This is a genomic window from Streptomyces sp. NPDC093221 (genome assembly GCF_044753885.1).
Classification (GTDB): domain Bacteria; phylum Actinomycetota; class Actinomycetes; order Streptomycetales; family Streptomycetaceae; genus Actinacidiphila.
On the sequence record NZ_JBIVOA010000001.1, the window covers coordinates 878,881 to 935,565 of the forward strand.

Below are 56,685 nucleotides of genomic sequence, written 5' to 3' on the forward strand. Positions count from 1 at the left end.
GTGTTGGGGCCGACGATCCCGTCGGCGGTGAGGCCGTGGGCGGACTGGAAGGAGCGGACGGCGGTGTTGGTGCCCGCGCCGAAGGCACCGTCCACCGCCAGGGACGAACCGTGCGCGTTGAGCTGGCTCTGCGCGGCCTGGACCGCGGCGCCCGACGAGCCCTGCTGCACGGTGACGATCAGGGCCTGCCAGGTGTTGGGGCCGACGATCCCGTCGGCGGTGAGGCCGTGGGCGGACTGGAAGGAGCGGACGGCGGTGTTGGTGCCCGCGCCGAAGGCACCGTCCACGGCCAGGGACGAACCGTGCGCGTTGAGCAGGTACTGGACCGTCTTGACCCGCTCGCCGCTCGCGCCCTGCTGGACGGTCGGCCAGCTCGTGGTCGGCGGCGGGTTGTAGCCGCTGCCCTTGGCGAAGTTCTGGAGGTCGGTGAGGGTGCCGTTGAAGGTGTCCTGGTCACCGGGGAAGGTGCCGGAGTCGGCGTACTGCCAGATCGTCTGGGCCGACCAGCCGGCCGGCAGCGTGCCGGGGCCGCTGCTGTAACGGGCCACCCACAGCGGGTTGGTGGCGCCGAAACCGCTGTTGTTGCCGGTGCACGACGTCCACCAGTCGGTGGTGGTGTAGATCGTCGGGTAGCGCCCGGTCCTGGTGCGCACCTCGTTGCTGAAGTCCCGGATCCAGCTCACCATCGCGCTCTGGCTGAGCCCGTAGCAGGTGGCCCCGTACGGGTTGTACTCGATGTCCAGGGCGGGCGGCAGCGTCCTGCCGTCGGCGCTCCAGCCGCCTCCGTGGCCGACGAACCAGTCGGCCTGCGCCGTACCGCTCGAATTGTTCGGCAGCGCGAAGTGGTAGGCGCCGCGGACCAGCCCGGCGTTGTAGGAGCCGCTGTACTGCTGGGAGAAGTTCGGGCTCGTGTACGTGGTGCCTTCGGTGGCCTTGACGTAGGCGAAGGCGGCGCCCTTGCTCTTGACGGACGCCCAGTCGACGTTGCCCTGGTAACCGCTGACGTCGAGACCGGCCGGGCCTGTGCCGACGGCCGCCCGCGCCGCGGCCGACAGCGTTCCCGCGCCCGGGCTCCCGAGCCCCGATCCGGCGTGGTCCTGATCCGGGTGCGTCATACGGGTCGGGGTGCCGCGGCCGTCGGCGGCGGCGGTCGACGCGGAGGCGGTGCCGGGCAGGACCAGCAGGGTCACGGCGGCGGCCAGCAGCCCGGCCGCGCACGCCGTCTTCCGGCCCGAGCCCGTACCGCGGGTGGCTGGCCTGAACCGCGAGGGGGTGGTTGCGGACATGATGCTCCCAGGGGTGTGTGGAGGGGGACACGCTCTGACGCGCTGAGCCGGGGTGTAGCGGTGCGGTCGTCGGCGGTGGGAGTCGGGGTGCGGGTGCCGGGACTGTGAGCGGCCGGTGAGCCCGGTCCGGGCGGCGTCACCAGAGCACGGACAGCACATCAACTCCTCTGCGCGCAGGCTGTGTCGACGCGCGTCAACCTAAGGGACGGATTGACATGGCCGCAACACGTTCCTGCTCTCGGGGCCCGTGCGGGGGACCGCGTAGGCGCTCGGCCAGCGGGGGCCGGCGAGCGGCGCGCGCCGCGTCGGCGACCATGGATCCGTGGACGAGTTCGAGCGGGCGTATGCGGCGGCGGTGGCCTCCGGCGCGGGGGCGACGGCGGAGGAAGCCGCCGTGGACGCGGCGGCGTCGGTGCTGGCCGCCGCGGGTGAGCGGTGGGAGGGCGCGGCCAGGAAGCTGGCCGGGCGGGTGGTGCGGGAGTGCGGGGCGCGCGGGTGGGAGCTTCGGGACCTCGTACGGATGGCCGGGCGGGAACTCGACGCGCGGCACGAGCGGTTGGCGCGGGCCGCGGGGGACGGCGAGGAACCCTTCCTCGCGGAGTTCGCCCGCATCGAGCGGCTCGACCGCTTCAGTACGGCGACGGCCCTCGTGGAACTGCTCTGCCTGTACGGGCGGCTGCCCCGCATCACCCCCCTGACGCCTGGCCCCGCGTCGGCGCCCCCGGCCACCGGCCCGCACTCCAAGATGCTCGCCCGCATCCGGGCGCTGCTGGCGAAGGCCGAGTCCACCGGCTTCCCCGAGGAGGCCGAGGCGCTGTCGGCGAAGGCCCAGCACCTGATGGCCAGGCACAGCATCGACGAGGCGCTGGTCGCGGCCACGGGAGCGCCCGGGGCGCCGGGCCGGGGCCCCGGCGCGTGCCGGATCGGGGTGGACCGCCCGTACGAGGGCGCGAAGGCCCTGCTGCTGGACGCCGTCGCGGCGGCGAACCGCTGCCAGGCGGTGTGGGCGGCCGATTTCGGCTTCTCGACGGTGGTCGGTTTCGCGACCGACCTGGAGGCCGTCGAACTCCTCTACACCTCGCTGCTCGTCCAGGCCGACCACGCTCTGCGCGGCGGCACCTCGCGCTCGCGCGACTTCCGCGAGTCCTTCCTGATCGGTTACGCGGGCCGCGTCCGCGAACGCCTGGCCGCCGCCACCCGGGAGGCCCAGGCCGAGACCGCCACCCCGCCCGCCGACCTGCTGCCCGTCCTCGCCGCCCGCGAGGTCGACGTACGCGACGCGACCCGCCGCATGTTCCCGTCCACCACCACCTCGCGGCTCAAGGGCCGCGACGCCGAGGGCTGGCGCCACGGCGAGGCGGCGGCCGACCGCGCCCGCTTCTGAACCCCGGCCCCACCGCTCGTCCGAGGAGAGCCCGCGCCCGGCCCCCACGGTCGCGCCCCCGTGGACGCCCTCTCACCGCCGGTGACCGCGTCCGCTCGCCGTCCGCTCACTGATCGGCGGTGTTCAGCCGACCGTGCCCGTCGCCGCGCGCGGCCCCGCTCGCTGATCGGCGGTGTTCAGCCGGCCGGGCCTGTCGTCGCGCGCGGCCCCACCGCCGGTTCGAGGAGCGACAACGTCCGCCGTCGCGCGTCGAGGCCGACGCGAATGCCGACCGGCATCGGCAGATTCGGACCGGCGTGCCCGAACTCGACGTTGCCCAGGACCGGGATGTCACGGTCGCCGAGGACGTCGAGGACCAGCTCGGGCAGGGTCGGGGACGCGCCGGGCTCAAGTCCGCCGATCCCGCCCGGAACGCCCACGACCATGCCGGAGATCCGGTCGAGGACGCCGGAGTGCCGCAGCACTTGCAGATAGCTCCACACGTGCGAGGCCAGGCCGCCCGTCTCCTCCCAGAACAGCACCGCGCCGTCGAACCGTTCGAGCGGCAGCGCGAACCGCGTCGCCTGCGCCAGCACGACGCGGTTGATCACCCCTCCGATCAGACGGCCTTCGGCACGGCCGGGACGCCAGCACTCCCACGACGGGCTCGCGGGCAGCGCGCCGATCGCCTCGGTACAGGTCAGCAGCCTGGAGTAGAGCTTCTCGAGTTCCGCCTGGCGCGCACCGGGCGCGGACCGCCAGTGCCCGCCGAAGCCGGGGACGGCCATGTCGGCGTGGAACCCGACCAGGCCCGTGCGTGCGTGGAGCACCAGATGCAGCAGCGAGATGTCGCTGTAGCCGAGGATCGGCTTGGGGTCGGCCCTGATCGCCTCGACGTCGATCAGGTCGAGGTAGCCGAGCGCCGTCTGGCCGCCGTCACTCGCGACGATCGCGCGCACCTCGGGATCACGCAGAAGGCCGTTGAGCTCTGCGGCGATCTCCGCCGGTGCGGCCGCGCTCCACCAATGGCTTCGGCCCGCTTCGAGCAGCGGAGCCCGGCGCACGCGGAATCCCATCCGTTCGAGCACCGCCACCGTCCGCTCGACATGGGGCTCGTGCGCGGCGGACAGCGGACCGGACAGCGCCGCGAGGACCACGAGATCCCCGGGCCCCAGTGCGCGCGGTCGCAGCGGGTGAGGCGGTGCGGAACCGGTCATGGCGTCAGTCTCGCCGCTGCCCCTGGAGGCGGTCACGCGATTTACGCCGGTCGTCCGCCCCGGCGCGGGCACTGCTCGCCGCGGTCGACACCGGGCGCCGCTCAGGACGACCGGCCGCCCCGGCGCGGGGCCACCGCGTACGCCACCGCGCCGACCGCCGTCACGCCGAGACCGGCCAGCACCGAGGCCGGGGGGAGGCTCGCGGCCAGCACCGCGCAGCCGGTCAGGCCGACGACGGGAACGGCCGGGTGCGGCCGGCGCTCGTCCGCGCCCAGCCGCAGGGCGCTGGCGTTGGCGACGGCGTAGTAGACGAGGACGCCGAAGGACGAGAAGCCGATCGCCCCGGTCAGATCGGTGGTCGCGGTGAGCGCCACGACCAGGGCGCCGACCGCCGCCTCCGCCCTGACCGGGGTCCCGTGGCGCGGATGGACGGCGGCGAGCGCGTACGGGAAGTGCCGGTCGCGTGCCATCGCCAGGGTGGTACGGGAGACGCCGAGGATCAGCGCCAGCAGGGAGCCGAGGGCGGCCACGGCCGCGCCGACGCGGACCACCGGGGCCAGACCCGGCACCCCGGCCGTACGGACGGCGTCGGTGAGGGGCGCGGCCGAGCGGGCCAGGGCGTCGGGCCCGAGAACGGTCAGCAGGGCGACGGCGACGGCCGCGTAGACCACGAGGGTCACGCCGAGCGCCAGCGGGATCGCGCGGGGGACGGTCCGCGCCGGGTCTTTCACCTCCTCGCCGAGCGTGGCAATCCTGGCGTACCCCGCGAAGGCGAAGAAGAGCAGACCGGCGGCCTGGAGCACGCCGTGCGGGCCGGAGGCGGCACCGTCCCACGCCAGCCGTCCCGTGTCGGCCCGCGTACTGGTCAGGCACGCGGTGACCGCCGCCGCGAGGACCGCGAGGGTCACCGCCACGATCAGCCGGGTCAGCCAGGCGGCCTTCCGTACGCCCAGGCAGTTCACGGCCGTCAGGGCCACCACGGCCGCGACCGCCACCGCGCGGCGGTGCTCGGGCCACGCGTACGCCCCCACCGTCAGCGCCATCGCCGCGCACGAGGCCGTCTTGCCCGCCACGAAGCTCCACCCGGCCAGATAGCCCCAGAGGGGGCCGAGCCGCTCCGTGCCGTACACATACGTCCCACCGGAGCGCGGGTGGCGGGCCGCCAGGCGCGCCGAGGACGTCGCGTTGCAGTACGCCACGACGGCAGCGACCGCCAGGGCCGCGAGGAGCGCGGTGCCCGCGGCGCGGGCCGCGGGAGCGAACGCCGCGAAGACCCCGGCGCCGATCATCGCCCCGAGGCCGATCACCACGGCGTCCCCCACACCGAGGCGCCGCCTCAACTCTCCCGCCGCCGCACCCGTCACGCCCGCATGCTCCCAGCCCCCTGGCGCCCCCCGCGATCCCCGCCGACCACATTTCCGCCCCCGGCCACGCCGTGTTCACCTCCGGCGGCCGCGGCGGCGGGAGCCGCGAGGACCCGCGCCGGTCAGTGGCGAGCGGCGGGCCCGGCCGGTGCAACTGGCGGGAGGTCGGGGGGCGTCCTGGGGGGAGAGGGCGGGTGGGAACACCGGGGGGTGGCATGGGCCGACGGGTGCCGGACGGGGTGGCGGACTGGCTGCGGGGGAGGGACCCGGCGCCGGGCGGGTCGAGGACGACGGGGCCGAAACCGTGGCTGCGGGCCGACGTACCGGGAACGTGTCCCGTACCGGACAGAGAGCGGGCCTGGACCGAGCGGTGGCTGCGGTGGTGCGCCGAGGAGTTCGGGCCCGCGACCGCGCACCGCGAGATCGCGCTGCCGGGCTTCGTCCCCGCGGACTTCAGCGGCACGCGGGAGCGGGTCGAGCCGCTGGTGCGGCGGATCGGCGCGGTGATGGGCGCGGATGTCTCCGGCGTCCGTGTGCTGCTGGTGGACTCCCCGGAGCGGGTCCCGGGCAAGAGGCACCGGGTCGGTGAGTACCGCAAGGTACTCGGCCGGGCGGTGATCGAACTGGACCGCGGTGTGGCCGCGCGGCCCGACGCGTTCGCGGGGCTCGTCGCCCACGAGCTGGCGCACGCCCGGCTGGTCGGCGAGCGGCGGGTGGCCGGGCTGGGCATCTCCCGCGCGGAGGAGGAGCGCCTCACCGACCTGGTGACCGTCCACCTCGGCATGGGCGTCCTGACGGCCAACGCCGCGGACGACTACGTGAAGGCGGCCGGGTACTCGGTGGTGCCGGTCGGCGATCTCACCGACCGGATGCTCACCGGCCGCGGGGACGAGCCCTGGTACCGGATGGGGTACCTGAGCCCGGCGGAGTACGGCTACGCCCTCGCCTGCTGGAGCACGGCGCGCGGCGAGACCGACCCGCCCTGGGCCCGGCGGCTGAGGGCGAGCGTGCGGGACGCCTTCGTACGGGGCCTGGCGTACCGGGCCGCGCGCTGAAGGCGCGTCCTGGGAGGGCACCCGCCGTGGGGGAGGGTGCCCTCGGACGGCCCTGGGTGTAGGGACCCGGAGGGTTGTCGACGCGGTGGCGGGGGGCTGGTGGTCAAGACACCTAGACCGTCAGGGGGTCGAGGACCATGGGGCGGACCCGGCCCTCGATCATGGCGCCGAGGCCCTGGACGGCGACGGTGTCGGGGCGGGGGGCGATGTGGACGGGCATGCCGGTGGCCTGGCCGAGCATGAGGTCGAGGCCGGGCATGAGGGCGCTGCCGCCCGCCAGCATGATGCCCCGGTCGGCGAGGTCGGCGACCAGGTCGGGCGGGCAGGCGCGCAGCACGGTGGTGATGGCGTCGAGCACGGAGGTGAGCGGGGTGCGCATCGCGTGGCGCACGCCCTCGGTCTCGACGAGGACGGAGCGGGCGAGGCCGCTGACGACGTCGCGGCCGTGGACCTCGGTGGTGACCGTCCCGCCGGTGCCGGGGGAGCCGAGCATCTGGTGCAGCGGCCGTACCGACTGGCTGGGCAGCATCAACTCGTGGTGGTTGCGCAGGTGCTGCACGACCGCGCGGTCGATGGCGTCACCGCCGACCGGCACCGTCTCCGCGGCCACGATGGACCCCAGCGACAGGACGGCGACCTGCGTCGTACCGGCGCCGCACACCACGATCATCGTGGCCTCGGGGTGCTCGACGGGCAGCCCGCAGCCGACCGCCGCGGCGATCAGCGTGTCCACCAGCTCGACCTTGCGCGCGCCGAGCCCGTACAGCGTCTCGATGGCCGCGCGCCGCGCGATCGGCTCGCTGCCGTGCGGCATGCACACCGCGGCGCGCAGCACCGGCATGCGCCGCCACCGCTTGCCGAGCTTGTCGCCGAGCACGTGCTTGAGCATGCGCCGCGCCATCTCGATGTCGACGACCGCGCCGCCCGCGACCGGCCTGGCCACCCGGATGTGCCCGGGGGTGCGCCCGGCCATCTGCTCGGCGCGCTCGCCGACCGCGATCAGCGCGCCGGTGCGTACGTCGACCGCGGCCACGCTCGGCTCGTCGGCGACGACGCCGACGTTGCGGACGTAGACGCGGGTACGGGCGGCGCCGATGTCGACGGCGACCGTGCAGCGGCGGAGCTGTTCCAGTGTGGGGCTCGTGTACGTCACAGCCGGCCCCCGGCGCCCGGGGCGGAGGTGCCGTGCCGCCCGCCGTGCGAGCCGCCGTGCGACCCGTGACCGTGCCCGGCCGGTTCGTACGTGGCCAGCGCCCAGATGATGAAGACGTCGATGGCGATCATGACCACGGCCCAGACCGGCTGGTACGGCAGGAACATGAAGTTCGCCACCAGGTTGAGCCCGGCGATCAGGATGCCGCCCCAGCGCGCCCAGGCGGAACCGGCCAGCAGGCCGAAGCCGACGAGGACGGCGACCACGCCGAGCGCCAGGTGGATCCAGCCCCAGGACGTGACGTCGAACTTGTAGACGTAGTCCCGCGTGGAGACGTACACCGAGTTCTTCCTGATGCCGACGATCCCCTCCAGGATCGCCAGCGCGCCGCCGAACACCAGCATCATCCCGGCGAAGACGGTGCCACCTGCGGCCCAGGCGGACTCGCGGGGCGTGGGCGGCGGGGGTGTGTACCCCGGCGGGGGCGGCGGGGTGGGCGTCTCCTGGCTCATACGGGCTCCCGAGAGTGCGTCAGCGTCCACGGCGGGGCCGAATCCGGCTATGACCCGCCTTAATGACAAAAGGATCTGACGCCCTGTCGGAAACGGCGACCGGTGATACGCCGAACGGGGGCGGGGCCGCGCCGAGCGGGTGACGCCATACGGCCGACCGGGGCGGTGCCGCAGCGCCCGTCGCGGGCCCGGCGCCCCTGACGGGGCGCACCCCGTGCGGCGGGCGCTACCCGGCGGAGCCGTCCGTGTCCTCCAGACGGAACCCCACCTTCAGCCCCACCTGGTAGTGCTCGACCTCGCCGTCCACGATGTGCCCGCGGACCTCGGTGATCTGGAACCAGTCGAGACCGCGCAGCGTTTGCGCGGCCCGCTTGACGCCGTTCCTGACGGCGGCGTCCACGCCTTCGTGCGAGGTGCCGACGATCTCGGTGACCCGATAGGTGTGCTCGGCCATGACGGACCTTTCCTTCGGAGGTCCCTCCACCGTGCCGCAGACGGGCGCGGCCCGCATCACCGCGGGACGCATCCGTTCCGTTCCGTCCCGGACGGCTCCGCCGGGGCATCCCCTTCACCCCGAATCGGGCATATTATCCTCAAGTGGACGATGTGCGGACTGTGACCCCTTGGCCCACCGCCATGATGCGCTGGGTCCCGGCCGCCATGATCGTCGGCGGACTGGTCTTCGACCTCGTCACGCCCAATCCCTACACCGGCGACACGATGCTGGCCGGAGCCTGTGTACTGGCCGGCGCGATCCAGTCCGCCCGCATCGCGGTCCTCACCTGTCTGGCGTCGCTGGTGGGCGTCTTCGTGCTCACCGTCCACGGCGGCATCATCCGCGAGGGCGTCGGCGTGGCCGAGATCCTGAACGTGGTGCTCTCCGCCGTCATCGGCCTCGCCGTCAACCGGGCGCTGACCCGTTCGGGGCGGCGGCTCGCCACCGTGCGGGACGTCGCCGAGTCGGCCCAGCGCGCCCTGCTGCCCGACCCGCCGCCCCGGATCGGCCCGCTGGCCATAGCCGCCCGGTACGAGGCCGCCCAGAGCGGGGCGCGGATCGGCGGTGATGTCTACGCGGCCGAGCAGACCCGCTACGGCGTACGGCTGCTGATCGGGGACGTGCGCGGCAAGGGGATGGGCGCGGTCGCCAGCGTCGCGGTGCTGCTCGGCGCCTTCCGCGAGGCGGCCGACGAGGAACCCGACCTGCCGGGCCTCGCGCGGCGCCTGGACCGGGCGCTGGACCGGGACCGGGAGCGGCGCGGCGGCGGCAGCGGCGAGGAGTACCTGGAGGGCTTCACCACCGGGCTGCTGGCCGAATTCGTCCACCGCCCCGAGGACCCCGAGGAGGTGTGCGACACCCTGCGGCTGCTCAACCGCGGCCACCCGCCGCCGTACCTGCTCGACGGCGGCACCGTACGTACCCTCGAAGCCGCCGCCCCCGACGTGCCGTTCGGCATGAGCGACCTCGGCGGTGTGCGCACGGTGCCCGAAGAGCTGGCCTTCCCGCCGGGCGCCACACTGCTGCTGGTCACCGACGGCGTGACCGAGACCCGCGACCGCGAAGGCGTCTTCTACGACCCCGAGATCCGGCTCTCCGGCCTCGGCCCGGTGACCGGCCCGCAGCACGCCATCGACGTCCTGCTGCGGGACCTGGTCACCTGGACCGGCGGCGCGCCCGTCGCCGACGACCGCGCGGTGCTGGCGGTGAGCCTCAGCCAGCCGTGAGACCCCCGGACAGCTAGTGGTGGAAGGCGGTCGCCACGTTCTCCGGGCGGTTCAGCGGGTGCGGCTGGCGGCGCAGCTCCGGCAGCAGGCGGCCCAGGTCCTCCATCAGCAGGTCCGCCAGGTCCTCGGAGAAGCCGTTGCGGCAGACGATGCGCAGCACCGCGAGATCGGTGCGGTCGGCCGGATAGGTGTACGCCGGGACCAGCCAGCCGCGTTCGCGCAGCCGCCGCGACACGTCGAAGACGTCGTAGTTCTCCACCCCCGGCGCGGTGGTGAAGGCGAAGACCGGCAACTGGTCACCCGCGCTGACCAGCGTGAAGTCCTCCAGTTTCGCGATCCGCGCCGCCAGCGACATCGCCACGTCCCGGCTGGCCTGCTGCACCGCGCGGTAGCCGTCCCAGCCCAGCCGCAGGAAGGAGTAGTACTGCGCCACGACCTGCGCGCCCGGCCGCGAGAAGTTCAGCGCGAAGGTCGGCATGTCACCGCCGAGGTAGTTCACCCGGAAGACCAGCTCCTCCGGCAGCGCCTCGGTGTCCCGCCACAGGGCCCAGCCCACGCCCGGGTACACCAGGCCGTACTTGTGGCCCGAGGTGTTGATCGACGCCACCCGCGGCAGCCGGAAGTCCCACACCAGGTCCTCGTCGAGGAACGGCGCGATCATGGCGCCGGACGCGCCGTCGACATGCACCGGGATGTGCGTACCGGTCCGCTCCTCGTACGCGTCCAGCGCCGCGCAGATCTCCGCGACCGGCTCGTACGACCCGTCGAAGGTCGAGCCCAGCACGGCCACCACACCGATGGTGTTCTCGTCGCACAGGGCGAGCGCCGACTCCGCGTCCAGGTGCAGCCGGTCGCCCTCCATCGGCGCCAGCCGCGCCTCGACCTCCCAGAAGGCGCAGAACTTCTCCCAGCACACCTGCACGTTCGCGCCCATCACCAGATTGGGCCGCGCGGTCGCCGGATAGCCGGGCGTGCGCCGCATCCAGCGGCGCTTGAGCGCCATCCCCGCGAGCATGCACGCCTCGGACGAGCCGGTGGTCGAACAGCCCACCACCGAGCTGGGGTCCGGCGCGTCCCACAGGTCGGCGAGGATCGCCACGCAGCGGCGCTCCAGCTCCGCCGTACGCGGGTACTCGTCCTTGTCGATCATGTTCTTGTCGGCGCACTCCGCCATCAGCACACTGGCCTGCGGCTCCATCCACGTCGTGACGAACGTCGCCAGATTCAGCCGCGAATTGCCGTCCAGCATCAGCTCGTCGTGCACGATCTGGTACGCGGTGTGCGGCGGCATGGGTCCGTCCGCCAGCTTGTGCTTGGGCGGAGCCGTCATCCGGCCGTCGACCGGGTCCGCCTCACCGAAGAACGGGTTGACGGCGATGTTGCGGGCGGAGTCCGTGCCTTTGTGCAGTGACATGTCAGCCTTCCGTGGCGAGCCCGGCAGCGCGTGCGCGGGCGTCTTTCCCGACCCGCCCAGCCTGCACCCGCCCGCCGCCCCGCGCCCGCTCCCGCCCCGGAACTTCCCCCAGGAGACTGGGCCGCGCGTCCGGCTCAGGACTCGGTGAGCACGAGCCACTTCCTGCCGTCGATCAGCTCACGGACGGCGTCCAGGTGACCCGCGTGGCAGGCCGTCTCCACCGTGACGTGCAGGATCGCCTCGCGCAGGTCCCGAATGCCGCCGTCGGGCCCGAAGAGTTCGGTCGGCCACCAGGCCGGGGCGGCGCTCGGCGCCGTCGAGGTGATCACGGCGTCCGCGAGCGCCGTCTCCTGGCGGTAGAGGTCGAGCACGCCCTTGGCCGAAACCTCCGGGCCCACCTTCCAGGCGTCGTCGGGGCCGGTCAGCGCCGCGTCGATCACGGCCTTCTCCCCGGCCACCACCCCGCGGAACCAGAAGCGCTCCACGTCCAGCGCGAGGTGCCGCACCAGCCCCGCGCAGCTCCACCCCGACGGCAGCACCGGCCGGTGCAGCGCCTCCTCGTCCAGCCCCTCCAGAATCCCCAGCACGTGACGCCGCTGGGCGTCCAGGTACGACAGCAGCATCGTGGTCTCGGGGTCCGGGGACGAGGTGTCCTGCATGGCATCCTCCTTGAGGTCGGCGACGCCCAGCATTCCACCGGGGTACGACAAGAGACCCCGGACCGGGCGCCGCCCCTCAGGTGCCCCGGACCCCATGCGCCCCGCGGGGGCGGCTACTCGCGGGCGAGGACCACGGCGGTGCCGTACGCGCAGACCTCGGTGCCGAGGTCCGCGGCGTCGGTGACGTCGAAGCGCATCATGAGGACGGCGTTGGCGCCGCGCGCCTTGGCCTGTTCGACGAGGCGCTCCATGGCCTGGTTACGGGTCTGCACCAGTGTCTTCGTCAGGCCCTTGAGCTCGCCGCCGATCATGGACTTCAGCCCGGCGCCGATCTGACTGCCCAGGTGCCGCGAGCGGACGGTGAGGCCGAAGACCTCACCGATGACCCGCTCGACCCGGAAGCCGGGCACGTCGTTCGTCGTGACGACAATGATCTCGGCGCCCTGCTCCTGGCCGCCGCCGTACTCTTCGATTCCCATATCGGCAGCCTGCCCCGCACCTCCCCGCCTCGCACCCGCGAATACGCCGACGCGGCTATTCCAGGCGGGGAGCCTGGACCGGGGCGGGACAGATGCGCTGGCCCTCGTGGTCGAAGACGTACAGGTGGGCGAGGTCCACCAGCAGGGGCACGCGGTCACCGCGGCGGACGCGGATGTCGGGGCCGGTGCGGACCACGAGGTCGCCGGTCTGGGTCTCGGGCGCGCCCAGGGGGCGGTCCATCACCGTCACCGGAGCGCGGCCGGGCGCGTGGTTCGGCCGCGGCGGGACGCCGCCGTTGGAGCCGCCGTCCCGCGCCGGCACCGACGCCTGGATGCGCCGCGCGGCCTTCTGCGCGAGCTTGCCGAGGCTGGTGCCCGAGCCGTTCGCCGCGCGCCGGGTGCCCGAGCGGGACGGCGCCTGAGCGGGCCGCGGGGCCTCCAGTTCGGGGACGACGGCGGGCCGCGACCCGGTGTTGAGGTGCACCAGGGATTCGTGGCCCTGGTACTCCACGTGTTCGACGATCCCGCTCAGCACGACCTCGCCCGCGTGCGCCTGGCTCGGCTGCGCGATGCGTACGGCCTCCGAGCGCAGCCCGACGATGATGCGGCGCCCCTGCTGGATGCGGAGCATCTGGTGGTCGAGGCTGAGCGGTTCCGGCATGCCGAGCCGCTGGCGGCCGAAGTCGATCCACATGCCGCCGCCGAGCGGCGCCAGGACCGTCGCCTGGAGGAGATTGATCCGGGGCGTGCCGACGAAAGCGGCGACGAACACGTTCTCCGGCAGGTGGTACGCCTCACGCGGCGTGCTGATCTGCTGGAGGACACCGCTGCGCATGATCGCGACGCGGTCGCCCAGCGACATGGCCTCGGCCTGGTCGTGCGTCACGTACACCGTCGTGACGCCCATGCCGTGGGTCAGCCGGGCGATCTCGGCGCGCAGGTGCGCGCGCAGCTTCGCGTCCAGGTTGGACAGCGGCTCGTCCATGAGGAAGACCGAGGGGTGCCGGGAGATCGCCCGGCCCATCGCGACCCGCTGCCGCTCGCCGCCGGAGAGCTGTCCGGGGTAGCGGTCCAGGATCTCCTCGATGCCGAGGATGCGGGCGGTCTCGTCGACCCGGGGCCCGTGCTCCTCACCGGGCATCTCGAAGCGCAGCGGGAAGCCGATGTTCTCCCGGCTGGTCATGCTGGGGTACAGCGCGAAGTTCTGGAACACCATCGCCATCCGGCGGTCGCCGGGTGCGAGGTCGTTGGAGTACTCCCCGTCGAGCAGCAGCTCGCCGGTGGTGATGTCCTCCAGACCCGCGATCATGCGCAGGACCGTGGACTTGCCGCAGCCGGACGGGCCGAGCAGCACCAGGAACTCTCCGGGTGCGATGTCGAGCGAGAACCGGTCCACAGCAGGCGACGGCTGCTTCGGGTAGTACTTGGAAACTTCGTGCAGTGCGATGGCGCGAGTCATAACGGGAGCCGCCAGGTGGTCGGACGCGGTGACGGGGCACGTGGGGGGAGAGATGCCAGACTTGCGAAACTTAGGGTGGTGCGTGGATGACGCTGCGGAGAAGGTAGTGCACCAACCGCAGGTTGCGGAACGTTTGTATCAACACTGGATTGATAGTTTTGGTCCGTGACGACCATCGCGCTCGGCCCGAGCTGGCTCGACCCGGACCATCTGATCAACACGTACGGCCTGTGGGGCGTACTGCTGATCGTGTTCGCCGAGTCCGGGCTCCTCATCGGTTTCTTCCTGCCCGGAGACTCACTGCTGTTCACGACCGGTCTGCTGGTGGCGACCGGCACGCTGCACCAGCCGCTCGCGCTGGTGGCCGCGCTGATCGCGGTGGCGGCGGTGCTCGGCGAACAGGCGGGATATCTGTTCGGCCGCAAGGTCGGACCCTCGCTGTTCCGCAGGCCCGACTCACGCTTGTTCAAGATGGAGAATATCGAGAAGGCACATGCCTTTTTCGAGCGCCATGGACCCAAGGCGATCGTGATGGCCTGCTTCGTGCCCATCGTACGAACGTTCACCCCAATCGTCGCAGGCGTCAGCCGAATGAACTACCGCACCTTTGTCACCTTCAACCTCATCGGCGCGACACTGTGGGGTGCGGGTGTCACCGTACTCGGATACTGGCTCGGCCAGATCGAATTCGTGCACAAGAACATCGAAGCGATGCTCGTCCTGGTCGTGCTGCTCTCGGTGGTGCCGATCGGCATCGAATACCTGCGGTCGCGCGGCAAGGCGAAAAAGGAGGCCGTGATTCCGGGTGCGGGCGCCGGTACGGGCCCGGCGGCGGGCGGCCCCGAGCCGGTTCCCGCCGCGCCGCGCACCCCCGGCCGGCACCGCGCGCAAAAGCGCTGACCTGCGGGAACCGACGCCGTAACGGGGGAACGGGGGCGTCGGCGGGATTCCCGTGATTCACAGGATTCACAGAAACGCGGATTGCGGAAAGGAGAGCACGACCGGTGTCCGACGACGGAAAACCTGAGTCGGACGAGGTCCGCTCCGAATTCACACCCCCCACAGGCACCACATTCCCCCCGGTCGTCACGGGCAGCGCATTCGCCCCGCCCGGCGGAACGGCGGGAACAGCGGGAACAGCGGGAACGCCCGGAGCAACAGGAGCACCGGGAACAGCCGGAGCTTCCGGAACAACGGGTACGACGGGCCCGACAAGCCTCACCGGCACCACCGGGAGCATTCCGATGGTCGTCCTGCCGCCCACCGACGCGCGGTGGCAGGACCGGATGCGGGCCATGGTCCGCATCCCCGTCACCGAGCGCCCCGCACCCGAGACCCCCGCGGACCGCCAGGAAACCGCGCACCTGGTCCCCGTACCGCGCGTCCTCGACCTGACCCTGCGCATCGGCGAACTGCTGCTCGCGGGCGGCGAGGGCGCCGAGGACGTCGAGGCGGCGATGCTCGGCGTCAGCTACGCGTACGGACTGGCCCGCGTCGAGCCGAACGTCACCTTCACGCTGCTGGGCATCTCCTTCCAGCCCTCGCTCACCGACCCGCCGCTGACCATGAGCCGCACGGTGCGCCGCCGCGGCACCGACTACACCCGGCTCGCCGCGGTCTTCCAGCTCGTCGAGGAGATCACCGCGCACGAGGCGACGCTGGAGGACGCGTACCGCCGGCTCGCCGAGATCCGCCGCAACCGGCACCCGTACAGCTCCTGGGCGCTCACCGGCGCCGCCGGGCTGCTCGCGGGCGCGGCCAGCGTCCTGGTCGGCGGCGGCCCGGTCATCTTCGCCGCCGCCGCGCTGGCCGCGATGCTCGGCGACCGGCTCGCGTGGCTGCTCGCCGGGCGCGGGCTGCCGGAGTTCTACCAGTTCGCGGCGGCGGCGATGCCCGCCGCCGCGATGGGCGTCCTCATCGACCGGTACGCGCACTGGATCCCCGGCGCCAACGGCGTCCAGGCGTCGGCGGTGATCACCGGCGGGCTCTTCGCGCTGCTGCCGGGCCGCGCGCTGGTCGCCGCCGTCCAGGACGGCCTCACCGGCTTCTACATCACCGCCTCGGCCCGGCTGCTGGAGGTGATGTACCTCGTCGTCGGCATCGTCATCGGCGTCACCGTCATCCTCTACGCGGGCTTCACCACCCTCGGCGCCGACCTCAACCCCGACCAGGCGCTGCGCGCGTACGACCACCCGTGGGTGCAGCTGCTGGCCGCGATGGTGCTGACCCTCGCCTTCGCGGTGCTGCTCCAGTGCGAGCGCGGCGTCCTGCCGCTGGTCACCCTCAACGGCGGCATCGCCTGGACGGTCTACGGCGTCCTGCACCAGCAGGCGGGCGGCAACCAGGTCGCGGCCACCGCCGCCGCGGCCGGACTCGTCGGCCTCTTCGGCCAGTTGATGGCCCGCTACCGGTACGTGTCCGTGCTGCCGTACGTCACCGCCGCCATCGGCCCGCTGCTGCCCGGATCCGCCACGTACTTCGGGCTGCTCGCCCTCACCAACAACCACTCCGACCAGGCGTTCACCCTGCTCACCCGGGCCGCCGCCCTCGCCCTGGCCATCGCCATCGGCGTCAACCTCGGCGGCGAGCTGGCCCGCCTGGTCCTCAAGCCGCCGGGCCCCGCCGCCCCGCGCGGCGCGGCCAAACGCACCCGCGGCTTCTGACCCCGCTCGGGCACGGAAACGCCGGGCGGCCGACACGTCGCTGATGACGTGTCGGCCGCCCGGCGTTCAGGTGCGGCGGGGCTTCAGTGGCCCGGGCCCTGCTCCTTCAGACGGCGGAAGGACTCCTCGATCTCCGTCTCGGCCTCGGTGCGGCCGACCCAGTTGGCGCCCTCGACGGACTTGCCGGGCTCGAGGTCCTTGTAGACCTCGAAGAAGTGCTGGATCTCCAGCCGGTCGAACTCGCTGACGTGGTGAATGTCACGCAGGTGCTCCACGCGCGGGTCCGACGCGGGCACGCACAGCACCTTGTCGTCGCCGCCGGCCTCGTCCGTCATGCGGAACATGCCGATCGCCCGGCACGTGATGAGGCAGCCGGGGAAGGTCGGCTCGTCCAGGATGACCAGCGCGTCCAGCGGGTCGCCGTCCTGGCCGAGGGTGTTCTCGATGAAGCCGTAGTCGGCCGGGTAACTGGTCGAGGTGAAGAGCCTGCGGTCCAGGCGGATACGACCGGTCTCGTGGTCCACCTCGTACTTGTTCCGCGAACCCTTCGGGATCTCGATCGTGACGTCGAACTCCAAGGCCCTACTCCTCCATGATCAGCGCATACTGCGGGTGATTAAGTGTCTCCCACGCATGTGGGTGGTCGCGAAAGGGGCTGGTCGGGGGTGCCGCACGGCAAGACGTGGCAGGTCGTGGCGGGGTCGGCCGCGATAGGTCTGGCGGTGGCGGCCGGGGCGGTGGCCGCGGCAGGCCCGTGGGACGCAGGCCAGCGTACGGCCGAGCGCGAGCACGCGGCCGGCCGGGACCACGTCGTGGCCTCGGGACCGCGCACCGCCGTGCCCACGCCCCGGATCACCCCGCCCGCGCCGTCCGCCGCCCCCGTACTGGCCCCGGTGCCCGCCGCCGCGCCCGGTACGGGCAAGGGCTCGTCCGCCGGTACGCCGCCGGACCCGGCCGCCCTCAAGGCCCTCCTCGACCCGCTGATGGACGCCGACGGGCTCGGCACCGTACGCACCGGGACCGTCGTCGACGTGGCCACCGGGACCGTCGTGTACGACCACCGGGCCGGTACGCCGTCCACCCCCGCCTCCACCACCAAGCTCGCCACCGCGACGGCCGCGCTCGGCACGCTCGGGCCCGGCCGCCGCCTCACCACGACCGTGGTGGTCGCCGCGGCCGGCCGGGTCGTCCTGGTCGGCGGCGGCGACCCGACCCTCGAACTCGGCGGGCTCGCCGACGACACCGCCGCCGCGCTCAAGGCGCGCGGCACCACGTCCGTACGGCTCGGCTACGACACGTCCCTGTTCAGCGGCACCGCGCTCCACCCCATCGGGCCCAACGAGAACCTCGCGCCGGTCACCGCGCTCATGGTCCGCGAGGGGCGGCTCGACCACAGTTCGAGCGGGCCCGCGCAACGCGCCGACGATCCGGCCGAGTCGGCCGCCGACGCCTTCGCGGACCTGCTGCGGGAGCGGGGGATCAGGGTCAAAGGCGAGGCGGCGCCCGCCAGCGGGCACGGGGGTACGCGGCTGGCGGCCCATCAGTCCGCGCCGCTGTCGGAGCTGGTGGAGCGGATGCTGACCGACAGCGACAACGACGTGGCCGAGGCGCTGGCCCGGCATGTGGCCCGCGCGCTCGGGCGGCCCGCCAGTTTCGCCGGGGCGGCGAGCGCCATTCCCGACGCCCTGCGGCGGCTCGGGGTGCCGCTCGCCGGCGCCGCCTTCCACGACGGGAGCGGACTCGACGGGGACGACGCGCTGTCGGCCACCACGCTGGCCCGGATTCTCGCGCTCGCGGCGAGTCCCGCGTATCCCGAGATGCGGTCGGTCCTGACCGGGCTGCCGGTCGCCGGTTTCACCGGCACGCTCGCCGACCGCTTCCGGGGCGGTGGGGGCGCCGGGGTGGTCCACGCCAAGACCGGGACGCTCACCGGGACCAACACGATCGCCGGCACCGCCGTGTCCCCCGCGGGGCGCCTCCTCGCCTTCGCGTTCCTCACCCACGGCACGGATTCGCCTGGCGGCGCGCAGAAAGCCCTCGACCACCTGGCCGCCGCCCTCACCACCCACCCCTAGCCCGCGTCCCCGATGTCCTCAATCGCCGGACGGGCTCGAAGAAACGGGGTTGGGGCACTGGCGGGAGTCCTCAATCGCCGGACGGGCTTGATGAAGCGGGCGCGGGCCACGGGCTGGTGTCCTCAATCGCCGGACGGGCTGAAACATTGCTTCTGGCGCGCCCGCCAGGCGCTGGCTTTGGCCTTGAACGCCCCGTGCCGGGTGGGGTGCCCCCCCGGCAGGGGGAAGGGCGGGTGGGTGGGGGGAACAGCCCCGCCGGCGTTTGAGGCGGCGTTAGCCGGAGGGGCTGAAGCCGTATTTCGGGGGGCGGCCGGAGGGGGAACCTGTTGGTGGGGGAGCCCAAAGGGGGAGCGGCAACGTACCGTGAAGGCATGACGAGCATCGGTGGAAGCGAGATGGTCGACTGGAACCTCGCCGTGGCGACCGCGCAGCGGTTGACGCGGCCGGGGCCTGAGGTGAGCCGGGACGAGGCTCGGGCCATCGTGGCGGAGCTGCGGGCGCACGCGCAGGAGTCGGAGGCGCACGTCAGGGAGTTCACCCGGATGTACGGGGACGCGGAGGTGCCACCGCACGGCACCCCGGTGCTCATCGTGGACCGGGCGGGCTGGGTGAAGGCCAACGTGGCCGGGTTCCGGGAGGTGATGAAGCCCCTGCTCGGAAAGATGCAGGCGCGCCGCCCCGGCGGCCCCGGCGGAGTCGTGCTCGGCACGGTCGGCGGCAAGGTGACCGGCGTCGAGGTCGGCATGCTGCTGAGCTTCCTGTCCTCGCGGGTGCTCGGCCAGTACGAGACCTTCGCGCCGCCGAGCCGCGACATGCCCGCGGGACCGGTCAAGCCGGGCCCCGGCGAGTCCCGCGCCGGACGGCTGCTGCTGGTCGCGCCGAACATCGTGCACGTCGAGCGCGAGCTGGACGTCGACCCGCACGACTTCCGCCTGTGGGTGTGCCTGCACGAGGAGACGCACCGCACCCAGTTCTCCGCGGTGCCGTGGCTGCGCGACCACATCGAGGGCGAGATCCAGGCGTTCCTCGGCGAGACCGAACTGGACGCCTCGACGGTGATCGAGCGGGTCAGGGAGGCCGTGCAGTCCTTCACCGGCTCCGGCGGCGGCAAGGAAGAAGACGCCGACAAGGACCGCGACGAGGACCGCAGCCTGGTCGACCTGGTGCAGACCCCCTCCCAGCGGGAGATCCTGGCCCGGCTGACCGCCGTGATGTCGCTGCTCGAAGGCCACGCGGACTTCGTGATGGACGGCGTGGGGCCCGAGGTCGTGGCGACCGTCGCCGAGATCCGGGAGAAGTTCAGCCAGCGCAGGGCCAGCGGCGCGGGCCGCCTGGACCAGGCGCTGCGCAAGCTCCTCGGCCTGGACGCCAAGCTCCGCCAGTACCGCGACGGCGAGCGCTTCGTCCGGGCGGTCGTCGACGAGGTCGGCATGGACGGCTTCAACCGGGTGTGGACCTCGCCCAACACGCTGCCCACCAAGGCGGAGATCGCCAAACCCGCCGAGTGGGTCGCGCGGGTGCACAGCCGTAGCGAATCGTGAGGGCGTAACCGCTCATGAAGGCCGTGTCCGCCCTCGGGTTCACCCGTCCGAGGGACCGTAGGCGCAGGGTAGCGCGTGCGATGCTCGGGTAAGCCCCGAGCTTCTGTCACCATCTGGATACCCTGCGTCACTTCGGCGCTTTCCTCATAGCCTCCTCAGGAGGGAAACCGGACATGGGACCCCACCCCACGGTCGCGGCGATACGCCTGGCGGTCCGCCGCGTCCTGCACGACGTCCTCACCGCGTCCACCGACCCGCACCCGTTGGTGCTCGCCGCGTGCAGCGGCGGAGCCGACTCCATGGCGCTGGCCGCCGCCCTCGCTTTCGAAGCACCCCGGCTCGGCGTGCGCGCCGGAGCCGTCACCGTCGACCACGGCCTCCAGGCGGGCTCCGCCGGCCGCGCCCAAGAGGTCGCCGGGCGGCTGCGCGGCCTCGGCCTCGACCCGGTCGACGCGATCGGCGTCACCGTCGGCCGCCAGGGCGGTCCCGAAGCCGCCGCCAGAGACGCCCGGTACGCGGCGCTCGACTCCGCCGCCGAATCGCACGGCGCCGCCGCCGTCCTGCTCGGCCACACACGTGACGACCAGGCAGAAACGGTGCTCCTGGGCCTCGCCCGCGGCTCCGGCACCCGCTCGCTGGCCGGAATGGCCGCGGTCTCCGGTACCGGCGGCCGCTACCGGCGGCCCTTCCTGCTGCTGGACCGCGACACCGTACGCAAGGGCTGTCTCGCCCAGGGCATCACCGTGTGGGAGGACCCGCACAACCACGACCCCGCGTACACCCGCTCCCGCGTCAGACACGAAGCCCTGCCCGTCCTGGAGAAGTCCCTCGGCAAAGGCGTCGTCGAGGCGCTGGCCCGCACCGCGCAGCTCTCCAGGGACGACGCCGACGCGCTGGACCAGTGGGCCGCGGACGCCGAGGCCGACGCGGCGGGCGACGACGGCAGCCTGGACGCGCTGCGGCTGCACGGCCTGCCCGCCGCCGTACGCCGCCGCGTCCTGCGCCGCGCCGCCATCGCCGCCGGCTCGCCCCCCGGCTTCCTCTTCGCCCGGCACATCGAGGAGGTCGACCGGCTGGTCACCGGCTGGCACGGACAGAAAGCCCTCAATCTGCCGGGCGGCGTCGCCGTTCTCAGGGCCAATGGCAGACTGGTGTTCTCGCCGTCGTAGAGCTGCCGTCGCCCAGCGACCCGGGAGCCGACTACTTGAGGGACATACCGCGCAGTGAACGAGAACGACATGGGCGCCGATCTTGAGAAAGTGCTCATCTCCAAGCCAGAGATCGACGCGAAGCTCAGCGAGCTCGCCGCGCAGATCGACCGGGACTACGCGGGCAAGGACCTGCTGATCGTCGGTGTCCTCAAGGGCGCCGTGATGGTGATGGCGGACCTCGCACGGGCGCTGTCGAGCAACGTGACGATGGACTGGATGGCGGTGTCCTCCTACGGCGCCGGCACCAAGTCCTCGGGTGTGGTGCGCATCCTCAAGGACCTGGACACCGACATCGCGGGCCGTGACGTCCTGATCGTCGAGGACATCATCGACTCCGGGCTGACGCTGTCCTGGCTGATCAGCAATCTGGGCTCGCGCGGCCCCGCCTCCCTGGAGGTCTGCACGCTGCTGCGCAAGCCCGAGGCGGCCAAGGTCCAGCTCGACGTGAAGTACACCGGGTTCGACATCCCCAACGAGTTCGTGGTCGGATACGGCCTGGACTATGCGGAGAAGTACCGCAATCTCCCGTTCGTGGGCACACTCGCCCCGCACGTATACGGTGGCTGACTCCCGTCGGCCCGCCGCCGGCGGTCCGGCGCGGCACAGTCATGACGTCGGCCACACCCCGTTCGGCCCCGGGAACCCCTGTCGGTTTCCCGCCGTTGGAGCAGGGGAAGGCGGGATTGTTAACGGTCGGCGGCAACCTCGGGTGACAATGCTGGGGTACCGTCCGAAGGTCGGGTCATACACCGGCATGCACGCGCGGCCAGCAGGCGGCGGTGCCTCACTGTGGCAGGAGGGACGGGGCGACTTCGCCCCGCATGGATGGACGTGAAGCGCTATTTCCGTGGGCCAGTCATGTGGATCGTGCTGGCTGTCCTCGCCGTGGTCGTGTTGATGCAGGTCGTCGGGTCCGGCGGCGGCTACAAGACGGTGGATACCGGCGAGGTTCTACATGCGATCGAATCAAACCAGGCCAAGTCCGCCGAGCTGACGACAGGCGACGACAACTCCATCAAGATCCAGCTCAGGGACGGATCCAAGGTCGAGGGCAGTTCCAAGGTCCGCGCCAGCTACATCGGCAACCAGGGCTCGGCCATCGCCGCGGAGCTGCAGAACATCGTCGACGGCAAGGTGAAGGGGACCACCCTTCCCGACGGTTACACCGTCTCGCCGTCGAAGCAGAACGCTTTCGTCGGCATTCTGCTGTCGCTGCTCCCGTTCGTCCTCATCGTCGTGGTCTTCCTGTTCCTGATGAACCAGATGCAGGGCGGCGGCTCGCGCGTCATGCAGTTCGGCAAGTCCAAGGCGAAGCTGATCACCAAGGACACGCCGAAGACGACGTTCTCCGACGTGGCCGGCTGCGACGAGGCGGTGGAGGAGCTCCAGGAGATCAAGGAATTCCTCCAGGAGCCCGCGAAGTTCCAGGCCGTCGGCGCCAAGATCCCCAAGGGCGTGCTGCTGTACGGCCGTCCGGGTACCGGCAAGACCCTGCTGGCCCGCGCTGTCGCGGGTGAGGCGGGCGTGCCGTTCTACTCGATCTCCGGCTCCGACTTCGTCGAGATGTTCGTGGGTGTCGGCGCCAGCCGCGTCCGCGACCTGTTCGAGCAGGCCAAGGCGAACGCCCCGGCCATCGTCTTCGTCGACGAGATCGACGCCGTCGGCCGGCACCGCGGTGCGGGTCTGGGCGGCGGTCACGACGAGCGCGAGCAGACCCTCAACCAGCTCCTGGTCGAGATGGACGGCTTCGACGTGAAGGGCGGCGTGATCCTCATCGCCGCCACGAACCGGCCCGACATCCTGGACCCGGCGCTGCTGCGTCCCGGCCGTTTCGACCGGCAGATCGCGGTCGACCCGCCGGACCTCCAGGGGCGCGTGGAGATCCTCAGCGTGCACCAGAAGGGCAAGCCGGTCGCACCGGACGTCGACCTCATGGCCGTCGCCCGCCGCACCCCCGGCTTCACCGGCGCCGACCTGAGCAATGTGCTCAACGAGGCGGCGCTGCTGACCGCGCGCAGCAACAAGAAGGTCATCGACAACGCCACGCTGGACGAGGCGATCGACCGCGTCGTGGCCGGTCCGCAGAAGCGCACCCGGATCATGTCGGACAAGGAGAAGAAGATCACCGCGTACCACGAGGGCGGACACGCCCTGGTCGCGGCGGCCTCGCCGAACTCCGACCCGGTCCACAAGGTGACGATCCTGTCCCGCGGCCGCGCGCTGGGCTACACGATGGTGCTGCCCGACGAGGACAAGTACTCCACGACGCGCAACGAGATGCTCGACCAGCTCGCCTACATGATGGGCGGCCGGGCGGCGGAGGAACTGGTCTTCCACGACCCGACCACCGGCGCGTCGAACGACATCGAGAAGGCCACCGCGACCGCCCGTGCCATGGTCACGCAGTACGGCATGACGGAGCGGCTGGGCGCGATCAAGTTCGGTTCCAGCGACTCGGAGCCGTTCCTCGGCCGTGAGATGGGTCACCAGCGCGACTACTCGGAAGAGGTCGCCGGGCTGGTGGACGAGGAAGTCAAGAAGCTCATCGAGACGGCGCACAACGAGGCGTGGGAGATCCTGGTCGAGAACCGGGACGTCCTGGACAACCTCGTTCTGAACCTGCTGGAGAAGGAGACCCTGAACAAGGAGCAGATCGCCGAGATCTTCGCTCCGATCGTCAGGCGTCCCCCGCGTCCGGCCTGGACGGGCTCCGCCCGTCGTACGCCGTCCACCCGGCCGCCGGTGCTCTCTCCCAAGGAGCTGGCACTGACCAACGGCTCGCAGCCGGCCAACGGCATCACGACGGGTTCGGTCAGCACGACCAAGCCCGTCGCGGAGCCGGTCGACCGTCCCGAGGACGGCACGCCGGAGAGCTGACCGGCGCGAGCCGGTCAGGCACGAGAACAGGCAGTCCGGGCCGGACCCGGAATGCAGGCAGTGGCCCCAGGGTTTTAACCTTGGGGCCATTGCCGTTTTTGGGCCAGCTTTCCCACTTCGCCGAACTTCGGAGGAACGAGGCATCATGACCGACCCCGTGACGATCGACGGCGAGGGTTCGATCGGCGAGTTCGACGAGAAGCGGGCCGAGGCCGCGGTGCGCGAGCTGCTGTACGCGGTCGGCGAGGACCCCGACCGGGAGGGCCTGCGGGAGACCCCGGCGCGGGTGGCGCGCGCGTACAAGGAGATATTCGCCGGGCTCTGGCAGACGCCGGAGGACGTGCTGACCACCACCTTCGACCTCGGGCACGACGAGATGGTGCTGGTGAAGGACATCGAGGTGATGTCGTCCTGCGAGCACCACCTGGTGCCGTTCGTCGGCGTCGCGCACGTCGGCTACATCCCGGCCGTCAGCGGCAAGATCACCGGCCTGTCCAAGCTGGCCCGGCTGGTCGACGTGTACGCCCGCCGCCCGCAGGTGCAGGAGCGGCTGACCACGCAGGTCGCCGACGCCCTGATGCGCATCCTGGAACCGCGCGGGGTGATCGTGGTCATCGAGTGCGAGCACATGTGCATGACGATGCGCGGGGTCCGCAAGCAGGGCGCGAAGACCATCACCTCCGCCGTACGCGGCCAGCTCCGCGACCCCGCGACCCGCGCGGAGGCGATGAGCCTGATCCTCGGGCGCGGCTGACCGGGCACGCGGCTGACCGGGCACGGGCTGCCTCCGGGCACTGGCCTGCTCGGGCAGGGGCCTGGCGGCCCCGGTAGGCACGGTGCGGTACGGGGCCGCCGTAGCCGTTACGTAGACGCGCCGTAGCTGTCACAGTTGCGTTGCCCGCGAAGGAACCCATAGACAGGGTTTCGCGTCCTACTGGGCGCCACTCACTCGCTCGTACTAGACCCTGGTGAAGCATGTCCGCTGACCGTGCCTGTGCCCCGCGTTCGCGCCGCTGGCGGCTGCGACCCTCCGCCGTCCCGGGGATCATCGGCAGCGCCGCCGCGGTCATCGGGCTGCTGGACGTGGTCTCCGCGGTCTTCCCGGCCTTCCGCAACGGCCGGATGCACCACATGGCCGCGGTCTTCCCCGGCACCGTCAGCTCGCTCGCCGCCGCCACCGCGGTCGTCACCGGCGTCCTGCTGCTGATGCTCGCGCACGCGCTCAAGCGCGGGAAGGTCCGCGCCTGGTGGGCGGCCGTCGTGCTGCTGCCGGTCGGCGCGGCCACCCAGCTCGTCTACCGGCACTCGATCTTCGGGGCCCTGGTCTCGCTCGGCCTGCTGTGGGTGCTGATCTCCTACCGCGACGAGTTCACCGCGCTGTCCGACCCGCGCACCCGCTGGCGGGCCCTGCTGAACTTCGTCGGCCTCAGCACCGTCGCCTTCTCCCTCGGCCTGGTCATCACCAGCGCCCACCCGTCCTCCGAGCGCGGCAACCCCGGCTTCCTCGACCGCTGCGAGCACGTCCTGCTCGGCCTGTTCGGCTTCGAGGGACCGGTCACGTACACCAGCGACCGGGTCAACGACCTGGTCGGCTACTCGCTGGGCGGCCTCGGCCTGCTCATCGCGATCTCCACCGCCTTCCTCGCGCTGCGCCCCGGACGCCCGGTCGCCGAGCTGAGCGAGGCCGACGAGGACCGGCTGCGCGCGCTGCTGGCCCGGCACGGCGCCCGCGACTCGCTCGGCCACTTCGCGCTGCGCCGCGACAAGTCCGTGGTCTTCTCGCCCAGCGGCAAGGCCGCCGTCTGCTACCGCGTGGTGTCCGGCGTCATGCTCGCCAGCGGCGACCCGATCGGCGACGTCGAGGCGTGGCCCGGCGCCATCGAGCAGTACATGGAGCTGGCCCGCGCGCACGCCTGGCTGCCCGCCGTCGTCGGGTGCAGCGAGACCGGCGGCGAGGTGTGGACCCGCGAGACCGGCCTGGACGCCCTGGAGCTGGGCGACGAGGCGATCGTCACCACCTCCGCCTTCACCCTCCAGGGCCGCGCCATGCGCAATGTCCGCCAGATGGTCAAGCGCATCGAGCGGTCCGGATACGTGTGCCGGGTACGCCGGGTGCGGGACCTCAGCGAGGACGAGAAGCACCGCGTACGGCTGGCCGCGGACGCCTGGCGCGGCACCGACACCGAGCGCGGCTTCTCCATGGCGCTCGGCCGCTTCGGCGAGGAGCTGGACGGGGACTGCGTGGTCGTCACCGCGCACAAGGACCGCGAGCCCGGCGCCCCGCACCCCGAACTGGGCGACCTGCGGGCCGTGCTGCACTTCGTGCCCTGGGGCGCGGACGGCATGTCCCTGGAGCTGATGCGCCGCGACCGGGCCGCCGACCCCGGCCTGAACGAACTGCTGATCGTCGCCGCGCTCCAGGAGGCGCCCGCCCTCGGGATCGCCCGCGTGTCGCTGAACTTCGCGATGTTCCGCTCCGCGCTGGCCCGCGGCGAACGGATCGGCGCGGGCCCGGTGCTGCGCGGCTGGCGCGGTCTGCTGGTGTTCCTGTCCCGCTGGTTCCAGATCGAGTCGCTGTACAAGTTCAACGCGAAGTTCCAGCCCGAGTGGGTGCCGCGCTTCCTGGTCTTCCCCAACTCCCGTGACCTGCCCAGGATCGGCTTCGCCATCATGCAGGCCGAGGGCTTCGTCACGCTGTCCCTTCCGCTGCCCGACGCCGTCCAGCGTTTCCTGCCCGGGCGCGCCACCCGCCCCCCGCACCGGCACAAGCCCGGCTACGCGACGTCGGTGGACGCGACCGAGCGGAGTGCGGTGGCGTAGGGCGTAGCCCCTACGCTGGGCGCATGAGTACGTTGCTGGGCCGCGTCAGGCCCGTCGGACTGCCGGAGTGGGACCGCTGCGCGGTCATGGGCGTGGTGAACGTCACGCCCGACTCGTTCTCCGACGGCGGGCGGTGGTTCGACCCGGAGCTGGCCGTCAAGCACGGCCTCGATCTCGTGGCGCAGGGCGCCGACATGGTGGACGTGGGCGGCGAGTCCACCCGGCCCGGCGCCAAGCGGGTCGACGAGGCGGAGGAGTTGCGCCGGGTCGTGCCGGTGGTGCGGGAGCTGGCCGCGGCCGGGGTGCTGGTCAGCGTCGACACGATGCGCGGCTCGGTCGCCGAGCAGGCGGTCGCCGCGGGCGCCCGGCTGGTCAACGACGTGAGCGGCGGCCTCGCCGACCCCGCGATGGTCCCCGCGGTCGCCGCCGCCGGGGTGCCGTTCGTCGTCATGCACTGGCGCGGCCAGAGCATCGACATGAACAACCGGGCCGTCTACGCCGACGTGCTCGGCGAGGTCGTCACCGAACTGCGCGCGGGCCTGGACCGGGCGGTGGCCGGCGGCATCGACCCCGGCCTGGTGATCCTCGACCCGGGCCTGGGCTTCGCGAAGACCGCGGACCACGACCTGACGCTGCTGGCCCACCTGAGCGCGCTGCGCGAACTGGGCCGTCCGCTGCTGGTCGCCGCCTCCCGCAAGCGGTTCCTCGGCCGCATCCTGGCCGGTGACAACGGCGAACCGCCGCCCGCCAGGGAACGCGACGCGGCCACCGCGGCCGTCACCGCCATCGCCGCCCGCGAGGGCGCCTGGGCGGTCCGCGTCCACGAGGTGCACGCCAGCGCCGACGCCGTCCGCGTCGCCCGCGCCATCGAGATCGGGGGGGTCCGCGCATGACGCCGCGCACCGCGGAGGCCCGCGCCGTCGAGCGGGCCAACCAGGCGTTCTACGACGCCGTGGAGACCTCGGACCTGGACGCGCTGGAGTCGGTGGTCCTGGACGGGCCGCTGGCCGAGTCGGTGGCCGTCGTGCACCCCGGCTGGCCGGTGCTGCGCGGACGCCGCGAGGTCATGCGGTCGTACGCGCTGATCATGGCCAACACGGATTACATCCAGTTCTTCCTGACCGACGTGGAGGTCGCCGTCGACGGCGACAGCGCGGTGGTCACCTGCACCGAGAACATCCTGACCGGCGGCCCCGCCGAGGAGGACGGCTCCGCGGGCTCGCTCGTCGGCGGCCTGGTGGTGGCCACCAACGTCTTCCGCCGCACCGCCGACGGCTGGCGGATGTGGGTCCACCACGGCTCGCCGGTGCTGGCGGAGGACGACGACGAGGACGACGAGGACGGCGAGGGCCCCGGCGGATCCGGCGGTCCCGGCGACGATCTGCTGGACGACGAGGGCTTCGACGGGACGGCGGGAGCGTGACCGCGGGCCGCCCGTGACCGGCTCTGTCGGTGACCGACGGTAGATTCGGAGCAGACGACGGGGCGGACCGCCCCGTCCGCCGCCGGCCGGGACACCCCGGACGGCGGCCGTCCGACCGACCGGCGGGAGAGAGTTCGTGGATCGTGTCACGCTGCGGGGCCTGAAGGCCCTGGGCCACCACGGTGTGTTCGAGCACGAGCGCGAGGACGGCCAGGTCTTCGTCGTGGACCTCGTGCTGGGCCTCGACACGGCCCCCGCGGCGGCCGATGACGACCTCACCAGAACCGTGCATTACGGTGTGGTCGCCGAAGAGGTCACGGCCGTCGTCTCCGGCGAACCGGTCGACCTCATCGAAACCCTCGCCCAGCGCATCGCCGACACGTGCCTGGCGCACGACGTCGTGCAAGAGGTCGAGGTGACCGTGCACAAACCGGACGCGCCGATCACCGTGCCCTTCGACGACGTGACCGTGACCATCACCCGGAGGCGCCCGTGAACTCCCCCCGTCGGGAGCACGCCCACAAGCCCGCGTTCGACCCGACCGTGCAGCCCGTACCGGCCTCCGTGGTCGCGCAGGTCGACGCGGCGGACTTCACCCTGAACAACCCCAAGACCGCGGTGATCGCCCTCGGCGGCAACCTCGGCAACCGGCTGGAGACCCTGCAAGGCGCGGTCGACGCGCTGGAGGACACCCCCGGCGTCCGGGTCAAGGCCGTCTCGCACGTGTACGAGACCGAGCCCTGGGGCGTCCCCGAGGGCTCCCAGGCCGCGTACTTCAACGCGGTGGCGCTGGTGCGCACCACGCTGCCGCCCGAGTCGCTGCTGGAGCGCGCCCAGGCCATCGAGGAGGCGTTCCTGCGGGTGCGCACCGAGCGCTGGGGGCCGCGCACCATCGACGTCGACATCATCGCGTACCAGGACGTGGCCTCCGACGACCCGGCGCTGACACTTCCGCACCCGCGCGCCCACGAGCGTGCCTTCGTGCTCGTGCCGTGGTACGACGTGGACCCGGCGGCCGAACTGCCGGGGCACGGCCCGGTCGCGGAACTGATCGGGGCGGTCGGCTCCGCGGGGGTGCGACGGCGCACGGACGTGGAACTCCGGCTGCCCGAATAATCGTTGGGACCTGCGTACCGCGCATCCGCCACGGGCGGGCGCGGGCGGACGAGCGCACACAGGCGCGCGGACGGCGCACTGCACAGAAAGTGGAGGCGGGCACTCGGTGAGGACGCTGCGGATCAGGACGCTGGCGGGGCTCTTCGCGGTGGCGGGCGTGCTCTCATGGGCCGCCGCGCGGCTGTGGGACCACGTCGGGACGCTGCCGGGCGTGCCGGTCGCCGCGCCGATCGTGCTCGCGCTGATCGCCGTCGCGCTCCTGGCCACCGCGCTGTCGCTGCGCGCCCGGCTCAAGGCGCAGCGCGAACGGCACCCGGGCGCCAAGGGCGTCGACCCGCTGGCCGCCGCCCGCGCGGTCGTCTTCGGCCAGGCCAGCGCCCTCGTCGCGGCCCTCGTCGTCGGCATGTACGCGGGCACCGGGCTCTACCTGGTGATGTACGACCTCGACATGGACCCGCGCCGCCAGCAGGCCATCTACGCGGGCCTGGCCGTCGTCGCCGGGATCGCGGTGATCGCCGCCGCGATCTTCCTGGAGCGGGTCTGCCGCCTCCCCGAGGACGACGACACGGTGCCGCACGGCACGACCCCGCACCGCCGCTGACCCGCGCCCGAGGCGCGCGCGTCCCGGCAGCACCTCCCGCCCCCGGGTACGTATCCCGCATCCTGAGACGTATCCGACACCCGTGGTCCCCGCCGTTGCGGGGCCGACGCCACCACTCGGACGTCCGGCTTGACCGGTGGGCGGGTGGCGTGGTTCAGTCCGCTACGTGAGCGAACCCGGATGGCATCTGCACCGGAAGGTCCACCTGGACCTCGTCCGGTACGCGGGCTGCATCTGTACGACCGCGCGCTGACGCGCGCCTCCGACGTCCTTCGTTCATCTTTCGCGTCGTAGCCGCAGCCCCGGCCTGATTTTCGTACGAACCCGGCACGCTTCATTCTCAAGGGATCTCTCGTACGCACGCCCCCGCTGCCCGCCGACGCGGCGTATCCCCGGGTGGTGTCCCTTGAATTCCGCTGCTCCCTCGTCCGAACCCGCCGCCGCTTCCGCCTCCGCCGTGTCCACTGTCTCCACCGCGCCCTCGACCGCTCCCGCCGCGCCCACCGCCGCCGATCTCCTCGACTTCGCCCGCAAGGTGGCCGCCGACCCCGCCGTCGTCGGCGATCTGCCGCTCGACCCCGAAGGCCGCACCTGGGTACGGCTGGAGGGCCCCGGCGGCGCGGAGGCGTGGCTGATCGGCTGGCCGCCCGGCGCCGAGACCGGCTGGCACGACCACGGCGGCTCGTACGGCGTCTTCGTCACCGCCGCCGGTGAGCTGACCGAGCAGTCGCTGTCCGTGCCGCTGCCCTCCGAGGGCTGGCGCTCCCTGGAACTGGCCGAGGGCCTGGACCGCAGGCGCGTGCTGCCGGAAGGCGTCGGTCGCGCCTTCGGCCGCAACCACGTCCACCAGGTCACCAACAGCTCCCCGTCCTCGCACGCCGTCTCGGTGCACGCCTACTACCCGCCGCTGCCGCTGATCCGCCGCTACAGCCGCAAGGGCAGCACGCTGCGCCTGGAGCTGGTCGAGCGCCCGGAGGAGTGGTGACCGCGCTCGACGCGCGCCTGGCGGCCGTACGGGCCCGGCTGGACCGGCTGGGCCCCGAGGCCGCCGCCCGCGCCGCGGAACGCGACGGCGCCCTGCTGGTCGACATCCGCTACGGCGCGCTGCGCGACCGCGACGGCACGATCCCCGGCGCCGTCATCGTCGAGCGCAACGAACTCGAATGGCGGCTGGACCCCGAGGGCACCCACCGCCTCCCGCAGGCGACGGGCCTCGGCCTGACCGTCGTGGTGATCTGCAACGAGGGGTACGCGTCCTCGCTCGCCGCCGCCTCCCTCCAGGACCTCGGGCTGCGCGCGGCCACCGACCTGGACGGCGGTTTCCAGGCGTGGCGCGCGGCGGGCCTGCCGGTCACCGCGCCGGACGGCACCCCGACGGTCCCCACCGCGCACATCGCGGCACAGGCCGAAGGCGCTTTCTGATCCCGCTACCGATCCCGCTGCTGATCCCGCTACCGATCGCGCTCTGATCGCGGTACTGATCCCGTCGCGGGGAAGCTCAAGATCAAATTCCCGGAGTGCGTCGGGGAATACCCCAACAACCCCTTCCGTGAACCGGAGTTGACGTCGGACCCAGGTCGCCGAACCTGGGTATCGGCGCCGCCGTAATCGCCCCCGTTGGGCCCGGCACCGGACCCCGCGCCGGGCCCAACGGGGGCGGCCCCGGGGCCCGGTGGGGCGGCGCGCGCGGGGCTCGGCGCCGCCGCGGCGGCACATGAGGACGGCATTGGCCGACGGCACATGGGGGGACACATCGTGCAGCGCCGAATGCCCTCCGTATTCGCCGGACGAATCGCCGTGAGAATCCGCCCAGATATTCGGGACCCGCCTCCCCACGATCCCTTCACACACGCTAAATTTCTGGCCATGCCCCGTGGACGTCACCGCCATTCGCAGCCGCTGCACCGGATGCTGCCGCCGCTGACCGTCGTCGGCAGCGCCGCGGTCCTCGCCGCCGCCGCCCTGTTCTCCGGCGATACGGGCGTGATCCGGGTGCTCACCGTCGCCACCGCGCTGACCGCGTGCGCGGGCGCCGCCCTCGCCCGCACCTGGGACCGCTCCGCCGGCCGTACGGTCGCCGAACTCGAAGCGGCGCGCGTCCGCGAGGAGTGGCGGACCGACGAGCGGGCCGCCGAGTTGGAGACGGACCTGGAGGAGTCCCGCGAGATACGCGGGCGCCTGGAGAAGAAACTCCGGGCCAAGCGCGGGGAATTGGCCAGGCTCCGCACCGAGCACGCCGACCTGCTCCGCCGGTACGCCACCGCCGAGAGCGAGCGCGCCCAGGTGCTGGAGAGCCGCCGTCAGCTCCAACTGGACTCCGCCCCCCGGCAGCTCGCCCTCACCGGCGGTGCCTCGCCGGTCGGCCCCGCCGCCTTCCTCAAGGCCGATCAGGCGCTGCGGGACCTCGGCCGCAACGCCGCCCGCCAGCAGGCCAGGCGCACCGTCGAGGACGCCCGCCGCCGCGACACCGCGGGCCCCGAGGACGAGCCGCAGGGCCGCCACGCCGCGGAGGCCGAGAGCCACACCCGGACCGCCGCGCCCGCCACGTCACCGGCCGGTCTGCCGGTCCGCGAACACCGCCTCGTCCCGGCCGTCGCCGCCGCCGTCCTGCCCTACGCGCAGCCCCAGCGCTCGCCGGGCGCCCCCGGCGGCAACGGCAGCCGGGCCATCGGCGGCTTCGACTTCTTCGGCACGCAGAAGCCCGCGGGCGGTGCGGACCCGGAGGACGTCTCCGGGGTGGACGCGCTGGACGACGTGGCCGACCTGGACGACGTCGTGGGGGACGAGGCCGTCGCGGAACACGCCCAGGCCGTCGCGGAGTCGGGCCCCGAGGTCATCGACCTCACGGCCCACGACGAGACCGAACAGCTCGACATGTCGGAACTGCGCGCCCAGGCCTGACGGCGCGGGGGATTCACGCCAGCGGGCGCACGTCCAGCGCGGCCAGCCGCCCCGGCTCGGTGACGATGTCGACGGCCGTGATCCGCCCGTCCGCCGCCGAGACCGCGAAGGTCAGGACCCGCGCGTCCGCGGTGTCCAGGTCCACCGCCGCCGCCAGGAGCCCGTCGACCAGCACCAGCCGCGCCGTGGAGGCCATCGCGGCGTAACTGACCGCGCCGCGCGCGACGTTGGCCGCGCCCCGGCGGGTGGAGGTGACGCCGGGCCGCCCGGGGACGTCGGAGCGGACGGTGACCTCGGGGTCCAGGACCGCCAGGAGCGCGTCGAAGTCCCCGTCGCGCGCCGCGGCGAGGAACGCCTCGACGGCCGCGCGCCGCAGCGCCGGGTCGGGGTCGGAGACCTCGGTGCCGCCCTGGACGCGGCGCCGGGCGCGGCTGGCGAGCTGGCGGGCGGCGGCGGGGGTGCGCTCCACGATGGGCGCGATGTCGTCGAAGGGCACGGCGAACATGTCGTGCAGCACGAAGGCGAGCCGTTCGGCCGGGTCCAGGGTCTCCAGGACGACGAGCAGGGCGAGCCCCACCGAGTCGGCCAGCAGGGCCTGCTGCTCGGGCCCCGGCGCGGGCAGCGTCACCGCGCCCACGTACCCGTACTCGTATCCGTCCGGCGCGGTGATCGGCTCCTCGCGGCGGGTGCGGCGCGAGCGCAGCATGTCCAGGCAGACCCGGCCGACCACCGTGGTCAGCCAGCCGCCCAGGTTGCGGACCTCGGCGGCGTCGGTGCGGTTCAGCCGCAGCCACGCCTCCTGGACGGCGTCGTCCGCCTCGTCGGCCGAGCCGAGCATCCGGTAGGCCACGGCCCGCAGATGGGCGCGGTTCGCCTCGAACCGCGCCGCCAGCAGCTCTCTGTCGTCCTTGCCGTCGTCCCTGCCGTCTTCCAGGCCGTCGTGCCCACCGTCGTCCAAGCCGTCGTCCATGGGTGCGTCCATCGGTCGGTCCTCCGTCACATGTCGTCACTCTCCTGACGGACCAGTGACCCCGAATGTGACGCGCGGACCGCCCGGCGGCGCTACTTGTCGACGTCGCCGACCACGAAGAACATCGACCCGAGGATCGCGACCATGTCCGACACCAGCGTGCCCGGCAGCAGCACCGCCAGCGCCTGGATGTTGTTGTACGACGCGGAGCGCAGCTTCAGCCGGTACGGCGTCTTCTCGCCCTTCGACACCAGGTAATAGCCGTTGATGCCGAGCGGATTCTCGGTCCACGCGTAGGTGTGCCCCTCGGGGGCCTTGAGCACCTTCGGCAGCCGCTGGTTGATCGGCCCCGGCGGCAGCTCCGCCAGCCGGTCCAGGCACGCGTCCGCGAGGTCCAGCGCGTTGTGCGTCTGCTCCAGCAGCACCTCGAAGCGCGCCAGGCAGTCGCCCTCGGTCCTGGTGACCACCCTCAGGGTGTCGCCCAGCTCCCCGTACGCCAGATACGGCTCGTCGCGCCGCAGGTCGAAGTCGACGCCGGAGCCGCGCGCGATCGGCCCGCTGACGCCGTACGCGTGCACGGCCTCGCGGGACAGGACGCCGACACCGCGGGTCCTGCCGCGGAAGATCTCGTTGCCGAGCACCAGGTCGTCGAAGCGGCCCATCCGCGACCGCACCCCGGCGACCGCCTGGCGCACCCGCCCCTGCCAGCCGTTGGGCAGGTCCTCCTTCAGGCCGCCGACCCGGTTGAACATGTAGTGCATCCGGCCGCCGGAGACCTCCTCCATCACGTGCTGGAGGTTCTCCCGCTCGGAGAAGGCGTAGAAGATCGGCGTGATCCCGCCCAGCTCCAGCGGGTACGAGCCCAGGAACATCAGGTGGTTCAGCACCCGGTTCAGCTCCGCGAGCAGCGTCCGCGTCCACACCGCGCGCTCCGGCACCTCCATGCCGAGCATCCGCTCGACCGACAGCACCACACCCAGCTCGTTCGCGAACGCCGACAGCCAGTCGTGCCGGTTCGCCAGCATCACGATCTGCCGGTAGTCCCGCGCCTCGAACAGCTTCTCCGCGCCCCGGTGCATGTATCCGACGATCGGCTCCGCGCTGCGGATCCGCTCCCCGTCCAGCACCAGCCGCAAGCGCAGCACCCCATGCGTGGACGGGTGCTGCGGCCCGATGTTCAGCACCATGTCGGTGCCCTCGGCCGCCCCGCCGACTCCGATCGTGGTCTCCGTCATGCCGCCATCCTCTCAGGACTCCCCGCCCGTATCCCACGGGCGGTGCCGGGCCCGCGGGCTCAGCGCGCCCGCGGCGACCGCCGTGCGTCCGCCGAGTCCTGAACCGCCGCCAGGACGCCGGTCACGCCGACCTCCGTCACCAGCCAGGTGAAGTCGCCGAGGCCGCCGCGGGCGGTCAGTTCGGCGGCCTCGCCCGCGGCGGCGAGGCCGCGGACGTAGGCGGCCGGGTCGGCGGCGGCCAGGGCGAGCGGGGGGCGGGCGGCGGAGAGGCCGAGGGAGCGCAGGGCGGCGCGTTGGGGGAGCGCCGTGCCCGGCAGGGCGTCGAGGGCGACATGGGCGGTGAGGTCGCGGGAGCCGTCGGGGACGGGCTCCACCTGGCGGCCGTCGCGGTAGCCGGTGAGCGTGCCGTACGGGGGCCGCGCCGCGCGCGTGTGGGCGTAGTCGACGGCGACGGCCGCCCCGGCGTCCAGCGAGCCGACCGCCTCGGCCCAGGCGGCCTCGCGCGGCAGCCCGATCTCGGCGCGGGCGCCGGGCTCCGGCGACGGCGGCCACCACCGCTCCAGCCACCGCGCGTCGGCGCCGCGCACCGGCTCGCCGAGGCGCTCCGCGCCGTCGGCCGGGCGGACCAGCACCTGGCGGGGCACGCCCGCCCCGTCCGTCTCGGCGACGTCGAGCGGCACATTGTCCAGCCACTCGTTGGCGAAGAGCAGGCCGCGCACACCGCGCGGCGGCCGGTCGCTCCAGGTGATCCGCGGGTCGAGCCCCGGCGGGCGCGGTGCGCGCTCGACGGCGTGGACGCGTACGCGGCCGGCGACCGGCGCGGGGAGCGCGGCCAGCACCCCGGAGCACAGCTCCGCGCGGCCCGCGCCCATGTCGGTGAAGGCCAGCTCGGCCGGGTGCCCGAGGGCCGCGTCGACCCGGACCAGCAGCTCGGCGACGGCCCCCGCGAAGAGCGCGGAGGCGTGCACGGAGGTACGGAAATGCGCCGCGGGCCGCTCCCGTACGAAGAAGCCCTCGGGGCCGTACAGGGCGCGGTCCATGGCCTCCCGCCAGGGCACCCACCGCTCCCGCCACTCGCTGTCCACGGGGTTAACGGTACGTGTCCGGTGAAGTGTGCCTGCTCACAGGGGAACCTTCCTGACCTGGAGATGCGTCGAAGGCTTGAGCGGGGTGTCTCTCGGGGCCGGTAGTGTTCCGGAGATACCACAGGCGCCGCGACGGCGTGTGCAGCGTGTGTGCAGTGCAGTGAGGGAGTGGACAGCGGATGACTGCCGGAAACGACGGCGCCCCTGAGAACGACGACCCGTTCGGTTATCTCTACCGGTCGGAGGGCGGCGAGCAGCAGCCCGAGCAGGCCCCGGTGCAGCAGCCGGGCATGCCGCGTACCTCGCACCACCAGATCCAGCGGGTCGGTGAGCGTCGTCCGCAGCCGCCGCAGACACCCTCGGGCTACGGCTACCCGCAGCAGCAGTCGCCCTCCGGTTACGGCTATCCGCAGCAGACCCAGCAGCAGACGCAGGCGTACGGCCAGCAGCCCGGCCAGCAGCAGTACGGCGGCCAGCAAGGGCAGCAGGGCCAGCAGGGATATCCGGGCCAGCAGGGTTATCCCGGCCAGCAGCCTCCCGCGCAGCCCCCGCACACCCGTCGCGCGGGCGGCGGCGGCCAGCAGGGCGGCGGCGCGCCCAACCGCAAGGGCCTGCTGATCGCGGCGGTCGCCGTGGTCGCGGCCGTGGCCATCGGCATCGCCTTCGCGATGACCAACGGCTCGGGCGACGGCGACAAGAAGGCCAGCGACAAGCCGTCCAGCCCGGCGGTCACCTCGGCCGCGCCCACCGAGACGACGCCGTCGGCCTCCGCGGAGCCGACCCCGTACGACTCGAAGAAGACCGACGCCTCGACGCTCGTCCTGACGGGCGGCGCGCAGACGAGCACCGAGCACCCGGGCGCGAGCGCGGCGGGCGGCACCTATGTCGACCACCTGACGCAGGTCGGCGCGACCGTGACGTGGACGGTGACGGTGCCGAAGGACGGCCCGTACACGCTCTTCACGTACTACGGGAACGCGGGCGACGACGCGACGCTCACCCTCGGGGTGAACGGCAAGGCGCGCAGCGGCCCCGTCAATCTGAAGAACTACGGCCACTACACGGACTGGGCGAAGGCGTGGAACAACCACACCTACTCCTGGATCGACCTCAAGGAGGGCTCCAACACCGTGACGCTGAGCTGCCAGCAGGGCAATCAGTGCGCGGTCAACCTGGACCAGTTCGAACTCAAGCAGGGCCAGGTCACCGAGTAGCCGCCGCCGGGGCCCGCCCTCACACCGCCGCGCCGGGCTCCGCGGGCACCACCGTCACCTGGGGCAGCAGCTCCGCGTAGACGGCCGCGTCGAATTCGCCCGCCGCGGGCGCCGCGACCGTGGCCGCCGAGAGCGCTACCGCCCGCGCCAGCCGCCGCGGCCACGTGAGGCCCTCCGCGAGCCCGGACAGCAGCCCCGCCACCGCCGAGTCGCCCGCGCCCGTCGGATTGCCCGCCAGGCGCGCGGGCGGCAGCGCCTGCCAGCCGCCCTCCTCGGTCAGCGCCAGCATCCCGTCCTCGCCGAGCGAGGCGGCCACCGCGCGGGCGCCGCGCCGCCGGGCGTCACCGGCCGCGCGGGCGGGCTCGGAGAAGCCGGTCAGGCCGGTCAGCTCCACCGCGTTCGGCTTGATCAGGTCGGGGCGCGCGGCCAGCCCGCGGCGCAGCGGCTCCCCGCTGGTGTCCAGCAGCACGAACACCCCGGCGGCCCGCGCCTCGCGCACCAGCTCCGCGTACGCGCCCACCGGCAGCCCCGGCGGCAGGCTGCCGCACAGCGCCACGGCCGTCGCGCGGCCGTCGGCGACCAGCGCGCGGTAGCGCTCCAGGAACCCGCCCCACTCGCGCGGGGTGACCGTGGGCCCCGGTTCGTTGAACATCGTCGTGTCGCCGGTCGTGTCGTCCACGACGCCCACCGTGCGGCGGGTGGTGCCCGCGATGGGCACCAGCGCGTCGGTCAGCAGCCCGTCGTCGTACTCGGCGGCCCGCTCGGCGAGCCGTTCGCGCAGCTCGGCGCCGACCGGGCCGCCGACGAAGCCGGTGACGACGGCGGGGCGGCCGAGCGCGGCCAGCACGCGGGCGACGTTGAGTCCCTTGCCGCCGGGGCGTTCCGCGGTGTGGGTGACCCGGTGGGTGGAGTGCGGTCGGAGCGACGGGACCCGGTAGGTCACATCGAGGGCGGCGTTCAGCGTGACGGTGATGATCACCTGACGATGATGACAAAAGTACGGCGGTCGGCCCAGTGCGCGCCGACCGCCGTTACGCAGCTTTTAGCGAGAATCCGCGAAAATCGGGTGAACTCACCGCCCGGACGCCCCCGAACACGCCTGCCGGGCGCCCCCGCACACGCCTGCCGGACGCCCCCGAACGCGCCTGCCGGGCGCACCCTCCGGCGACGGCTAGTCGGGCCGGACGACCCACTCGCCCTTGCGCATGACGCCCACCAGGTCGTACGCCGCGTCCAGCACCACCAGGTCCGCGTCCTTGCCGGGCTCCAGCGTGCCGATGCGGTCGTCCAGGCCGAGCAGCCGCGCCGGGTTGGTGGAGATGGCGCGTACGGCGTCGGTCAGCGACAGCCCGTCCAGCGTGACGGCCCGCTTGAAGGCGGTGTCCAGGGTGAGCGTCGACCCGGCGATCGAGCCGCCCTCGACCAGCCGCGCGACCCCGTCGAGCACCTCGACCTTCATCGGGCCCAGGTCGTAGTGGCCGTCGCCGAAACCGGCCGCGTCCATCGCGTCGGTGATGAAGGCGACCCGCCCGGCGCCCGCGCTCCCGAAGGCCAGCTCCAGGACGGCCGGGTGCAGATGCGTACCGTCGTTGATCAGCTCGACGGTCACCCGCTCGTCCTCCAGCAGCGCCGCGATCGGGCCGGGCGCGCGGTGCTGGAGCGGCGGCATCGCGTTGAACAGGTGGGTGGCCACGGTCGCGCCCGCGTCGATGGCCTCCAGCGTCTGCTCGTACGTGGCGTCGGTGTGGCCGATCGCCGCGATCACGCCGAGGTCGGCCAGCAGCCGTACGGAATCGATTCCGCCGGGCAGTTCGGCCGCCAGGGTGACCATCCGGACGGCCCCGCGGCCCGCCTCGACCAGCTTGCGCACATCGGCCGGGTCGGGGTCGCGCAGCAGCGCCTCGTCGTGCGCGCCCTTGCGGCACGGCGAGATGAACGGGCCCTCGTAGTGGATTCCGGCGAGGTCGCCCTGCTCCACCAGCTCGGCCAGCAGCCCGGCCTGCTTGGCCAGGACGTCCAGCGCGTTGGTGACGGTCGAGGCGACCACCGTGGTCGTGCCGTGCGCGCGGTGGGTGCGCACACCGGTGAGGATGTCGTCGGCGGTGCCCGAGGTGAAGGACGCGCCGCCGCCGCCGTGGTTGTGGATGTCCACGAAGCCGGGCACGACGGTGTGGCCCGCGAGGTCCACGGTGGCCGTCGAGACGTGCTCGTCGGCCTCGTTCGCCGCGATCCGGGTGCCCTCGACGGTCAGCCGGCCGCCTTCCACCACACCTGACGGCAGGACCACACGGGCACCCGCCAGCACCGTGCGCTGCGTTGTCGTTACGGGGGCCATCAGGCGGTTACCTCCACGGAGAGTAGATCCCAGGCGAGCAGGCCGGCGCCCAGGCATCCAGCGGTGTCCCCCAGCGCGGCGGGGACGATGAGGGGGAGTTTCTGGAAGGTGATACGTGCCTCCACGGCCGCGCGCAGCGGCCCGAAGAGGGTGTCCCCGGCCTCCGCGAGCCCGCCGCCGATGATCAGCACACGCGGGTCCAGAAGGGTGAGCCCGGTGACCAGGCCGTCGGCCAGCGCGCCGATCGCCTCGCCCCACACCGCGAGCGCCCGCGGGTCGCCGGTCTCGACGGCGCGCGCGCAGTCCGCGGCGTCCGCGTCCGGGTCGCCGCTCGCCTCGGCCCAGGCGCGCGAGACCGCGCCCGCCGAGGCCAGCGCCTCGAGACAGCCGCGCTGCCCGCAGCCGCACTCCGGGCCGCCGGGGCGGACCACGATGTGCCCGATCTCGCCCGCGTAGCCGTGCGCGCCCGCCTCGATCCGGCCCTCGATGCCGATGGCGCCCGCGATGCCGGTGCCCAGCGGGAGGAAGAGGAAGCGGTCGGCGCCGTTGCCCGCGCCGATCCGGCCCTCGGCGAGGCCGCCGGTGCGGACGTCGTGGCCGAGCGCGACCGGTACGCCGTCCAGCCGCTCGGACATCAACGCCCGCAGCGGGACGTCCTTCCAGCGGAGGTTCGCGGCGTAGACGGCGATCCCGTTGACGTCGTCGACGATGCCGGGCACCGCGACCCCGGCCGCGGCGGCGGGTTCGCCGTACTCGCGCACGCCGTGGTCGCGCAGTTCGGCCGCGAAGTCGAGGATCGCGGCGACCACGGCGTCGGGGCCGCGTTCTCTGCCGGTCGGACGGCGCGCCTGGTGCAGGAGCGTTCCGTCCGCGCCGACCAGCGCGGCCTTCATTCCGGTGCCGCCCACATCGAGAGCGATGACATGTCTCACGGGGACAGTGTCGCGGCTAACACCTAAAAAGGTCTAGTCCACTCCGCGAGGAAAGATCACGCGTCAGGCGGCGTTTGCGGAGCAACGGGACACTCGGGCGCGCCGCGACGGGACATCCGGGGGACACACGACGGACGCCCGCCGGACGTACGCCGGTTCCGTGCCGCTTTCCGGGCCGCTTTCCGTGCCGCTTTCCGGGCTGGTCCCGCGCAGGTCGCGTGCCGCTCGCGTGCCGGTCTCCCGCCGGTCCCGGAGCGCGCCCGTCGCCGGTCCGCGCGCGGACCCGTTGCGCAAGCGATACCACTCATGGTGTAGACCTTGGGCAAAGGTGTGGGGAAGACTCGACGCTTCCGTAGCGGTACGCGAGCAAGTGTGCAAGAAGGCGGTAGGAACGGTGCAGCGGCGACGACTTCACGGCTTGGCGGCGATCGGCATCACGTCGGCCCTGGCGATCACCACTCTTACGGCGTGCGGCAACAGTTCACCGCTGAACAGCGACGTCACCCTGCACTTCGTCGCCGCCGACTACGGCGACCCGAAGACGAACAACAGCTCCAAGACGTACTGGGACGACCTCGCGCGCTCCTTCGAGGCGCGCAACCCGCACATCAAGATCAACGTCGAGATCATCGACTGGGACCACGTGGACGACAAGGTCGCCCAGATGGTCAAGGCGAACAAGGCCCCCGACGTCGCGCAGATCGGCTCCTACGCGGCCTACGCCGCCGGCAAGCAGCTCTACAGCGCCGACGAGCTGTTCCCGATCAGCATGCAGTCGGACTTCATCCCCTCGATGGTCAACGCCGGTTCCGTCGACCGCACCCAGTACGGCATACCCTTCGTCTCCAGCTCGCGCATGTTCTTCTACAACAAGAAACTCTTCAAGAGCGCGGGCATCAAGCACGCCCCCGAGACCTGGGACGAGCTCAAGGCCGACGCGGTCAAGCTCAAGGCCGACGGCGTGAAGGTGCCCTACGGACTGCCGCTGGCCCCCGAGGAGGCGCAGGCCGAGTCCCTGATGTGGATGCTCGGCGCGCAGGGCGGCTACACCGACACCGTCGGCAGCTACACCTTCGACTCCGCGCCCAACGTCGAGGCGTTCGCCTGGGTCAAGAAGAACCTCGTCCAGACCGGCCTGGTCGGCCCGACCGACCCCGCCAAGACCAACCGCCGCGACACCTTCGCCGCCTTCCTGGCCGGCAAGGCGGGCATGGTCATGGGCCACCCCACCCTGCTCACCCAGGCCAAGGCCGCCGGTATCGACGTCGGCGTCGTCCCGCTGCCCGGCCAGAGCGGCCCCAGCAGCGACACCCTCGGCGTCGCCGACTGGATGATGGCGTTCAAGCAGAACGGCAACCGGGACGCGGACGGCAAATTCCTCCAGTTCGTCTTCAACGAGCAGAATTCGCTGAAGTTCCTCAACCAGTACGGGCTGCTGCCGGTGACCATCACCGCGTCCCAGGCGATGCGGAAGAACCCGGCCAACAAGGACCTGGTCCAGTTCCTGAACCTGCTGCCCGACGCCGTGTTCTACCCCGTCAACAAGACCTCGTGGGGCCCGGTCAGCGACGAGGTCAAGAAGAACATCGGCCAGGCCGTGCACGGCGACCCGAAGACGGTCCTGTCCGACCTCCAGCGCTTCGCGCTCACGACGGACTCCGGCAAGTAGCGGCCCTCGGCGGTACGGTGACGGCCGTCGGGTACGCCGACGGCCCGACCGCACCGACAGGGGAGAGGGGCGCCATGACACGGGAAGAACCGCTCTCCGCGCGCGACATCGCCGTCCTGGCCATCGCCGCCCGCACCTGGACCGGACCGGGACCGCGCGAACGGGCCATACGCGAACGCCTCGGCATGTCCCCGACCGCGTACTTCCAGCTCCTCAACGCCCTGCTGGACGACCCCCGGGCCGTCGCCCACGACCCGGTGACGGTCAACCGGCTGCGCAAGGAGCGCGACGCCCGCCGCGACCTGCGCTGACGGCCCGCGCGGGGCGCGCGTGCCACCGTACGCCGGGCATGCGCCCGGGGGACGCGGGTAGGGTCGGCTGCATGGCCTCCGCCGACATCCCCGCCCCCACCACGCCCGAGGGAAAGGAAGGTCTCGCGGCGCTGCTCGCGCGGCCGGAACGCGCCGTCGTCGCCCTTGACTTCGACGGCACCCTCGCCCCGATCGTGCCCGACCCCGAGCAGGCCCGCGCCCACCCCGGCGCCGTCCCCGCCCTCGTCAGGCTCGCCCCGCACCTCGCCGCCGTCGCCGTCGTCACCGGCCGCCCGGCGGGCGTCGCCGTACGCTACGGCGGCTTCGCCGGGGTCGCGGGACTCGAACACCTCGTCGTGCTCGGCCACTACGGCGCCGAGCGCTGGGACGCGCCCACCGGCTCCGTCCACACCCCCGGCGACCACCCCGGCGTCACCTCGGTCCGCGCCGAGCTGCCCGGCTTCCTCGACCGCAACGGCGCCTGGCGCGGCACCTGGGTGGAGGACAAGGGCCGCGCGGTCGCCGTCCACACCCGCCGCGCCGAGGACCCCGACGCCGCCTTCGAGGCGCTGCGCGGTCCGCTGGCCGAACTCGCCGCCCGGCACGGCCTCATGGTCGAGCCCGGCCGCTTCGTCCTCGAACTGCGCCCGCCCGGCGTGGACAAGGGCGTCGCCCTGGCCGCCTACCTCCGCGAGGTCGGGGCCGGCTCGGTGCTCTACGCGGGCGACGACCTCGGCGACCTCGCCGCCTTCGCCGCCGTCCAGGCCCTGCGCGAGGACGGCCTGCCCGGCCTGCTCGTCGCCAGCGCCGCGCCCGAGACGCCCGAGGAAGTCCTCCGCGCCGCCGACCTCGCCGTCCCCGGCCCCGAGGGCGTCGTCTCCCTCCTCGACGCCCTCGCGGACGCCCTGGACTGAGCCCGGACCCGGTGCTCAGCCGTCCAGGGCGTGCAGCTGGTCCAGGAACCAGCGGGACGGGGGGAGCGCGGTGGCCGCGTCGGCGAGGCGCTTGGTGCGCTCGGCGCGGTCCGCCTCCGGGAGGGTGAGGGCCGTGTGCAGGGCGGCGGCGGTCTCGCGGATGTCGTACGGGTTGACGACGATCGCGTCGTCGCCCAGCTCGGCGAAGGCGCCCGCCTCGCGGGACAGCACCAGGGCCACCCCGTTGTCGGAGACGACGGGGACCTCCTTGGCGACGAGGTTCATGCCGTCCCTGATCGGGTTGACCAGGGCCACGTCGGCGAGCCGGTAGGCGGCCAGGGAGCGGGCGAAGTCGTCGTCGACCTTGAGCAGCACCGGCTGCCAGTCGGGCGTGCCGAATTCGGCGTTGATCTCCTCGGCCAGCCGGGCGACCCCCTCGGTGTACTCGCGGTAGACCGCGAGATCCTGCCGGGAGGGGTAGGCGAAGGCGACGTGGACGACCCGGCTGAGCCATTCGGGGTGCTCCTGGAGGAGCTGCCGATAGGCGAGCAGGCCGCGCACGATGTTCTTGGACAGTTCCGTACGGTCCACGCGCACGATCAGCTTGCGGTCAGCACCCGTCTCCGACCGCAGCCGCGTGATGCGCTCGGCGACGTCCGGGCGGTGCGAGCGCTCGCGCAGGAAGTCGCCGTCGGCGCCGAGGCCGTGCACGCCGAGCCGGGTCGTACGGCCGCGGTGGGTGACCGCCCGGCCGTCGTCGCCGAGCGTGGCGCCCAGCACGCTGACGCAGCACGCGGCGAAGGCGTCGGCCCAGCGGCGGGTCAGGAACGCGGCGCGGTCCGCGCCGAGGATGCCTTCGAGCAGTTCTGCGGCGATGTCGTCGGGCAGCAGCCGGAAGTAGTCCGGCGGCGCCCACGGGGTGTGCGTGAAGTGGCCGATCCGCAGGTCGGGGCGGCGGGCCCGGAGCAGCGCCGGGACCAGCGACAGGTGGTAGTCCTGCACCAGGACGTGCGCGCCGTCCGCCGCCTCCTCCGCCAGCGCCTCGGCGAACGCCTCGTTGTACGCCTGGTACGCCGCCCACTGGCCGCGGAAGTCCTCGTCGAAGAGCGGCTCGAACGGCGTCTGGTAGAGCAGGTGGTGGACGAACCACAGCACCGAGTTGGCGATGTCGTTGTACGCGGCCGCGAAGACGCTCTCCTCGACGGCGATCATCCGGGCGCCCGGCTCGCCGACCCCGCGCCGTACCGCCTCACGGTCGCCCTCGCCCAGGGCCGCGCACACCCACACCGCGTCCGCCTCGGGGCCGATCGCGCTCAGGCCCGACACCAGGCCGCCGCCGCCGCGTCTGCTGCTCAGCTCCCCGTCGTCCCCCAGCGCATACGAAACCGGCCCCCGATTCGAAGCGACCAGAATCCGTGCCGCACGCGTTTCGACCATGCCGCCAGCCTAGCCGCGCGGGCTCCGCCCCAAACGTCGTGGACCCTCCTGCTCCGTAGGAGACCGCGCCGGTCAGCCCCGCGGCCCCGGCGGCGCGGGCGCCTGGCGGGGGAGGCGTCAGGCGGCGCGGCGGGCGAGGTATTCGGGGAGGTGGGCCATGGGCGGGCGTTCGTCGACGTCGACGGGGTGGGTGAGCGGGGTGAACCCCCCGGAGGGGTCCCGGTGGAACTGGGTGAGGCGGGGGCGGACCAGGGGCGCCCGGGACAGCCGCAGGCTCGCCGTGCGATAGATGGCGGCCGACATCCGCCCGAGCGCCTGCCCGTCCTGATGCCGGTGGTGCCGGACGCCCACGTCCACCTGCCCGAGCGCGTCGAGCCCCGCCAGGGACAGGGCGTCGATGAGCATGCCCAGCTCCACGCCGTACCCGACGGGGAACGGCAGCCGCTCCAGCAGCGAGCGCCGCGCCGCGTACTCCCCGCCCAGCGGCTGGACGAAGCCCGCCAGCCGCGGCCAGTGCAGATTGAGCAGCGGCCGGGCGACCAGCTCGGTGACCCGCCCGCCGCCCGCCGGCACCACCGCGCCGCCGGTCTCCAGCGGCCGGTCGTACATCGCCTTGACCAGCTCCACGTCCGGCTCGGTGAGCAGCGGCCCGACGATCCCCGACACGAAGCGCGAGTCGAACGAGCGCAGGTCCGCGTCCACGAAACAGACGATCTCGCCGCGGGTGACCAGCAGCGACCGCCACAGCACCTCACCCTTGCCGGGCAGCGCGGGCAGCCGCGGCAGGATCGCGTCGCGCTGCACCACCCGCGCCCCGGCCCGCGCCGCGACCTGCGCCGTACGGTCGCGGGAGCCGGAGTCGACCACGATCAGCTCGTCGACCAGCGGCACCTCGTCGGTCATCAGGTCGCGGCGGATCGCCGCGACGATCTCGCCGACCGTCGCCTCCTCGTCGAGCGCGGGCAGCACCACGCTGACCGTGCCCTGCGGTCCCGCGGCCCGCTTCGCGGCGAGCAGCAGGTCGAGCGGCCGGTCGGCGGCGGACCAGGACCGCCGCTCCAGCCACCGCTCCACCTCATCGAGCACGATCCCGTCCCCTTTTCGTACGGTGGGAGCCCTCAGAAACCAGCCGGACGGCCGCCCCAGCGGCCATCTCGCCGTTCGGACGACTATCTCAACTGTCACGCTTGTCGGTTACAGTCTTGAACAACGCGTATGACCGCCGCATGCCGGGGGTCGTAGCGCGGGACAAACGCGTCGCCGCCGCACAGAAGGCGGGCAGGCGCCATACCGCTCATCCAGAGGGGCAGAGGGAACGGCCCGTTGAAGCCCCGGCAACCCTCCCGCCGACCGCGAGGTCACACGGTGGGGAAGGTGCCAATTCCGTCTTGTGGCGACGTACGTCACAAGGAAGATGAGGAGAAAGGGCCTCGCCATCATGGCTGTGCAGACCGTCGCCAGCACCCACGACAGCACCAGCACTCCCCCCTTCGGACCCGCCTCCGCGCTGTCCTGCCGGGAGTGCGGCACCCGCTTCCCGCTGAGCCCGGTCTTCGCCTGCGAGGAGTGTTTCGGGCCCCTCGAAGTCGCGTACGACCTGCCGCTCGGCGACCCCGAGTCGCTGCGCAAGCGGATCGAGGCGGGACCCACCAGCATCTGGCGGTACGCGCCGCTGCTGCCGGTCCCCGCCGACGTCACCGACAAGCCCAACCTCCACCCGGGCTGGACCAAGCTCGTCAAGGCCGACAACCTCGCCCGTGAACTGGGCATCACCGGCGGCCTGCACATCAAGGACGACTCCGGCAATCCGACGCACTCCTTCAAGGACCGCGTCGTCGCCATCGCCCTGGAGGCCGCCCGCACCTTCGGCCTCACCACGCTCTCCTGCTCCTCCACCGGCAACCTCGCGGGCGCCGTCGGCGCCGCCGCCGCGCGCGCCGGTTTCCGCTCCTGCGTGTTCATCCCGCACGACCTGGAGGCGGGCAAGGTCGTCATGGCCGCGGTCTACGGCGGCGAACTGGTCGGCATCGAGGGCTCGTACGACGACGTGAACCGCTTCTGCTCCGAGCTGATCGGCGACCCGATCGGCGAGGGCTGGGGCTTCGTCAACGTCAATCTGCGGCCCTACTACGGCGAGGGCTCCAAGACCCTGGCGTACGAGATCTGCGAACAGCTCGGCTGGCGCATCCCCGACAACCTGGTGATCCCGATCGCGTCCGGCTCCCAGCTCACCAAGATCGACAAGGGCCTGCGCGAGCTGATCGCGCTCGGCCTGGTCGAGGACAAGCCGTACAAGATCTACGGCGCCCAGGCCGAGGGCTGCTCGCCGGTCTCGGCGGCGTTCAAGGCGGGGCACGACGTGGTGCGGCCGGTGAAGCCGGACACCATCGCCAAGTCGCTGGCGATCGGCAATCCGGCGGACGGCCCGTACGTGCTGGACATCGCCCGGCGGACCGGTGGCGCGGTCGACGACGTGAACGACGAGCAGGTCGTGGACGCGATCAAGCTGCTCGCGCGCACCGAGGGGATCTTCGCGGAGACCGCGGGCGGGGTGACCGTGGGGGTGCTGAAGAAGCTGATCGAGACCGGGCAGCTCGACCCGGCCGCCGAGACCGTCGTCCTCAACACCGGCGACGGACTGAAGACTTTGGACGCGGTGGCACCGACCACCGGCCCGACCGCCACCATCCGCCCGACCCTTGACGCGTTCCGAGAGGCTGGCCTCGCATGAGTGCTTCTGTTCGTATCCCCACCATTCTCCGCACCTACACCGGCGGCCAGGCCGAGGTTCCGGCCGAGGGCGGCACGCTGGCCGAGGTGATCGACTCGCTGGAGAAGAATCACGCGGGCATTTCGGCGCGCATTCTCGACGACACCGGAAAACTCCGTCGTTTCGTGAACGTCTATGTCAACGACGACGATGTTCGCTTTTCCGACGGTCTCGCCACCGCTGTCCCCGACGGCGCGAGCGTTTCGATCATTCCGGCGGTAGCGGGCGGCTGATCAACTTCCCGTAACGGCCCGGCTACACCTGCCGTTTTGTGCCCCATTCACCCTTTTGCGGTGGATGGGGCACAGTGCTGTAGGGGGGCCGGACCGGGCCGAACGGCCGTGTCCGGGGCGGTAGTTGAAAGGTTGTACTGTTGCCACGGGCAAGTTGCCGCCGCGAACGGTCAGTGCGGCGATTTATCGCCAAATTCACGTGTGGATTGTCGCATAGGCGACGTATGTCCGGTCCGAGATGCCCCGCCATAGCGCCCTATTCTGGTGTATTTCCGATCGGTCGCTCCCCGAATTCTCGTCCGATTGACCTGTTGCAGAGGGCATCCGTGCAGATACATTCAGCCGCGGTCGACGCGTTCCGGCGCACACCACCAGGGATCCCCTGTCGCTCAGACAACGGCTTCCCCGGCGGTGAGGTCTGACCCGGACCCGCGGAGTGCGGGGCCGCGATAGGGCCAGTAATAGGGGAGTTAGGAATGGCTCAGGGCACCGTCAAGTGGTTCAACGCGGAGAAGGGCTACGGCTTCATCGCGGTCGACGGTGGTGCGGATGTCTTCGTCCACTACAGCGCGATTCAGATGGACGGTTACCGCACCCTCGAAGAAGGCCAGCGGGTCGAGTTCGAGATCTCGCAGGGTCAGAAGGGGCCGCAGGCGGACATGGTCCGGCTGGCCACCGCCTGACGGCCCGGCGCGCTCGGCGACCGACACGACGCACTCACGCACCAAGGGTCCGTACCTCTTAGGGGGGACGGGCCCTTCGTGCGTGGCCCGGAGTTGTCCACAGGCGCTTGCACTCGATGGGGTCGAGTGCTAATCATTGGCGTTAGCACTCTCCTAGTGAGAGTGCTGAAGGACCGGGTCGGTGAGGCCCGCCCGGCCGCCGGGAAGGAACCGGCGACCAGGTCGGCCGTCCGTCGCGGGCACCACACGGTCCGAGCCGTCGCCCCCTGCTCCGGTGGGGGAACCCCAGTCCGCGGAGGACACTTCACATGGCAAAGATCATCGCGTTCGACGAGGAGGCACGGCGCGGTCTCGAGCGCGGGATGAACCAGCTCGCCGACGCCGTCAAGGTCACCCTCGGCCCGAAGGGCCGCAACGTCGTCCTCGAGAAGAAGTGGGGCGCCCCCACGATCACCAACGATGGTGTGTCCATCGCCAAGGAGATCGAGCTCGAGGACCCGTACGAGAAGATCGGCGCCGAGCTGGTCAAGGAGGTCGCGAAGAAGACCGACGACGTCGCGGGTGACGGCACCACCACCGCGACCGTCCTGGCCCAGGCCCTGGTCAAGGAAGGGCTGCGCAATGTCGCGGCCGGCGCCAACCCGATGGCCCTCAAGCGCGGCATCGAGAAGGCCGTCGAGGCCGTCTCCGCCGCTCTGCTGGAGCAGGCCAAGGACGTGGAGACCAAGGAGCAGATCGCTTCGACCGCCTCCATCTCCGCCGCCGACACCCAGATCGGCGAGCTGATCGCCGAGGCCATGGACAAGGTCGGCAAGGAAGGCGTCATCACCGTCGAGGAGTCGCAGACCTTCGGGCTCGAGCTCGAGCTCACCGAGGGCATGCGCTTCGACAAGGGCTTCATCTCCGCCTACTTCGCGACCGACCTGGAGCGTATGGAGGCGTCGCTCGACGACCCGTACATCCTGATCGTCAACTCCAAGATCTCCTCGGTGAAGGACCTGCTCCCGCTGCTGGAGAAGGTCATGCAGTCCGGCAAGCCGCTGCTGATCATCGCCGAGGACGTCGAGGGCGAGGCCCTGTCGACCCTGGTGGTCAACAAGATCCGCGGCACCTTCAAGTCCGTCGCCGTCAAGGCGCCCGGCTTCGGTGACCGTCGCAAGGCCATGCTCGGCGACATCGCCATCCTCACCGGTGGCACCGTCATCTCCGAAGAGGTCGGCCTCAAGCTGGAGAACGCGGGCCTGGACCTGCTCGGCCGCGCCCGTACCGTCGTCATCACCAAGGACGAGACCACCATCGTCGACGGTGCCGGTGACAGCGACCAGGTCGCCGGGCGGGTCAACCAGATCCGCGCCGAGATCGACAACAGCGACTCGGACTACGACCGCGAGAAGCTCCAGGAGCGCCTGGCGAAGCTGGCCGGCGGCGTGGCCGTCATCAAGGCCGGTGCCGCCACCGAGGTCGAGCTCAAGGAGCGCAAGCACCGCATCGAGGACGCGGTGCGCAACGCGAAGGCCGCCGTGGAAGAGGGCATCGTCGCCGGTGGCGGCGTGGCCCTGCTCCAGGCGACCGCGGTCTTCGAGAAGCTGGAGCTCGAGGGCGACGAGGCGACCGGTGCCAACGCCGTGAAGCTCGCGCTGGAGGCCCCGCTGAAGCAGATCGCCGTCAACGGTGGTCTCGAAGGCGGCGTCATCGTCGAGAAGGTGCGCAACCTGCCCGTCGGCCACGGCCTCAACGCCGCGACCGGTGAGTACGTCGACATGATCGCCGAGGGCATCATCGACCCGGCGAAGGTCACGCGCTCCGCGCTCCAGAACGCGGCCTCCATCGCCGCGCTGTTCCTCACCACCGAGGCCGTCATCGCCGACAAGCCGGAGAAGGCCGCCCCCGGCGGCGCTCCGGGCGGCATGCCCGGCGGTGACATGGACTTCTGATCCACGGGGCGCGAGCCCGGATCAGCAGGACCGCACGACGGCACCCCCCGGTCACCCGGGGGGTGCCGTCTTTGTGTCCGGCGCATTGTTCGGAACAATTCACCAAGACTGTCCCAAAACGGGGCAATTTTGAATTACCGTCAGATGCCGGTAGCAGGACAAGTACGGGGGGTACCGGGGTCAAACCTGCTGCTAGGCTCTCATTGCTTGGCAAGTGTCATGCGCAAGTGTTCCGCATTTTTGTTCGGATTTGAAAGAGATTCCGCAAATGGCGGCCCCTCGCCTGAAGAGAGCCTCATGACGTCCTACTTACATGATCCAGCACTTTGGGGCCTGATCGCAGGTACTCCTGTCGCCGCGACCGCGATTGCGCTCAGCCGGAAAACTAATGCGAAGCTCCGTGCCGCGCTCGCCGAGCAGTCGGCGCGCCGCGCCTCCCTGGAAGTCGGCCGCGAGCAGATCGTGGATGAGGCCAGACGCCGGGCCGAGGAGGGCACCAAGAGCGTGCTCAAGGCCGCCATGCGCACCCTCCAGGGTCTGGCGGGCGAGCAGCAGGTCGCCATCGCGAAGCTCCAGCGGGAGAACGGCGAGCACGCGGCGCTCCAGGGCCTGTTGGACGTGGACCACGGCAACGCGCAGTTCACCCGGCGCGCCCAGTCCATAGCCGTGCTCTGCGACGGCTGGCTCGGCCGCCGCAAGAACGCGGCGTCGGTCTACGACGTGGTCCGCAGCGCCAAGGGCCGCATCCGGCATTTCACGCGCGTAGAAATCCGTTCGCAGAGCAATTTCGCGGTGGTGAGCCGCGCGGTCGAACCGGTCGCACTCGCCCTTTCCGAACTGCTCGACAACGCCACGAGTTATTCGGCCCCTGAAACGTCCATCGAAATCAATATCCAGCCCGTGCCCAAGGGCGTCTGCATCGTCGTCGACGACGCGGGTGTCGGCATGAGCGACGAAGAGAAGACGCTGGCGGGAGAACTCCTCACCGGCCAGCGCACTCCGGGTGTCTCCGGCCTCGGAAATCCGCCGCAATTCGGTTTCGCGGTGATCGGCGTACTCGCCAACCGTTACGGATTCAGCGTCTCGGTGGATTCCACCTCGCCGTACGGCGGAGTGCGCGCCGTGCTGCTGCTCCCCGACGAACTCCTCACCACCACCATCGAGCCCGAGGAGACTCCCGTCGTGGGTGAAGCGTCCGAGCCGGTGGAGCAGAGCGCGCCCGAGCCGGTGGTGCCCGCCACCACCTTCGGCGGCCTGCCCAAGCGGCGGCGCTTCCGGCACCCGATCTCGATAGTGCCCACGGCCGAGGAGCGGTCCGACGACAGAACCGGTGACAGGGCCGGGGACAGAGTTGAGCGGGCGCCCGAGCCGGTGCGCGACAGCCACGAAGTCGCCTCCCGCATGGGCGCGTTCCAGCGGGGCACTCAGTCCGGCCGCCGTTCCATCGGCGCGAGCAGCGAAGGGCAGGACGCCCAATGAGCCCAATGATCGGAAGAGATCTGTCGTGGATGCTCGACAGCGCCCTTGAGGTGCCCGAGGCCCGGCACGCGATCCTGGTGTCGGCCGACGGCCTGCTGATGGCCCGCTCCAACGAGGTCGGCAGGGACCACGCCGACACCGTCGCGGCGGCGATGAGCGGCATGCAGTCGCTGAGCCGTACGGTGTCCGACTTCGTCGGCGGCGACGACCGCCGCCAGGAGTGGCGGCAGACCCTGGTGGAGTTCGACCACGGCTGGGTCTTCCTCATCTCGGCAGGTGAAGGCGCCTATCTCGCGGTCTCCGCGTCCCCGGACGCGGACCTCGCGGAGATCACCTTCCGGATGCAGCAGCTCGTCGGCCAACTCGGCAAGGTGCTGACCACACCTCCTCGCGAGAACGCTGACGTCAATTGACGGGCGAACCGGAGCTGGAGTTAGAAGCCACGGAATTAGTACGCCCGTATGTGATCACCAACGGTCGCGAGCTTCCGGTCGACGGCGGCTTCACGATGATCACACTGGTCGCCGTATCCGAAAACGCGCCCCGGACAAGGGTTCTTGATCCCGAGAAGCTGCGGGTGATGGAACTGTGCTCGGGCGGTTATCTCGCGGTCGCGGAGATCGCCGCGCACACCGGGCTGCCGATGGGCGTGGTCAAGATCCTTCTGTCGGATCTGGTGGAGGACGGGTATCTGCTCGCGCGGGCACCCGTTCCCCGCGCGCAGTTGGTCGAGAGGGAACTGCTGGAGGAGGTGCTGCATGGGCTCCGGGCTCGCTTCGGATAGGGACAGTGCTCCCCAGACGCCGCGCGAGAACGTCTATCTGCCCAGTTCGGTACGGACGGTCGCCAAGATCCTCGTGGTCGGGCACTTCGCCGTGGGCAAGACGACGTTCATCGGCACCATGTCGGAGATCCCGCCGCTGCGCACCGAGGAAGTGATGACGCAGGCCAGCGCGGACATCGACGACCTCAGGGGCGCGCCCAACAAGACCACCACCACGGTCGCGATGGACTTCGGCCGGCTGACCCTCAGCGACGAACTGGTGCTGTACATGTTCGGTACGCCGGGCCAGCAGCGGTTCGTGCGGCTGTGGGAGGACCTGTCGCGCGGCGCGCTCGGCGCGCTCGTGCTGGTCGACCCGCTGCGGCTCCAGGAGTCCTTCCCCGTGATGGACCTCGTGGAGCGGCACGGTCTGCCGTACGCCATCGCCGTGAACCGCTTCGACGGTGCGCCCCCGCACTCGCTCGAAGAGGTGCGCGAGGCGCTGGATCTGCTTCCCGAGACCCCGGTGGTCTCGTGCGACGCACGCGACGAGCGGTCATCGGCGGGTTCACTGATCGCTCTGGTGCAGTATTTGCAGTCTCGCCTCAACTAGTAGGTCACCGCAGGTAGTTCAGGTAGCTCAGGTATTTCAACGAGGAGCACAGGCATGCAGACCCCTCCGGACTTCCAGGCCCCGCCGCCCGGCTGCCCCGCGCACGACAGCGGCCAGAGTGTGCCGCTGTACGGCCCGGAGTTCGCCGCCGCTCCGGAGGCGTTCTACTCCTACATGCGGCAGTTCGGCCCGAGCGCTCCGGTGGAGCTGGCGCCGGGCGTGGAGGCCGAACTCGTCACGGACTACACCGAGGCGCTGCGGGTCCTCCAGAACCCGGGCACCTTCGCCCGCGACTCGCGCCGCTGGCGCGCGATGAACGAGGGTCAGATACCGGCGGACAGCCCGGTGATGGGGATGATGGCCTACCGGCCGAATCTGCTGTTCTCCGACGGCGCCGAGCACATGCGGCTGCGGCAGGCGGCGACCGACAGCCTGGCCATGGTCGACTCGCACCGGCTGAGCCGGCACGTCGACCAGGTCGCCTCGTATCTGATCAGCCAGTTCAGCGCCAAGGGGCGGGCCGACCTGGTCGCCGACTACGCGCAGCAGGTGCCGCTGCTGGTCTTCAACGACCTCTTCGGCTGCACCGAGGACATCGGCAACCGGCTGGTGTTCGGGATCTCCGGCATCTTCGATGGCATCGATGTCGAGAAGTCGCTGGAGGTGCTGACCGGGGCGCTGGTCGAACTGGTCGAGCTGAAGCGGACCACGCCGGGCGAGGACATCACCTCCTGGATGATGCAGCACCGCTCCGCGCTGACCACCGAGGAGATGATCCACCAGCTCTTCCCGATGATCGCCGCGGGTACCGAGCCGGTGCAGAACATGATCTCCAGCGCGCTGCGGCTGCTGCTGTCCGACGACAAGTACGCCGACAGCCAGCACATGGCGGGCCTGCTGGTCGAGGACGCACTCAACGACGTGCTGTGGAACTACCCGCCGATGGCCAACTACGGCGTGCACTACCCGGTGCACGACGTGGACCTCGCCGGGATCACGCTGCGCGCGGGCGACCCCGTGGTGATCAGTTACGCGGCGGCCAACACCGACCCGAGCCTGGGCGGCGGCGGCCAGACGATGAGCAAGCGGGCGCACCTGGGCTGGGGCGCGGGTCCCCACGTCTGCCCGGCCAAGGACCCGGCCACGCTGATCTCGCTGCGGGCCATCGAGAAGCTGCTCAACACGCTGCCGGACATCGACCTGGCGGTGCCGGTGGAGAGCCTGACCTGGCGTCCGGGCCCCTTCCACCGCGCGCTCACCTCGCTGCCCGCCCGGTTCACCCCGGCGCGGCAGCCGGTCCGCTCGCAGGAGAGCCAGTCGGCTCAGGCTCCGGCCGACCACACGCAGGGCAAGCCGAAGGCGGCCAGCCGCTGGAGCTCGTTCCTCAACTGGCTCAAGGCGTAACACGCGGCGACGCACAAGTCGAAAACCGGCCGACCGCGGCTTCGCGGTCGGCCGGTTTCGATAAAGAACGGACCTGGCCGAAAATCATCGCCGACGGTGTGACGCTTGCCACAATTACGAGCAGTGTCCGATCGGATACGCATCTCGTGCCCGGGGTATGCAGGACAGGTCAATCCGGCCTGGCATTGAGGACCAAGGAGAAATGCCGCCATGGTCACACCGTATTCGGTCGCCCCCACCGACCGGCGAAGAGTTGTATCACTTTTTTCCCGACTCCGTAAGCCCGGCGGACAGGAAAGTCCGCTGCCTCTTTACGACGAGCTTCGCTCGATGGGGGATGTCGTCCCAGCGCCCTGGGGTGGCCACCTGATCACGTCGTTCGGCCTCAGCGACCAGGTGCTGAGGGACCGGGCCTGGCGTGTGACCGACAACGAATGGGCCGCCAGGCAAGGCCAGGGAACGCGCTGGAGCGCGCCTTCCTCACGGCAGATCGGTCAGACTCTGGTCCGGCTCAATCCACCGCATCACACATTGATGCGCCGCTCGGTCGGAAATATGTTCGACCGGAGGGCGCTCGGTGACATTCGGATATCGGTGGAAAAGACAACGGACCGCCTGGTCGGCCGGCTCGCGGAACGCCTGCGCGACGGAGTGGCCGATTTTGTCTCACTGGTGAGCGAGGAGCTGCCGGTGCGCGCGATAGGGGAGTGGATGGGTTTGCCCTCCGCTGACTTCCCCCTTTTGCGGGACTTGACCCACGCCCAGGTGTTCACCCAGGAGCTGCTGCCCACCCCGAGCCAGCTCGCGATCTCCGACGAAGCCACCGTGACACTCCACCAGTACTTCGCCGCGCTGGTGCGCGAAAGGCGCAGGTCACCGGGGGACGACCCGGTCTCGCAGTGGCTGCGCACCTGGGACGGGCTGGAGCCGGACCGCGACCGCGCCGACGAGGCCGTCTACTATCTCGCGCTGCTGGTGGTGCTCGCCGCCCTGGAGACCACCTCCAATCTGCTGTCCACCATGACGTGGCTGATCGCCGAGCACCCCCGCCAGATGGGCTGGCTGCGTGCCCACCCGCAGGACATCCCCGGCGCCGTCGAGGAGGTGCTGCGCTACGACCCGCCGATACACGTCGTGACGCGGGTCGCGGGCGACGACATGACGCTCGCGGGCATCGAGGTGCCCAAGGACGAGACCGTCCACCTGATGCTCGCCGCCGCCAACCACGACCCCGCGCAGTACGCCGACCCGCACATCTTCGACATCCGCCGCAAGGTCAGCCACCTCAGCTTCGGCGGCGGCATCCACTACTGCGTCGGCGCCCCGCTGGCCAGGATGGAGGCCACCGCGCTGCTGACCGCGCTGCTCAGGAAGCTGCCGGGACTGAGCGTCCACCGCGACCCCGAGTGGGCGCCGCGGGTCGCCTTCCGGCGGATGACGACACTGACGGTGTCCGACTCCGCGTCCGCCCGCGTCCCCGAACAGGCGGGCCCCAGAGACCTGTAGGCCGCACGCGGCACGACCGTACGAGAGAACCGGTGGCGAACGACAGCATGATGAACTACTTCAAGGTCCTGCGCGTCAGCCAGGAAGGAGCGCTGCTGCGCGTACGGCTGAACACCCCGGAGACCGGGAACGCCGTCACCGGCCCGGTCCTGGACGAACTGCTGGCCGTGCTGCGCTCGGTGCAGGACCACCCCGGCATACGGGTGCTCGAACTCTCCGGCGCCGGCGAGCACTTCTGCCTCGGCGGCGACCGCAGGGAATTCGCCGAGTCGCTGGCCGCCGACCCC

Annotated in this window: 54 protein-coding genes and 1 riboswitch (1 of these 55 only partly in view); of the genes, 35 read left to right on the forward strand and 19 right to left on the reverse strand. The window is 72.0% G+C overall.

All coding sequences use genetic code 11. The features are described from left to right. Positions 1-1,286: GH25 family lysozyme (locus ACIQCJ_RS03915; protein ID WP_402710623.1), on the reverse strand; the 1,286-nt coding region annotated here is incomplete at its 3' end. 322 nt (positions 1,287-1,608) lie between these two features. On the opposite strand from ACIQCJ_RS03915, the gene ACIQCJ_RS03920 reads away from it, so the two are divergent. Beyond that, positions 1,609-2,670 (forward strand): DUF2786 domain-containing protein, encoded by a 1,062-nt coding sequence (locus ACIQCJ_RS03920; protein WP_402710624.1) that lies wholly within the window; start codon positions 1,609-1,611, stop codon positions 2,668-2,670. A gap of 176 nt (positions 2,671-2,846) precedes the next feature. On the opposite strand, the gene ACIQCJ_RS03925 is transcribed toward ACIQCJ_RS03920, so the two are convergent. Next, positions 2,847-3,866 (reverse strand): LD-carboxypeptidase, encoded by a 1,020-nt coding sequence (locus ACIQCJ_RS03925; protein WP_402710625.1) that lies wholly within the window; start codon positions 3,864-3,866, stop codon positions 2,847-2,849. 101 nt (positions 3,867-3,967) lie between these two features. Then, positions 3,968-5,230 (reverse strand): APC family permease, encoded by a 1,263-nt coding sequence (locus ACIQCJ_RS03930; RefSeq protein ID WP_402710626.1) that lies wholly within the window; start codon positions 5,228-5,230, stop codon positions 3,968-3,970. A gap of 215 nt (positions 5,231-5,445) precedes the next feature. On the opposite strand from ACIQCJ_RS03930, the gene ACIQCJ_RS03935 reads away from it, so the two are divergent. After that, positions 5,446-6,285 carry a hypothetical protein gene (locus ACIQCJ_RS03935; RefSeq protein ID WP_402710627.1) on the forward strand — a complete coding sequence of 280 codons (840 nt, stop codon included), beginning with the start codon at positions 5,446-5,448 and terminating at the stop codon, positions 6,283-6,285. 112 nt (positions 6,286-6,397) lie between these two features. Here the strand turns inward: ACIQCJ_RS03935 and ACIQCJ_RS03940 are convergent, their stop codons facing one another. From ACIQCJ_RS03940 to ACIQCJ_RS03950, 3 genes are all read right to left on the reverse strand, one after another. After that, complete coding sequence (locus ACIQCJ_RS03940; RefSeq protein ID WP_355336408.1) at positions 6,398-7,438, reverse strand: rod shape-determining protein; 1,041 nt, start codon at positions 7,436-7,438, stop codon at positions 6,398-6,400. Next, entirely contained in the window at positions 7,435-7,950 is a 516-nt protein-coding gene (locus tag ACIQCJ_RS03945; RefSeq protein WP_355336409.1) for a hypothetical protein, read from the reverse strand. The genes ACIQCJ_RS03940 and ACIQCJ_RS03945 overlap by 4 nt, the downstream gene beginning before the upstream one ends. A gap of 226 nt (positions 7,951-8,176) precedes the next feature. Continuing rightward, positions 8,177-8,404, reverse strand: a complete 228-nt coding sequence (locus tag ACIQCJ_RS03950) for a dodecin (RefSeq protein WP_355336410.1) — start codon at positions 8,402-8,404, stop codon at positions 8,177-8,179. Positions 8,405-8,565: 161 nt separating this feature from the next. Here ACIQCJ_RS03950 and ACIQCJ_RS03955 point away from each other — a divergent pair, with 161 nt between their 5' ends. Beyond that, entirely contained in the window at positions 8,566-9,672 is a 1,107-nt protein-coding gene (locus ACIQCJ_RS03955) for a SpoIIE family protein phosphatase (protein WP_391162508.1), read from the forward strand. A 13-nt stretch (positions 9,673-9,685) separates the two neighbouring features. Here ACIQCJ_RS03955 and ACIQCJ_RS03960 read toward each other — a convergent pair whose 3' ends face one another. The 4 genes from ACIQCJ_RS03960 to ACIQCJ_RS03975 form a co-directional block, all read right to left on the reverse strand. Next, positions 9,686-11,086, reverse strand: coding sequence for a glutamate decarboxylase (locus ACIQCJ_RS03960; RefSeq protein ID WP_402710628.1), 1,401 nt, complete (start codon positions 11,084-11,086; stop codon positions 9,686-9,688). A gap of 134 nt (positions 11,087-11,220) precedes the next feature. After that, positions 11,221-11,745 carry a DUF664 domain-containing protein gene (locus ACIQCJ_RS03965; protein WP_391043018.1) on the reverse strand — a complete coding sequence of 175 codons (525 nt, stop codon included), beginning with the start codon at positions 11,743-11,745 and terminating at the stop codon, positions 11,221-11,223. A 113-nt stretch (positions 11,746-11,858) separates the two neighbouring features. Next, on the reverse strand, positions 11,859-12,224 hold the full coding sequence (locus ACIQCJ_RS03970) for a YbjQ family protein (RefSeq protein WP_355336414.1): 366 nt from the start codon (positions 12,222-12,224) through the stop codon (positions 11,859-11,861). Positions 12,225-12,279: 55 nt separating this feature from the next. Beyond that, complete coding sequence (locus ACIQCJ_RS03975; RefSeq protein WP_401856164.1) at positions 12,280-13,683, reverse strand: ABC transporter ATP-binding protein; 1,404 nt, start codon at positions 13,681-13,683, stop codon at positions 12,280-12,282. A gap of 165 nt (positions 13,684-13,848) precedes the next feature. On the opposite strand from ACIQCJ_RS03975, the gene ACIQCJ_RS03980 reads away from it, so the two are divergent. Then, positions 13,849-14,583, forward strand: a complete 735-nt coding sequence (locus tag ACIQCJ_RS03980; protein WP_402710629.1) for a DedA family protein — start codon at positions 13,849-13,851, stop codon at positions 14,581-14,583. 344 nt (positions 14,584-14,927) lie between these two features. Then, positions 14,928-16,346: a threonine/serine exporter family protein gene (locus tag ACIQCJ_RS03985; protein WP_391043026.1), complete on the forward strand. Its 1,419-nt coding sequence runs from the start codon at positions 14,928-14,930 to the stop codon at positions 16,344-16,346. Positions 16,347-16,429: 83 nt separating this feature from the next. Here the strand turns inward: ACIQCJ_RS03985 and ACIQCJ_RS03990 are convergent, their stop codons facing one another. Then, the gene (locus tag ACIQCJ_RS03990) at positions 16,430-16,924 is read right to left on the reverse strand and encodes an inorganic diphosphatase (RefSeq protein WP_188283474.1); all 495 of its coding nucleotides are present in this window, start codon (positions 16,922-16,924) and stop codon (positions 16,430-16,432) included. A gap of 87 nt (positions 16,925-17,011) precedes the next feature. Here ACIQCJ_RS03990 and dacB point away from each other — a divergent pair, with 87 nt between their 5' ends. From dacB to ACIQCJ_RS04065, 15 genes are all read left to right on the forward strand, one after another. Continuing rightward, entirely contained in the window at positions 17,012-18,421 is a 1,410-nt protein-coding gene (dacB, locus tag ACIQCJ_RS03995) for a D-alanyl-D-alanine carboxypeptidase/D-alanyl-D-alanine-endopeptidase (protein WP_402710630.1), read from the forward strand. Between the two features lie 371 nt (positions 18,422-18,792). Further along, complete coding sequence (locus tag ACIQCJ_RS04000) at positions 18,793-19,962, forward strand: zinc-dependent metalloprotease (RefSeq protein ID WP_355337274.1); 1,170 nt, start codon at positions 18,793-18,795, stop codon at positions 19,960-19,962. A 173-nt stretch (positions 19,963-20,135) separates the two neighbouring features. Then, positions 20,136-21,131, forward strand: a complete 996-nt coding sequence (tilS, locus tag ACIQCJ_RS04005; RefSeq protein WP_355337277.1) for a tRNA lysidine(34) synthetase TilS — start codon at positions 20,136-20,138, stop codon at positions 21,129-21,131. Between the two features lie 54 nt (positions 21,132-21,185). Continuing rightward, entirely contained in the window at positions 21,186-21,740 is a 555-nt protein-coding gene (gene hpt, locus ACIQCJ_RS04010) for a hypoxanthine phosphoribosyltransferase (protein ID WP_355337280.1), read from the forward strand. 258 nt (positions 21,741-21,998) lie between these two features. Next, positions 21,999-24,050: an ATP-dependent zinc metalloprotease FtsH gene (ftsH, locus tag ACIQCJ_RS04015; protein ID WP_355337283.1), complete on the forward strand. Its 2,052-nt coding sequence runs from the start codon at positions 21,999-22,001 to the stop codon at positions 24,048-24,050. Between the two features lie 145 nt (positions 24,051-24,195). Then, the gene (folE, locus tag ACIQCJ_RS04020) at positions 24,196-24,804 is read left to right on the forward strand and encodes a GTP cyclohydrolase I FolE (protein ID WP_188283469.1); all 609 of its coding nucleotides are present in this window, start codon (positions 24,196-24,198) and stop codon (positions 24,802-24,804) included. Between the two features lie 221 nt (positions 24,805-25,025). Beyond that, complete coding sequence (locus ACIQCJ_RS04025; protein ID WP_391162505.1) at positions 25,026-26,870, forward strand: phosphatidylglycerol lysyltransferase domain-containing protein; 1,845 nt, start codon at positions 25,026-25,028, stop codon at positions 26,868-26,870. A 23-nt stretch (positions 26,871-26,893) separates the two neighbouring features. Continuing rightward, on the forward strand, positions 26,894-27,763 hold the full coding sequence (gene folP / locus ACIQCJ_RS04030) for a dihydropteroate synthase (RefSeq protein ID WP_355337289.1): 870 nt from the start codon (positions 26,894-26,896) through the stop codon (positions 27,761-27,763). Continuing rightward, positions 27,760-28,293 (forward strand): nuclear transport factor 2 family protein, encoded by a 534-nt coding sequence (locus tag ACIQCJ_RS04035; protein WP_355337292.1) that lies wholly within the window; start codon positions 27,760-27,762, stop codon positions 28,291-28,293. The genes folP and ACIQCJ_RS04035 overlap by 4 nt, the downstream gene beginning before the upstream one ends. Before the next feature lie 136 nt (positions 28,294-28,429). Further along, positions 28,430-28,789, forward strand: coding sequence for a dihydroneopterin aldolase (gene folB / locus ACIQCJ_RS04040; RefSeq protein ID WP_355337295.1), 360 nt, complete (start codon positions 28,430-28,432; stop codon positions 28,787-28,789). Then, positions 28,786-29,409, forward strand: a complete 624-nt coding sequence (folK, locus tag ACIQCJ_RS04045; RefSeq protein ID WP_402710631.1) for a 2-amino-4-hydroxy-6-hydroxymethyldihydropteridine diphosphokinase — start codon at positions 28,786-28,788, stop codon at positions 29,407-29,409. The genes folB and folK overlap by 4 nt, the downstream gene beginning before the upstream one ends. Positions 29,410-29,515: 106 nt before the next feature. Beyond that, a complete protein-coding gene (locus ACIQCJ_RS04050; protein ID WP_355337301.1) occupies positions 29,516-30,010 on the forward strand; it encodes a DUF3180 domain-containing protein in 495 nt (164 codons plus the stop codon). 457 nt (positions 30,011-30,467) lie between these two features. Further along, positions 30,468-30,995, forward strand: a complete 528-nt coding sequence (locus tag ACIQCJ_RS04055; protein ID WP_355337304.1) for a cysteine dioxygenase — start codon at positions 30,468-30,470, stop codon at positions 30,993-30,995. Further along, entirely contained in the window at positions 30,992-31,432 is a 441-nt protein-coding gene (locus ACIQCJ_RS04060; protein ID WP_402710632.1) for a rhodanese-like domain-containing protein, read from the forward strand. The genes ACIQCJ_RS04055 and ACIQCJ_RS04060 overlap by 4 nt, the downstream gene beginning before the upstream one ends. A 444-nt stretch (positions 31,433-31,876) precedes the next feature. Beyond that, on the forward strand, positions 31,877-32,911 hold the full coding sequence (locus ACIQCJ_RS04065) for a hypothetical protein (RefSeq protein WP_391043041.1): 1,035 nt from the start codon (positions 31,877-31,879) through the stop codon (positions 32,909-32,911). 13 nt (positions 32,912-32,924) lie between these two features. Here the strand turns inward: ACIQCJ_RS04065 and ACIQCJ_RS04070 are convergent, their stop codons facing one another. The 3 genes from ACIQCJ_RS04070 to ACIQCJ_RS04080 form a co-directional block, all read right to left on the reverse strand. Further along, on the reverse strand, positions 32,925-33,893 hold the full coding sequence (locus ACIQCJ_RS04070; RefSeq protein ID WP_402710633.1) for a sigma-70 family RNA polymerase sigma factor: 969 nt from the start codon (positions 33,891-33,893) through the stop codon (positions 32,925-32,927). An 80-nt stretch (positions 33,894-33,973) separates the two neighbouring features. Next, positions 33,974-35,116, reverse strand: coding sequence for an NADH-quinone oxidoreductase subunit D (locus ACIQCJ_RS04075; RefSeq protein ID WP_355337313.1), 1,143 nt, complete (start codon positions 35,114-35,116; stop codon positions 33,974-33,976). Between the two features lie 59 nt (positions 35,117-35,175). Continuing rightward, entirely contained in the window at positions 35,176-36,156 is a 981-nt protein-coding gene (locus tag ACIQCJ_RS04080; protein ID WP_402710854.1) for an SAM-dependent methyltransferase, read from the reverse strand. Between the two features lie 224 nt (positions 36,157-36,380). Here ACIQCJ_RS04080 and ACIQCJ_RS04085 point away from each other — a divergent pair, with 224 nt between their 5' ends. Beyond that, positions 36,381-37,415, forward strand: a complete 1,035-nt coding sequence (locus ACIQCJ_RS04085; protein WP_355337316.1) for a carbohydrate-binding protein — start codon at positions 36,381-36,383, stop codon at positions 37,413-37,415. 19 nt (positions 37,416-37,434) lie between these two features. On the opposite strand, the gene ACIQCJ_RS04090 is transcribed toward ACIQCJ_RS04085, so the two are convergent. The 3 genes from ACIQCJ_RS04090 to ACIQCJ_RS04100 form a co-directional block, all read right to left on the reverse strand. Continuing rightward, positions 37,435-38,394: a 1-phosphofructokinase family hexose kinase gene (locus ACIQCJ_RS04090; RefSeq protein WP_402710634.1), complete on the reverse strand. Its 960-nt coding sequence runs from the start codon at positions 38,392-38,394 to the stop codon at positions 37,435-37,437. A 192-nt stretch (positions 38,395-38,586) separates the two neighbouring features. Then, positions 38,587-39,750 carry an N-acetylglucosamine-6-phosphate deacetylase gene (gene nagA / locus ACIQCJ_RS04095; protein WP_355337322.1) on the reverse strand — a complete coding sequence of 388 codons (1,164 nt, stop codon included), beginning with the start codon at positions 39,748-39,750 and terminating at the stop codon, positions 38,587-38,589. Beyond that, the gene (locus tag ACIQCJ_RS04100) at positions 39,750-40,682 is read right to left on the reverse strand and encodes an ROK family protein (protein ID WP_355337325.1); all 933 of its coding nucleotides are present in this window, start codon (positions 40,680-40,682) and stop codon (positions 39,750-39,752) included. The genes nagA and ACIQCJ_RS04100 overlap by 1 nt, the downstream gene beginning before the upstream one ends. Positions 40,683-41,100: 418 nt before the next feature. Between ACIQCJ_RS04100 and ACIQCJ_RS04105 the strand changes: the two genes are divergently transcribed. The 3 genes from ACIQCJ_RS04105 to otsB all read left to right on the forward strand — a co-directional run bounded on the left by ACIQCJ_RS04105 (position 41,101) and on the right by otsB (position 43,576). Next, positions 41,101-42,351: an extracellular solute-binding protein gene (locus ACIQCJ_RS04105; protein WP_355337328.1), complete on the forward strand. Its 1,251-nt coding sequence runs from the start codon at positions 41,101-41,103 to the stop codon at positions 42,349-42,351. 74 nt (positions 42,352-42,425) lie between these two features. Next, a complete protein-coding gene (locus tag ACIQCJ_RS04110) occupies positions 42,426-42,662 on the forward strand; it encodes a DUF3263 domain-containing protein (protein WP_188285385.1) in 237 nt (78 codons plus the stop codon). A gap of 71 nt (positions 42,663-42,733) precedes the next feature. Continuing rightward, positions 42,734-43,576: a trehalose-phosphatase gene (otsB, locus tag ACIQCJ_RS04115; RefSeq protein WP_391043051.1), complete on the forward strand. Its 843-nt coding sequence runs from the start codon at positions 42,734-42,736 to the stop codon at positions 43,574-43,576. 15 nt (positions 43,577-43,591) lie between these two features. Here the strand turns inward: otsB and ACIQCJ_RS04120 are convergent, their stop codons facing one another. Both ACIQCJ_RS04120 and ACIQCJ_RS04125 read right to left on the reverse strand, forming a co-directional pair. After that, positions 43,592-45,013: a trehalose-6-phosphate synthase gene (locus ACIQCJ_RS04120; RefSeq protein WP_402710635.1), complete on the reverse strand. Its 1,422-nt coding sequence runs from the start codon at positions 45,011-45,013 to the stop codon at positions 43,592-43,594. Between the two features lie 117 nt (positions 45,014-45,130). Further along, positions 45,131-46,099 carry a glucosyl-3-phosphoglycerate synthase gene (locus tag ACIQCJ_RS04125; RefSeq protein WP_355337338.1) on the reverse strand — a complete coding sequence of 323 codons (969 nt, stop codon included), beginning with the start codon at positions 46,097-46,099 and terminating at the stop codon, positions 45,131-45,133. A gap of 205 nt (positions 46,100-46,304) precedes the next feature. Beyond that, positions 46,305-46,434: riboswitch (SAM riboswitch) on the forward strand. Between the two features lie 17 nt (positions 46,435-46,451). Between ACIQCJ_RS04125 and thrC the strand changes: the two genes are divergently transcribed. From thrC to ACIQCJ_RS04180, 11 genes are all read left to right on the forward strand, one after another. Further along, a complete protein-coding gene (gene thrC / locus ACIQCJ_RS04130) occupies positions 46,452-47,744 on the forward strand; it encodes a threonine synthase (RefSeq protein WP_401309971.1) in 1,293 nt (430 codons plus the stop codon). Further along, complete coding sequence (locus ACIQCJ_RS04135; protein WP_402710636.1) at positions 47,741-48,016, forward strand: MoaD/ThiS family protein; 276 nt, start codon at positions 47,741-47,743, stop codon at positions 48,014-48,016. The genes thrC and ACIQCJ_RS04135 overlap by 4 nt, the downstream gene beginning before the upstream one ends. Before the next feature lie 476 nt (positions 48,017-48,492). Beyond that, positions 48,493-48,699 (forward strand): cold-shock protein, encoded by a 207-nt coding sequence (locus tag ACIQCJ_RS04140; protein WP_093715500.1) that lies wholly within the window; start codon positions 48,493-48,495, stop codon positions 48,697-48,699. A 308-nt stretch (positions 48,700-49,007) separates the two neighbouring features. Then, positions 49,008-50,633 (forward strand): chaperonin GroEL, encoded by a 1,626-nt coding sequence (groL, locus tag ACIQCJ_RS04145; protein ID WP_188285378.1) that lies wholly within the window; start codon positions 49,008-49,010, stop codon positions 50,631-50,633. A gap of 297 nt (positions 50,634-50,930) precedes the next feature. Beyond that, on the forward strand, positions 50,931-52,112 hold the full coding sequence (locus tag ACIQCJ_RS04150; protein ID WP_355337346.1) for an ATP-binding protein: 1,182 nt from the start codon (positions 50,931-50,933) through the stop codon (positions 52,110-52,112). A gap of 8 nt (positions 52,113-52,120) precedes the next feature. Further along, the gene (locus ACIQCJ_RS04155) at positions 52,121-52,525 is read left to right on the forward strand and encodes a roadblock/LC7 domain-containing protein (protein WP_355338031.1); all 405 of its coding nucleotides are present in this window, start codon (positions 52,121-52,123) and stop codon (positions 52,523-52,525) included. Then, positions 52,522-52,896, forward strand: a complete 375-nt coding sequence (locus ACIQCJ_RS04160) for a DUF742 domain-containing protein (RefSeq protein ID WP_355337348.1) — start codon at positions 52,522-52,524, stop codon at positions 52,894-52,896. The genes ACIQCJ_RS04155 and ACIQCJ_RS04160 overlap by 4 nt, the downstream gene beginning before the upstream one ends. Then, positions 52,871-53,488, forward strand: a complete 618-nt coding sequence (locus ACIQCJ_RS04165) for an ATP/GTP-binding protein (protein WP_355337351.1) — start codon at positions 52,871-52,873, stop codon at positions 53,486-53,488. The genes ACIQCJ_RS04160 and ACIQCJ_RS04165 overlap by 26 nt, the downstream gene beginning before the upstream one ends. A 54-nt stretch (positions 53,489-53,542) precedes the next feature. Beyond that, positions 53,543-54,892 (forward strand): cytochrome P450, encoded by a 1,350-nt coding sequence (locus tag ACIQCJ_RS04170; RefSeq protein WP_355337354.1) that lies wholly within the window; start codon positions 53,543-53,545, stop codon positions 54,890-54,892. 594 nt (positions 54,893-55,486) lie between these two features. After that, entirely contained in the window at positions 55,487-56,398 is a 912-nt protein-coding gene (locus ACIQCJ_RS04175) for a cytochrome P450 (protein ID WP_355337357.1), read from the forward strand. Between the two features lie 47 nt (positions 56,399-56,445). After that, a protein-coding gene (locus ACIQCJ_RS04180; protein ID WP_391043565.1) for an enoyl-CoA hydratase-related protein crosses the window boundary here: on the forward strand, positions 56,446-56,685 show its 5' end (the start). The gene runs 525 nt beyond the window's last position; the window shows 240 of its 765 coding nt (coding positions 1-240); it begins with the start codon at positions 56,446-56,448; its stop codon lies off the right edge, out of view.

Bases quoted from the DNA above. Each gene is read 5' to 3' on its own strand.
- ACIQCJ_RS03925 (WP_402710625.1), bottom strand. From the start codon at position 3,866: ATGACCGGTTCCGCACCGCCTCACCCGCTGCGACCGCGCGCACTGGGG.
- ACIQCJ_RS03935 (WP_402710627.1), top strand. From the start codon at position 5,446: ATGGGCCGACGGGTGCCGGACGGGGTGGCGGACTGGCTGCGGGGGAGG.
- ACIQCJ_RS03945 (WP_355336409.1), bottom strand. From the start codon at position 7,950: ATGAGCCAGGAGACGCCCACCCCGCCGCCCCCGCCGGGGTACACACCC.
- ACIQCJ_RS03950 (WP_355336410.1), bottom strand. From the start codon at position 8,404: ATGGCCGAGCACACCTATCGGGTCACCGAGATCGTCGGCACCTCGCAC.
- ACIQCJ_RS03960 (WP_402710628.1), bottom strand. From the start codon at position 11,086: ATGTCACTGCACAAAGGCACGGACTCCGCCCGCAACATCGCCGTCAAC.
- ACIQCJ_RS03965 (WP_391043018.1), bottom strand. From the start codon at position 11,745: ATGCAGGACACCTCGTCCCCGGACCCCGAGACCACGATGCTGCTGTCG.
- ACIQCJ_RS03970 (WP_355336414.1), bottom strand. From the start codon at position 12,224: ATGGGAATCGAAGAGTACGGCGGCGGCCAGGAGCAGGGCGCCGAGATC.
- ACIQCJ_RS03975 (WP_401856164.1), bottom strand. From the start codon at position 13,683: ATGACTCGCGCCATCGCACTGCACGAAGTTTCCAAGTACTACCCGAAG.
- ACIQCJ_RS03985 (WP_391043026.1), top strand. From the start codon at position 14,928: ATGGTCGTCCTGCCGCCCACCGACGCGCGGTGGCAGGACCGGATGCGG.
- ACIQCJ_RS04000 (WP_355337274.1), top strand. From the start codon at position 18,793: ATGACGAGCATCGGTGGAAGCGAGATGGTCGACTGGAACCTCGCCGTG.
- tilS (WP_355337277.1), top strand. From the start codon at position 20,136: ATGGGACCCCACCCCACGGTCGCGGCGATACGCCTGGCGGTCCGCCGC.
- ftsH (WP_355337283.1), top strand. From the start codon at position 21,999: ATGGACGTGAAGCGCTATTTCCGTGGGCCAGTCATGTGGATCGTGCTG.
- folE (WP_188283469.1), top strand. From the start codon at position 24,196: ATGACCGACCCCGTGACGATCGACGGCGAGGGTTCGATCGGCGAGTTC.
- ACIQCJ_RS04025 (WP_391162505.1), top strand. From the start codon at position 25,026: ATGTCCGCTGACCGTGCCTGTGCCCCGCGTTCGCGCCGCTGGCGGCTG.
- folP (WP_355337289.1), top strand. From the start codon at position 26,894: ATGAGTACGTTGCTGGGCCGCGTCAGGCCCGTCGGACTGCCGGAGTGG.
- ACIQCJ_RS04035 (WP_355337292.1), top strand. From the start codon at position 27,760: ATGACGCCGCGCACCGCGGAGGCCCGCGCCGTCGAGCGGGCCAACCAG.
- ACIQCJ_RS04065 (WP_391043041.1), top strand. From the start codon at position 31,877: ATGCCCCGTGGACGTCACCGCCATTCGCAGCCGCTGCACCGGATGCTG.
- ACIQCJ_RS04070 (WP_402710633.1), bottom strand. From the start codon at position 33,893: ATGGACGCACCCATGGACGACGGCTTGGACGACGGTGGGCACGACGGC.
- ACIQCJ_RS04075 (WP_355337313.1), bottom strand. From the start codon at position 35,116: ATGACGGAGACCACGATCGGAGTCGGCGGGGCGGCCGAGGGCACCGAC.
- ACIQCJ_RS04080 (WP_402710854.1), bottom strand. From the start codon at position 36,156: ATGGACCGCGCCCTGTACGGCCCCGAGGGCTTCTTCGTACGGGAGCGG.
- ACIQCJ_RS04085 (WP_355337316.1), top strand. From the start codon at position 36,381: ATGACTGCCGGAAACGACGGCGCCCCTGAGAACGACGACCCGTTCGGT.
- nagA (WP_355337322.1), bottom strand. From the start codon at position 39,750: ATGGCCCCCGTAACGACAACGCAGCGCACGGTGCTGGCGGGTGCCCGT.
- ACIQCJ_RS04110 (WP_188285385.1), top strand. From the start codon at position 42,426: ATGACACGGGAAGAACCGCTCTCCGCGCGCGACATCGCCGTCCTGGCC.
- otsB (WP_391043051.1), top strand. From the start codon at position 42,734: ATGGCCTCCGCCGACATCCCCGCCCCCACCACGCCCGAGGGAAAGGAA.
- ACIQCJ_RS04120 (WP_402710635.1), bottom strand. From the start codon at position 45,013: ATGGTCGAAACGCGTGCGGCACGGATTCTGGTCGCTTCGAATCGGGGG.
- thrC (WP_401309971.1), top strand. From the start codon at position 46,452: ATGGCTGTGCAGACCGTCGCCAGCACCCACGACAGCACCAGCACTCCC.
- ACIQCJ_RS04135 (WP_402710636.1), top strand. From the start codon at position 47,741: ATGAGTGCTTCTGTTCGTATCCCCACCATTCTCCGCACCTACACCGGC.
- ACIQCJ_RS04140 (WP_093715500.1), top strand. From the start codon at position 48,493: ATGGCTCAGGGCACCGTCAAGTGGTTCAACGCGGAGAAGGGCTACGGC.
- groL (WP_188285378.1), top strand. From the start codon at position 49,008: ATGGCAAAGATCATCGCGTTCGACGAGGAGGCACGGCGCGGTCTCGAG.
- ACIQCJ_RS04150 (WP_355337346.1), top strand. From the start codon at position 50,931: ATGACGTCCTACTTACATGATCCAGCACTTTGGGGCCTGATCGCAGGT.
- ACIQCJ_RS04165 (WP_355337351.1), top strand. From the start codon at position 52,871: ATGGGCTCCGGGCTCGCTTCGGATAGGGACAGTGCTCCCCAGACGCCG.
- ACIQCJ_RS04170 (WP_355337354.1), top strand. From the start codon at position 53,543: ATGCAGACCCCTCCGGACTTCCAGGCCCCGCCGCCCGGCTGCCCCGCG.